General features: G+C 72.3%; 55 protein-coding genes and 4 pseudogenes (1 of these 59 only partly in view). 26 read left to right on the forward strand and 33 right to left on the reverse strand.

Annotation, left to right across the window (positions count from 1 at the left end; genetic code table 11):
- A pseudogene (locus NZH93_RS13945) lies at window positions 1-452 on the forward strand (hypothetical protein); the annotation flags it as partial.
- Window positions 453-577: 125 nt separating this feature from the next.
- On the opposite strand, the gene NZH93_RS13950 reads toward NZH93_RS13945, so the two are convergent.
- From NZH93_RS13950 to NZH93_RS13960, 3 genes are all read right to left on the reverse strand, one after another.
- Window positions 578-799: a hypothetical protein gene (locus tag NZH93_RS13950; RefSeq protein ID WP_259623463.1), complete on the reverse strand. Its 222-nt coding sequence runs from the start codon at window positions 797-799 to the stop codon at window positions 578-580.
- A 16-nt stretch (window positions 800-815) separates the two neighbouring features.
- Window positions 816-1,811 carry a trypsin-like serine peptidase gene (locus NZH93_RS13955; protein WP_259623464.1) on the reverse strand — a complete coding sequence of 332 codons (996 nt, stop codon included), beginning with the start codon at window positions 1,809-1,811 and terminating at the stop codon, window positions 816-818.
- 138 nt (window positions 1,812-1,949) lie between these two features.
- Complete coding sequence (locus tag NZH93_RS13960) at window positions 1,950-3,113, reverse strand: TetR/AcrR family transcriptional regulator (RefSeq protein ID WP_259623465.1); 1,164 nt, start codon at window positions 3,111-3,113, stop codon at window positions 1,950-1,952.
- Between the two features lie 219 nt (window positions 3,114-3,332).
- Here NZH93_RS13960 and NZH93_RS13965 point away from each other — a divergent pair, with 219 nt between their 5' ends.
- Window positions 3,333-4,904, forward strand: coding sequence for a long-chain-fatty-acid--CoA ligase (locus tag NZH93_RS13965; RefSeq protein ID WP_259623466.1), 1,572 nt, complete (start codon window positions 3,333-3,335; stop codon window positions 4,902-4,904).
- Between the two features lies 1 nt (window position 4,905).
- On the opposite strand, the gene NZH93_RS13970 is transcribed toward NZH93_RS13965, so the two are convergent.
- The 4 genes from NZH93_RS13970 to NZH93_RS13985 are packed head-to-tail and all read right to left on the reverse strand — an operon-like array spanning window position 4,906 to window position 9,209.
- A complete protein-coding gene (locus tag NZH93_RS13970) occupies window positions 4,906-6,069 on the reverse strand; it encodes an acyl-CoA dehydrogenase family protein (protein ID WP_259623467.1) in 1,164 nt (387 codons plus the stop codon).
- A 34-nt stretch (window positions 6,070-6,103) separates the two neighbouring features.
- Entirely contained in the window at window positions 6,104-7,156 is a 1,053-nt protein-coding gene (locus NZH93_RS13975) for an NAD(P)-dependent alcohol dehydrogenase (protein WP_259623468.1), read from the reverse strand.
- Window positions 7,153-7,623: a DUF4334 domain-containing protein gene (locus tag NZH93_RS13980; RefSeq protein WP_259623469.1), complete on the reverse strand. Its 471-nt coding sequence runs from the start codon at window positions 7,621-7,623 to the stop codon at window positions 7,153-7,155. Before NZH93_RS13980 ends, NZH93_RS13975 begins: the two co-directional genes overlap by 4 nt.
- Window positions 7,620-9,209, reverse strand: coding sequence for a succinic semialdehyde dehydrogenase (locus NZH93_RS13985; RefSeq protein ID WP_259623470.1), 1,590 nt, complete (start codon window positions 9,207-9,209; stop codon window positions 7,620-7,622). The genes NZH93_RS13980 and NZH93_RS13985 overlap by 4 nt, the downstream gene beginning before the upstream one ends.
- 168 nt (window positions 9,210-9,377) lie before the next feature.
- Here NZH93_RS13985 and NZH93_RS13990 point away from each other — a divergent pair, with 168 nt between their 5' ends.
- Window positions 9,378-10,565, forward strand: a complete 1,188-nt coding sequence (locus NZH93_RS13990) for an oxygenase MpaB family protein (protein ID WP_259623471.1) — start codon at window positions 9,378-9,380, stop codon at window positions 10,563-10,565.
- Between the two features lie 14 nt (window positions 10,566-10,579).
- Here the strand turns inward: NZH93_RS13990 and NZH93_RS13995 are convergent, their stop codons facing one another.
- Window positions 10,580-11,461, reverse strand: coding sequence for a CPBP family intramembrane glutamic endopeptidase (locus NZH93_RS13995; protein WP_259623472.1), 882 nt, complete (start codon window positions 11,459-11,461; stop codon window positions 10,580-10,582).
- 365 nt (window positions 11,462-11,826) lie between these two features.
- Complete coding sequence (locus tag NZH93_RS14000; protein ID WP_259623473.1) at window positions 11,827-12,471, reverse strand: TetR family transcriptional regulator; 645 nt, start codon at window positions 12,469-12,471, stop codon at window positions 11,827-11,829.
- Between the two features lie 187 nt (window positions 12,472-12,658).
- Between NZH93_RS14000 and NZH93_RS14005 the strand changes: the two genes are divergently transcribed.
- Window positions 12,659-13,093, forward strand: coding sequence for a nuclear transport factor 2 family protein (locus NZH93_RS14005; RefSeq protein ID WP_259623474.1), 435 nt, complete (start codon window positions 12,659-12,661; stop codon window positions 13,091-13,093).
- A 50-nt stretch (window positions 13,094-13,143) separates the two neighbouring features.
- Here the strand turns inward: NZH93_RS14005 and NZH93_RS14010 are convergent, their stop codons facing one another.
- Window positions 13,144-14,298, reverse strand: a complete 1,155-nt coding sequence (locus NZH93_RS14010) for an MFS transporter (protein WP_259623475.1) — start codon at window positions 14,296-14,298, stop codon at window positions 13,144-13,146.
- A 23-nt stretch (window positions 14,299-14,321) separates the two neighbouring features.
- Entirely contained in the window at window positions 14,322-15,017 is a 696-nt protein-coding gene (locus NZH93_RS14015) for a GntR family transcriptional regulator (protein ID WP_259623476.1), read from the reverse strand.
- Between the two features lie 180 nt (window positions 15,018-15,197).
- On the opposite strand from NZH93_RS14015, the gene NZH93_RS14020 reads away from it, so the two are divergent.
- Window positions 15,198-16,031, forward strand: coding sequence for a patatin-like phospholipase family protein (locus NZH93_RS14020; protein ID WP_259623477.1), 834 nt, complete (start codon window positions 15,198-15,200; stop codon window positions 16,029-16,031).
- Between the two features lie 6 nt (window positions 16,032-16,037).
- Here NZH93_RS14020 and NZH93_RS50670 read toward each other — a convergent pair whose 3' ends face one another.
- Both NZH93_RS50670 and NZH93_RS14030 read right to left on the reverse strand, forming a co-directional pair.
- The gene (locus NZH93_RS50670) at window positions 16,038-16,943 is read right to left on the reverse strand and encodes an NADP-dependent oxidoreductase (RefSeq protein WP_259623478.1); all 906 of its coding nucleotides are present in this window, start codon (window positions 16,941-16,943) and stop codon (window positions 16,038-16,040) included.
- The gene (locus NZH93_RS14030; RefSeq protein ID WP_259623479.1) at window positions 16,940-17,248 is read right to left on the reverse strand and encodes a hypothetical protein; all 309 of its coding nucleotides are present in this window, start codon (window positions 17,246-17,248) and stop codon (window positions 16,940-16,942) included. Before NZH93_RS14030 ends, NZH93_RS50670 begins: the two co-directional genes overlap by 4 nt.
- Window positions 17,249-17,314: 66 nt before the next feature.
- On the opposite strand from NZH93_RS14030, the gene NZH93_RS14035 reads away from it, so the two are divergent.
- The 3 genes from NZH93_RS14035 (at window position 17,315) to NZH93_RS14045 (ending at window position 21,876) form a co-directional block, all read left to right on the forward strand.
- A complete protein-coding gene (locus NZH93_RS14035; protein ID WP_259623480.1) occupies window positions 17,315-18,310 on the forward strand; it encodes an Lrp/AsnC family transcriptional regulator in 996 nt (331 codons plus the stop codon).
- Between the two features lie 175 nt (window positions 18,311-18,485).
- The gene (locus NZH93_RS14040; RefSeq protein ID WP_259623481.1) at window positions 18,486-19,169 is read left to right on the forward strand and encodes a DUF2306 domain-containing protein; all 684 of its coding nucleotides are present in this window, start codon (window positions 18,486-18,488) and stop codon (window positions 19,167-19,169) included.
- A gap of 25 nt (window positions 19,170-19,194) precedes the next feature.
- A complete protein-coding gene (locus NZH93_RS14045) occupies window positions 19,195-21,876 on the forward strand; it encodes an ATP-binding protein (protein ID WP_259623482.1) in 2,682 nt (893 codons plus the stop codon).
- An 11-nt stretch (window positions 21,877-21,887) separates the two neighbouring features.
- On the opposite strand, the gene NZH93_RS14050 is transcribed toward NZH93_RS14045, so the two are convergent.
- Complete coding sequence (locus NZH93_RS14050; protein WP_259623483.1) at window positions 21,888-22,070, reverse strand: hypothetical protein; 183 nt, start codon at window positions 22,068-22,070, stop codon at window positions 21,888-21,890.
- 328 nt (window positions 22,071-22,398) lie between these two features.
- Window positions 22,399-23,028, reverse strand: a complete 630-nt coding sequence (locus NZH93_RS14055; RefSeq protein ID WP_259623484.1) for a TetR/AcrR family transcriptional regulator — start codon at window positions 23,026-23,028, stop codon at window positions 22,399-22,401.
- A 70-nt stretch (window positions 23,029-23,098) separates the two neighbouring features.
- On the opposite strand from NZH93_RS14055, the gene NZH93_RS14060 reads away from it, so the two are divergent.
- Window positions 23,099-23,965, forward strand: a complete 867-nt coding sequence (locus NZH93_RS14060) for a ketopantoate reductase family protein (RefSeq protein WP_259623485.1) — start codon at window positions 23,099-23,101, stop codon at window positions 23,963-23,965.
- A 57-nt stretch (window positions 23,966-24,022) separates the two neighbouring features.
- Here the strand turns inward: NZH93_RS14060 and NZH93_RS14065 are convergent, their stop codons facing one another.
- A complete protein-coding gene (locus tag NZH93_RS14065) occupies window positions 24,023-24,871 on the reverse strand; it encodes an LLM class F420-dependent oxidoreductase (RefSeq protein WP_259623486.1) in 849 nt (282 codons plus the stop codon).
- 518 nt (window positions 24,872-25,389) lie between these two features.
- Between NZH93_RS14065 and NZH93_RS14070 the strand changes: the two genes are divergently transcribed.
- Together NZH93_RS14070 and NZH93_RS14075 are read left to right on the forward strand one after the other, a co-directional pair.
- Window positions 25,390-25,803 carry a cysteine/serine endopeptidase inhibitor gene (locus tag NZH93_RS14070; RefSeq protein WP_259623487.1) on the forward strand — a complete coding sequence of 138 codons (414 nt, stop codon included), beginning with the start codon at window positions 25,390-25,392 and terminating at the stop codon, window positions 25,801-25,803.
- A gap of 50 nt (window positions 25,804-25,853) precedes the next feature.
- A complete protein-coding gene (locus tag NZH93_RS14075) occupies window positions 25,854-26,603 on the forward strand; it encodes a thaumatin family protein (RefSeq protein WP_259623488.1) in 750 nt (249 codons plus the stop codon).
- A gap of 49 nt (window positions 26,604-26,652) precedes the next feature.
- On the opposite strand, the gene NZH93_RS14080 is transcribed toward NZH93_RS14075, so the two are convergent.
- Window positions 26,653-27,267, reverse strand: coding sequence for a hypothetical protein (locus NZH93_RS14080; protein WP_259623489.1), 615 nt, complete (start codon window positions 27,265-27,267; stop codon window positions 26,653-26,655).
- Between the two features lie 92 nt (window positions 27,268-27,359).
- Entirely contained in the window at window positions 27,360-28,259 is a 900-nt protein-coding gene (locus tag NZH93_RS14085) for an SAM-dependent methyltransferase (RefSeq protein ID WP_259623490.1), read from the reverse strand.
- Window positions 28,260-28,400: 141 nt separating this feature from the next.
- Here NZH93_RS14085 and NZH93_RS14090 point away from each other — a divergent pair, with 141 nt between their 5' ends.
- Together NZH93_RS14090 and NZH93_RS14095 are read left to right on the forward strand one after the other, a co-directional pair.
- On the forward strand, window positions 28,401-30,776 hold the full coding sequence (locus tag NZH93_RS14090; protein WP_259623491.1) for an energy-coupling factor transporter transmembrane component T family protein: 2,376 nt from the start codon (window positions 28,401-28,403) through the stop codon (window positions 30,774-30,776).
- A 78-nt stretch (window positions 30,777-30,854) separates the two neighbouring features.
- Window positions 30,855-31,742, forward strand: coding sequence for a hypothetical protein (locus tag NZH93_RS14095; RefSeq protein WP_259623492.1), 888 nt, complete (start codon window positions 30,855-30,857; stop codon window positions 31,740-31,742).
- Between the two features lie 14 nt (window positions 31,743-31,756).
- On the opposite strand, the gene NZH93_RS14100 is transcribed toward NZH93_RS14095, so the two are convergent.
- From NZH93_RS14100 to NZH93_RS14115, 4 genes are all read right to left on the reverse strand, one after another.
- Window positions 31,757-32,584: a nitrilase-related carbon-nitrogen hydrolase gene (locus NZH93_RS14100; protein WP_259623493.1), complete on the reverse strand. Its 828-nt coding sequence runs from the start codon at window positions 32,582-32,584 to the stop codon at window positions 31,757-31,759.
- A gap of 5 nt (window positions 32,585-32,589) precedes the next feature.
- Window positions 32,590-33,729, reverse strand: a complete 1,140-nt coding sequence (locus NZH93_RS14105) for a cupin domain-containing protein (protein ID WP_259623494.1) — start codon at window positions 33,727-33,729, stop codon at window positions 32,590-32,592.
- Window positions 33,730-33,750: 21 nt separating this feature from the next.
- Entirely contained in the window at window positions 33,751-34,749 is a 999-nt protein-coding gene (locus NZH93_RS14110) for a nuclear transport factor 2 family protein (protein ID WP_259623495.1), read from the reverse strand.
- A 115-nt stretch (window positions 34,750-34,864) separates the two neighbouring features.
- Window positions 34,865-35,860 (reverse strand): LacI family DNA-binding transcriptional regulator, encoded by a 996-nt coding sequence (locus NZH93_RS14115; protein ID WP_259623496.1) that lies wholly within the window; start codon window positions 35,858-35,860, stop codon window positions 34,865-34,867.
- A 123-nt stretch (window positions 35,861-35,983) separates the two neighbouring features.
- Here NZH93_RS14115 and hisD (NZH93_RS14120) point away from each other — a divergent pair, with 123 nt between their 5' ends.
- From hisD (NZH93_RS14120) to NZH93_RS14130, 3 genes are read left to right on the forward strand one after another with little or no spacing between them, the layout of a single operon-like run.
- Entirely contained in the window at window positions 35,984-37,294 is a 1,311-nt protein-coding gene (gene hisD / locus NZH93_RS14120; RefSeq protein ID WP_259623497.1) for a histidinol dehydrogenase, read from the forward strand.
- Complete coding sequence (locus tag NZH93_RS14125; protein ID WP_259623498.1) at window positions 37,291-38,040, forward strand: SDR family NAD(P)-dependent oxidoreductase; 750 nt, start codon at window positions 37,291-37,293, stop codon at window positions 38,038-38,040. The genes hisD (NZH93_RS14120) and NZH93_RS14125 overlap by 4 nt, the downstream gene beginning before the upstream one ends.
- Window positions 38,040-38,774: an HpcH/HpaI aldolase family protein gene (locus tag NZH93_RS14130; protein WP_259623499.1), complete on the forward strand. Its 735-nt coding sequence runs from the start codon at window positions 38,040-38,042 to the stop codon at window positions 38,772-38,774. Before NZH93_RS14125 ends, NZH93_RS14130 begins: the two co-directional genes overlap by 1 nt.
- Here NZH93_RS14130 and NZH93_RS14135 read toward each other — a convergent pair.
- The 5 genes and pseudogenes from NZH93_RS14135 to hisD (NZH93_RS14155) all read right to left on the reverse strand — a co-directional run.
- A pseudogene (locus NZH93_RS14135) lies at window positions 38,761-39,450 on the reverse strand (alpha/beta fold hydrolase); the annotation flags it as partial. The gene NZH93_RS14130 and the pseudogene NZH93_RS14135 overlap by 14 nt on opposite strands.
- Complete coding sequence (locus NZH93_RS14140) at window positions 39,429-40,328, reverse strand: carbohydrate ABC transporter permease (protein WP_308214197.1); 900 nt, start codon at window positions 40,326-40,328, stop codon at window positions 39,429-39,431. The gene NZH93_RS14140 and the pseudogene NZH93_RS14135, both read right to left, overlap by 22 nt.
- Window positions 40,325-41,194 carry a carbohydrate ABC transporter permease gene (locus NZH93_RS14145; protein WP_259623500.1) on the reverse strand — a complete coding sequence of 290 codons (870 nt, stop codon included), beginning with the start codon at window positions 41,192-41,194 and terminating at the stop codon, window positions 40,325-40,327. The genes NZH93_RS14140 and NZH93_RS14145 overlap by 4 nt, the downstream gene beginning before the upstream one ends.
- Before the next feature lie 25 nt (window positions 41,195-41,219).
- Window positions 41,220-42,539 (reverse strand): ABC transporter substrate-binding protein, encoded by a 1,320-nt coding sequence (locus NZH93_RS14150; RefSeq protein ID WP_259623501.1) that lies wholly within the window; start codon window positions 42,537-42,539, stop codon window positions 41,220-41,222.
- Between the two features lie 51 nt (window positions 42,540-42,590).
- Window positions 42,591-43,916, reverse strand: coding sequence for a histidinol dehydrogenase (gene hisD, locus NZH93_RS14155; RefSeq protein ID WP_259623502.1), 1,326 nt, complete (start codon window positions 43,914-43,916; stop codon window positions 42,591-42,593).
- A gap of 185 nt (window positions 43,917-44,101) precedes the next feature.
- Here hisD (NZH93_RS14155) and NZH93_RS14160 point away from each other — a divergent pair, with 185 nt between their 5' ends.
- Together NZH93_RS14160 and NZH93_RS14165 are read left to right on the forward strand one after the other, a co-directional pair.
- A complete protein-coding gene (locus NZH93_RS14160) occupies window positions 44,102-45,274 on the forward strand; it encodes a sensor histidine kinase (protein WP_259623503.1) in 1,173 nt (390 codons plus the stop codon).
- Between the two features lie 146 nt (window positions 45,275-45,420).
- Complete coding sequence (locus NZH93_RS14165; RefSeq protein WP_259623504.1) at window positions 45,421-46,671, forward strand: serine hydrolase domain-containing protein; 1,251 nt, start codon at window positions 45,421-45,423, stop codon at window positions 46,669-46,671.
- 25 nt (window positions 46,672-46,696) lie between these two features.
- On the opposite strand, the gene NZH93_RS14170 is transcribed toward NZH93_RS14165, so the two are convergent.
- Window positions 46,697-47,350, reverse strand: a complete 654-nt coding sequence (locus tag NZH93_RS14170; protein WP_259623505.1) for a response regulator transcription factor — start codon at window positions 47,348-47,350, stop codon at window positions 46,697-46,699.
- Window positions 47,347-48,456: a sensor histidine kinase gene (locus NZH93_RS14175; RefSeq protein ID WP_259623506.1), complete on the reverse strand. Its 1,110-nt coding sequence runs from the start codon at window positions 48,454-48,456 to the stop codon at window positions 47,347-47,349. Before NZH93_RS14175 ends, NZH93_RS14170 begins: the two co-directional genes overlap by 4 nt.
- Before the next feature lie 282 nt (window positions 48,457-48,738).
- On the opposite strand from NZH93_RS14175, the gene NZH93_RS14180 reads away from it, so the two are divergent.
- The 5 genes and pseudogenes from NZH93_RS14180 to NZH93_RS51235 form a co-directional block, all read left to right on the forward strand.
- Window positions 48,739-49,914, forward strand: coding sequence for an MFS transporter (locus NZH93_RS14180; RefSeq protein WP_259623507.1), 1,176 nt, complete (start codon window positions 48,739-48,741; stop codon window positions 49,912-49,914).
- Window positions 49,911-50,327, forward strand: a complete 417-nt coding sequence (locus tag NZH93_RS14185) for a Dabb family protein (RefSeq protein ID WP_259623508.1) — start codon at window positions 49,911-49,913, stop codon at window positions 50,325-50,327. Before NZH93_RS14180 ends, NZH93_RS14185 begins: the two co-directional genes overlap by 4 nt.
- Window positions 50,328-50,401: 74 nt before the next feature.
- Entirely contained in the window at window positions 50,402-51,445 is a 1,044-nt protein-coding gene (locus NZH93_RS14190; protein ID WP_259623509.1) for a medium chain dehydrogenase/reductase family protein, read from the forward strand.
- Window positions 51,446-51,485: 40 nt separating this feature from the next.
- Window positions 51,486-52,100 (forward strand): ABC transporter permease, encoded by a 615-nt coding sequence (locus NZH93_RS14195; protein WP_259623510.1) that lies wholly within the window; start codon window positions 51,486-51,488, stop codon window positions 52,098-52,100.
- A 182-nt stretch (window positions 52,101-52,282) separates the two neighbouring features.
- Window positions 52,283-52,654: pseudogene (locus NZH93_RS51235) on the forward strand (multicopper oxidase domain-containing protein); the annotation flags it as partial.
- A gap of 86 nt (window positions 52,655-52,740) precedes the next feature.
- Here NZH93_RS51235 and NZH93_RS14200 read toward each other — a convergent pair.
- Genes NZH93_RS14200 through NZH93_RS14210 form a run of 3 tightly spaced genes read right to left on the reverse strand, consistent with a single transcriptional unit; the run spans window position 52,741 to window position 53,274 of the window.
- The gene (locus tag NZH93_RS14200; protein WP_259623511.1) at window positions 52,741-52,869 is read right to left on the reverse strand and encodes a hypothetical protein; all 129 of its coding nucleotides are present in this window, start codon (window positions 52,867-52,869) and stop codon (window positions 52,741-52,743) included.
- 9 nt (window positions 52,870-52,878) lie between these two features.
- Window positions 52,879-53,088: a hypothetical protein gene (locus tag NZH93_RS14205; RefSeq protein ID WP_259623512.1), complete on the reverse strand. Its 210-nt coding sequence runs from the start codon at window positions 53,086-53,088 to the stop codon at window positions 52,879-52,881.
- Window positions 53,089-53,121: 33 nt separating this feature from the next.
- Window positions 53,122-53,274: a hypothetical protein gene (locus NZH93_RS14210; RefSeq protein ID WP_259623513.1), complete on the reverse strand. Its 153-nt coding sequence runs from the start codon at window positions 53,272-53,274 to the stop codon at window positions 53,122-53,124.
- A 47-nt stretch (window positions 53,275-53,321) separates the two neighbouring features.
- Between NZH93_RS14210 and NZH93_RS14215 the strand changes: the two are divergent.
- Window positions 53,322-53,498 (forward strand): annotated as a pseudogene (locus tag NZH93_RS14215) (multicopper oxidase domain-containing protein); the annotation flags it as partial.
- Between the two features lie 27 nt (window positions 53,499-53,525).
- Here the strand turns inward: NZH93_RS14215 and NZH93_RS14220 are convergent.
- Window positions 53,526-54,230, reverse strand: coding sequence for a FadR/GntR family transcriptional regulator (locus NZH93_RS14220; RefSeq protein WP_259623514.1), 705 nt, complete (start codon window positions 54,228-54,230; stop codon window positions 53,526-53,528).
- A 111-nt stretch (window positions 54,231-54,341) separates the two neighbouring features.
- On the opposite strand from NZH93_RS14220, the gene NZH93_RS14225 reads away from it, so the two are divergent.
- The gene (locus NZH93_RS14225) at window positions 54,342-54,785 is read left to right on the forward strand and encodes a RidA family protein (protein WP_259623515.1); all 444 of its coding nucleotides are present in this window, start codon (window positions 54,342-54,344) and stop codon (window positions 54,783-54,785) included.
- Window positions 54,782-55,485, forward strand: partial view of a class II aldolase/adducin family protein gene (locus tag NZH93_RS14230; RefSeq protein WP_259623516.1) — the 5' portion only. The gene runs 61 nt beyond the window's last position; only the first 704 of its 765 coding nucleotides appear in the window; it begins with the start codon at window positions 54,782-54,784; the stop codon falls past the right edge of the window. Before NZH93_RS14225 ends, NZH93_RS14230 begins: the two co-directional genes overlap by 4 nt.

Genomic DNA, 55,485 nt, shown 5'->3' on the forward strand with positions numbered 1-55,485 from the left:
CCCCCGCCACCCCGCCGGGGCCGCCGCCCGGATGGGCGGACGGCACGGGTCGCGGTCACACCAGCGGGGCGAAGAAGAACGTGTCGCGGCGGGAGAAGCGGCCGTCGTCGGTGAACTCGAAGAAGTCCGAGAACCTCAGGCTGACCTCCTTGCCGTCGTGCAGGACGCCCGCGGCGGACGCCGGGTTCGGGCCGCACACCACCACCAGCGCCGACGTCGTCTTCGGCGACCGGGACGGCGTGCTGTTCGTCGCCGCCGACCGCGTCGAGGAGGTGCTGGCCACGGCGCACCGGATCCGCGAGGTCGAACGCGCGCAGGCCGACGGGATCAGGGCGGGTCGCACGCTCCGGGAGCAGACCGACTTCGACGGCTACCTCGCCCGGCGCGCCACCGACTCGTCCCACACCTTCCGGCGGCACCTCCGCGGTCTCGGCGGCGCCGTGGAGGAATAGCGATGGCTTATGACAAATCCCGGCCGGTCACGACGCGGAGGCCCGCCCCACCACTCGGGTGGGGCGGGCCTCCGCCCGTCCTCCGGTACCGCGCCGACCAGGACCAGGTCCCGAGCACGCGCCTGCTATCCCGCGGGTGGTTTCGGCATGGGAGCCGGTTCCGCGTCGCGCAGGCGGTCCTCGGTCCAGTAGTCCGGGTCGGTGTGCTGCGCGGGCCCGTCGGCCACCTCCGGGCCTGTGGGCGCGGCCGGACCGCCCGCGCCCCGGAGCCCGGCGACCGCGGAGGCGCCCAGCACGACGGCCACCGCGACCAGGGCCACCACGATCACCGTTCGCCTTCGGGTCATCTCGGATACCTCCCGCTTACGGCTGGTGGTCCTTCGCCGCGTTGTAGACGTCCAGGACGTGGCTGTCGTAATAGGGCCCGGAATTGTTCCCGTCGAGCAGCCCCTGCGTCGCGCTGATCACGTAACCGAGTCCGTTGGACTGGTATTCCTCCAGCCACGGTCCACCACTGGCGCCGCCACCGAAATCACAGCCGAGTCGATAGGCGTTGGCACTCGGCCACCGATCGGTCGTTCCCCAGCAGTACCACTGCACCTCGCCGCCGTCGCGGTTTCCCGGATAACCCGCGATGTGCACGAATCGGCTATAACCACCGTTGACCCGGAATCCGTGGCCGCCCGCCGCGTCGACGACCCGCTGGCCGGAACCGTTGGTGTTCGCCACGACGAACGCGAAGTCCCGCTGCCAGTCGTTCCTGACCGACCACCCGGTGGAGTAGTGGAACCAGTAGGCGGAGAACCGGCCCCGCGGCTCGGAGCCGTGGTCGTAGCCGGGGATGAAGATCCAGTTGAGCATGACCTGCCCGTTGCCGCCACCCACGACCGCGCAGTGACCCGCGGTGACGACCAGGCGCTTGGAACCGCTGTTCAGGGCGCTGCCGGAGCACGCGTACCGGCGGCTGTCCCTCGGGTCGACGAAGAAGATCTTGCCGTTGGTGTAGGAGAACCAGGCGTCCTGGGTCGACACGCCGTCCGACGGCGCCGACGGACCGGCGGCGGTCACGGCGTCCGCGACCGAAGTCGGTTTCTCCGCGTTCCCCTTGCCCGCGGGCGCGACTGCGGGAATGGCCGACGCGAGCCGCGCCGGTGTCCAGTACTCGGTGACGATCCGTTCGGCGTCCTCGGCCGAAACCTTCCGCTGCGCGCCCGCTCCCTCGTCCCACACGAGCGCGGACGAACCGACGATCGAATCGGTTTTCGTCGAGGGCTCGGCCGAGGCCGGAATGGTGACGAGCATTGACGCGATGAGCGCCAAGCCGGAAAAGACGCCCAGCACCGATCTTCGGGATCTCATCATTATTCCCCCACGGAATTGATTTCCCCCACCGGCGAAACCGCCAGCTTGCGCATCACCGTACCCAGATGATTTTGGTTGAACAACCGCCTATCGGCACAGCGGCGAAATTCCGCCTCGGGTGGGCGCCGGGTCCTCTCAGAGGCCCAGCGCGCCCACGAGCAGAGCGGCGACGGCGTCGCGGTGGGCGGGGGTGTCCCGCCACCGCAGTCGACGTCCGGCCTCCACGACGACGCCGAACCCGGCGTGGACCAGCACGCGGGCCTGGCGCGAGTCGAGTTCCGGACGGGCCAGCCGCAGTTGCTGCTCCCACACGGCGATGTGCTCGCGCTGCGCGATGACCACGGGTCGTTGCAGCGCGGACGGCAGGCCGCCCAGTTCGGAGTTCGCGACGCTCGTGAGCGCGGTGTGCTCGAAGCTGTACGCCACGAAGGTCGCCGTCAGCGCGACCACGGCGTCGTGCGGGTCCACCACGCCGCGGAGGTTCTGCTCCACCGCCTGGGCCAGGAGCGCCGCGGCCCGCAGGCAGGCGGCCGAGAGGATGTCGGCCTTGCCGGGGAAGTAGCGGTAGAGCGCGGACGGGACCATCCCCACGGCCTCGGCGATCCGGCCGTTCGTGACAGTGGCGAACCCGTCCCGCTCGAACAGCGGGATGGCGGCCGCGAGGATCTCCGAACGCCGGGTGCGCGGCGCGGGCGGGGTGGGCAGGTCGACGAGGTGCGCGCTCCCGGCGACCGCTGTCGGGTCGGTCGCGACCACGCGCGTGGCGGACGCGAGCAGCAGTTCCTCGACGCGGCGCACCGCGATCGAGGTGTGGTGCATCGTGATGGACCCGATGACGCCGAGGGCCGCCACGGCGCGCAGGTGCTCGTCCGGCAGCGGGTGCTCGTGCCGCACCACGTCGGTCACCCGTTCGACGACGTGCGCGAACTTGCCCCTGAGCACGGCTCGGTCCTCGCGGTTGAGGTACCGGGCCTCCCAGCGGTACAGGCCGCCCGACGCGCGGTGGGCGACCGTGACGCGGGTGATGACGGTGAGCACGTCCGCGAGGGCCGCGTCGGGGGGCACCTCGCCGAGCGCGGCGACGAGCCGGTCCGCCATGACGTTCGCGCACTCGGCGAACAGCGCGTACTTGTTGGGGAAGTGCCGGTACAGGGCCGCCGCGCTGATGCCCACACCCGCGGCGATCTCCTCCATGGACGCCGCGTGGTAGCCGCGCTCGCTGAACACCCGGCCCGCCGCGTCGACGATGAGCTGCTTGCGGTTGCGCGGTCGAACGTCCGCCGTGGACTCGGCGGTCACTGCGGTTCCCTGGCGGGCGTGAGGGGGCGCGGAGCCATGCGCGCCAGTCAACCACGAACCGGACCAGGTCTCCGGGACCAGCCCGGCGTGGGCCGTCCCACGGGTCGCGCCCGATCGGCCGGCACGTGATTATCGATTAACATAATCCTTCTCAAACGGTTGGTGGACAGGCATAATGACGCGGCGACCCCCACCTGTTCCAGCGCCGGAGGAGTGGCCATGTCGATCCCCGAGGTTCCCGCCTGGACCTTCCGGCACCACTGGATGGCGCACGCCGCCACCCACGCGGTGGTGCGACCGGACAAGGCCGCGCTGCGCTACCTCGGGGAGACCACCACCTGGGCGCAGCTCTCGCGGCGGTCGCTGCGGCTGGCCGCCGCGCTCGCGGACCGGGGCGTCGGCGAGGGCGACCGCGTGGCGTTGCTGACGCTGAACCACCCGTGGTTCGTGGAGAGCGTGTTCGCGGCGAACAGCCTGGGCGCGATGGCCGTCCCGCTCAGCTTCCGGCTCGCGCCGCTGGAACTCGACTACATCCTGGCCGACTGCTCGCCGTCGGCCGTCGTCGTCGACGCGAAGCTGCTGCCGCTGCTGAACTCGTCGCCGTCCGCCGCGTCGATCGGCACGGTGGTCGTCATCGGTTCGGCGGAGGAGGCCGCGGACCACGTGGCGTACGAGGAGTTCCTGTCCGCTCACGAGCCGGTGGAACTGCCCGACGTCAGCGAGGAGTCGACGGCGCTGATCATGTACACCTCGGGCACCACCGGCAGGCCGAAGGGAGTGGTGCTGTCCCACCGCAACCTCCAGTTGCAGGCGCTCACCTGCGTGCGGGCGATGAAGATGTTCGACGACTCCGACGTCGGCTTCCTGACCGCGCCGTTCTTCCACATCGCCGGCCTGGGCTCGATCGTGGCGAACTTCCTGGTCGGCAGCACGGTCGTGATCCACCCGCTGGGCGCGTTCGACCCCCGCGCGGTGCTCGACGCCTACGAGCGCGAGGGCGCGACCGTGGTGTTCAACGTCCCGCAGCAGTGGGACCTGCTCTGCGCCCAACCGGACATCGCCGAGCGCGACCTGAAGCTGCGGATCATCAGTTGGGGCGCCGCGCCCGCGAGCGGGACGACGTTGCGGGCCATGGCCGAGAAGTTCCCCGCCGCGCTGAACGTGGCCGTGTTCGGCCAGACCGAGACCTCGCCGATCACCTGCGTGCTCAGCGGCGAGGACTCGGCGCGCAAGCTCGGTTCCGTCGGCAGGCCGATCCCGACCCTCCAGTACCGCGTCGTGGACGAGTTCATGGACGACGTCGCCCCCGGCGAGGTGGGCGAGATCGTCTACCGCGGGCCGACCGTGACGCAGGGGTACTGGAAGAAGCCGCAGGAGACCGCGGAGGCGTTCGCAGGCGGCTGGTTCCACTCCGGCGACCTGGTGCGGCAGGACGACGAGGGCTTCGTCTGGGTGGTGGACCGCAAGAAGGACATGATCATCAGCGGCGGCGAGAACATCTACTGCGCCGAACTGGAGCACGTCATCGTCGAGCACCCGGCGGTGGTGGAGGTCGCCGTGATCGGCAGGGCCGACGAACGCTGGGGGCAGGTGCCGGTCGCGTTCGTCGGCGTCGCACCGGGAGCCGACCTGTCCCTGCCGGAGCTGACCGGCTTCCTCGACGGGAAACTCGCCTCCTTCAAGATGCCCAAGGACCTGGTCGTGCTCTCCGGGCTCCCCCGCAATGCGGGCGGGAAGGTGGTCAAGGGCTCGCTCCGCACCCTGGACGAGAAGAGGGCCCGCCCGGAGTGAGCTACAGGCCGAGGTCTCGGCCGACGATCTCCTTCATGATCTCCGTGGTGCCGCCGTAGATGGTGCTGACGCGCGAGTCGAGGTAGTCGTGGGCGATGCGGTACTCGGTCGTGTAGCCGTACCCGCCGTGCAGTTGCAGGCAGCGCCCGACGACGTCGACGTACTGCTCCGTGGTCCAGAACTTCGCGGCGGCGGCGTCCGCGGCGCTCAGCTCGCCGCGGACGTGCTTGGCGAGCAGGTCGTCGACGTAGCTCCGGCTCACCCGCACGGCGGTGACCATCTGGGCCATCTCGAAGCGCGTGTTCTGGAAGGACCCGATCGGCTGACCGAACGCCGTGCGCTGCTTGACGTAGTCCAGGGTGCGCTCCAGCACGCCCTCGGCCGACGCCACGGCGTTGGCGGCGATCGAGATCCGCTCCTGCGGCAGGTTGCGCACCAGGCCCAGGAAACCCGACCCCTCCTCGCCGAGCAGGTTGGCGGCGGGCACGCGGACGTCCTGGAAGAACAGTTCGCTGGTGTCCTGGGCGTGCAGGCCGATCTTCTCCAGGTTGCGCCCGCGCGCGAAGCCCGCGCGGTCGGCCTCGACGACCAGCAGGCTGATCCCGCGGTGCCGGTCGGGGCCGGTCCGGACGGCGGTGACGACGAGGTCGGCGTTCTGGCCGTTGGAGATGAAGACCTTGCTGCCGTTGACGACGTAGTCGTCGCCGTCGCGGACGGCGGTGGTGCTGATCCCGGCCAGGTCGCTGCCGGTTCCCGGTTCGGTCATCGCGACCGCGACGATGAGCTTCCCGGCGGCGATGCCCGGCAGCCAGCGGGCCTTCTGCTCGTCGTCGGTCAGGTCGGTGAAGTAGGGCACGACGATGTCGTTGGACAGCGCGACCCCGGCGAGCCCGTCCGACACCGGGTAGCGCGAGAACTCCTCGCCGATCACCGCGTTGAAGCGGTAGTCGGTGACGCCAGCGCCGCCGTACTCCTCGGGGATGGTGAAGCCCAGGATGCCCGCCTTGGCCGCCTCCTCGAAGAGTTCGCGGTCGACCTTGCCCTCCGCCCGCCACCGCTCGGCGTGGGGCGCGGCGTGCTTGTCGACGAACGCGCGGACCGTGTCCCGCAGCAGCTCGTGGTCGTCGTCGTAGAGCGACCGCTCGGTGGGAATGACACTGGTCATCCGGACTCCATTCCAGAACTCTCGGGCTGGGGGTTCAGCGGGACGGCAGCAGCACCGGCTTCAGCGCCACACCCGCGCGCTGGTCGGCGACGGCCTGGTCGAACCGGTCCAGCGGGTAGGTCGTCACCAGGTGGTCGAGGGGCAGGCGCCCCCGCCGGTGCCGCCGGACCAGTTCGGGCACGAGGACCGACGGGTCGGCGTCGCCTTCGACGCAGCCGCGCACCTGGAGCCCGCGCAGCACCAGGGACCGCACGTCGAGGGCGACCCGCTCGGGTCCGAGCCCGATCAGGACCAGGACACCGCGCGGGCTCAGCAGGTCGAGCGCGCGGGAGATCGACTCGGGACGCCCGGTGGTGTCGAGGGCGTGGGTGAACGCCGGGAGCGGGTCGTCCAGCGCGGCGACAGCGGTGGCCCCGAACCGGACGGCGAGTTCGCGGCGGGCCGCGACGGGCTCCACCACGACGACCTCGACGCCCTCGGACAGGGCGGTCAGCACGGCCGCCGCGCCCACGCCACCGCAGCCGACCACCAGCAGCCGGTCGCCCGGCGCGGGGCGCAGCGCGTTGAGCACCGCGCCCGCGCCGGTCAGGAACCCGCACCCCAGCGGCGCGACGACCTCCGGCGGCACGTCGCCGACCCGGACGCAGGACCGGGCGTCGACCACCGCCGCCGCGGCGAACGACGACTGCCCGAAGAACGCGCCGAACACCGGCTCGCCACCGACCCGGATCGTCGGCGAACCGTCCGGCCGCCGCCCGGAGCTGTTCAGCGCGGTCGCCGAGGCGCAGTACGCGGGCAGGCCCGCCCGGCACCGCCCGCAGCCGCCGCAGGACGCGAAGGAGAGCACCACCCGGTCTCCCACGGCCAGGGTGTCGACGGCCTCGCCCAGCCGCTCGACGACGCCGCACCCCTCGTGGCCGAGCACCGCGGGCCGGTCCCCGAGCGCCCGCCGGGTGAGGAGGTCGGTGTGGCACACGCCGACCGCCTCGATCCGGACGATCACCTCGGTCGGGCGCGGACCGTCCAGTTCGGCCTCGACGACCTCGCTGGGCGCGGAGCCGCGCGAGAGCAGCACCGACGTCCTCACTCGCGTTCCAGGCCGAAGTAGAACAGGCCGCCGTTCCCCAGCACGAGGCCCGGCTTGCCGTTCATCACGCCCATCAGGGTGGTGTCGTCCACCCGCTTGAAGTGGTCGAGGACCGCCATCCCGTCGTACACCATCGTGGCGGTGACCTCACCGCGGAACTCGACGTTCCACAGGCTGGCCTCGCCCTTGCCCGCGGCGGTGTCGGAGTGGAGGGTGCCGTCCGCGGCCCGGCAGATCAGCGGTTGGGCGTCGTCCAGCGCGGTGAACCTCTTGCCGTGCCACCGGCTGCTGGTCAGCATCCTCTCGACGTGGTGACCGGTCGGGAAGGCGAAACCCTTCCAGGAGCCGAGGATCGACGACGCGTCGACGACGTCGAGGTCCGCCCACAGGTCGTCGAGCAGGCGCGGGTCGATCGGGCCCGGCTCCTCCCGCAGCGCCCGCCACCGCCCCGGCACGTCGTCGTTCACCGCACGCCCAAGCGGCGCAGCAGGGCGAGCTGCTGGTTGGTGCGGCGGACGAAACCGCCCGCGGACGACTTCGGCGACGGGCCGAGCGGCAGGAGCCGCTGGGCCGCGATCGTCTGGCTGTCGGTGTACTTGCGGATCCCCTCGGCCCCGTGGCGCCTGCCGAGCCCGCTGTCGCCCATTCCGCCCATGCCCGCCTCGACGCTGCCCGCCGCGGCCGCCGCGCCGTCGTTGATGTTGACCGAGCCGGAGCGGATCCGCCCGGCCAACCGGTGCGCCTCGCGGCTGTCGCGCGACCAGATCGACGCCGACAGGCCGTAGGTCCCGAGGTTCGCCAGCGCGACCGGATCGCCGTCGGCGGCGTAGGGGTACAGCGAGATCACCGGACCGAACGTCTCCTCCGCGAAGACGGCCATGTCGGGCGTGACGCCTTCGAGGATCGTCGGCTCGTAGAACAGCGGGCCGACGTCGGGACGGGCTCGACCGCCCACGACCACCCTCGCCCCCTTGCCCACCGCGTCGTCGACGTGCGCCTCGACGGCCGCGAGCTGAGCGGGCGAGACCAACGACCCGATGTCCGACGAGTAGTCGTAGGTCCGCCCGAGCCGCAGCGCCCTCGTCACCCGCACGAGTTCGTCGCGGAACGCGTCGTGGACGCGCTCGTGCACGTAGACGCGCTCGACGTGCACGCACATCTGCCCGGTGTTGGCGAAGGCGGCCACCGCCGTGCCCGCCGCGGCGGCGGTGACGTCGGCGTCCTCGCGCACGATGAGCGGGTTCTTGCCGCCGAGTTCGAGCGACGCCCCGACGAGTCGGCGCGCGGCGCGCTCGGCCACCGTGCGGCCGGTGGCGGTCGACCCGGTGAAGCACACGAAGTCGACCGCGTCGACCACGGCGGTCCCGACCACGGACCCCGAGCCGGTCACGACCCGCCACAGGTCGTCCGGCAGGCCCGCCTCGGCCATCAGGTCCCTGGCCCACAACAGGGTCAGCGCGGTCTGGGAGTCCGCTTTGGACACGACGGCGTTGCCCGCCAGCAGCGCGGGCAGCACGTCCCCGACCCCGAGGTAGAGCGGGTAGTTCCACGGTGAGATGACGCCGACGACACCCTTCGGCACCCGCACCTCCCGGACCTTCGTCAGGCCGGGCACCATCCCGCGCACCCGGCGCGGCGCCAGGTAGTGCCGGGCGCGGCGCGCGTAGTGCCGGGCGATGGCCGCGACCTGCGCCACCTCCTGCCACGCGTGGTACCGCGCCTTGCCCGTCTCCCACTGGATCAGGTCGAGCACCTGCTCCTGCCGCCGCAGCAGCAGGTCGTGGAAGGCGAGCGCGATCTCCCGACGGTGCGCGGCCGACGTCGTCGCCCACGCCCGCTGGGCTTCCCGCGCGCCCGCGACGGCGGACGCGACGTCCTCCGGGGCGCACGCGGGGACGGTCGCCGTCGGCGACAGGTCGAAGGGCGCGAAGGCGGTCACCGGCTCCGGCTCGGCGGCCCCGTGCCGCGCCACCCACCGGCACCAGCGTGCGACCACCTCGTCGGTCACCCACGCGGGACGGGAACCCGCCGCCGTGAGCTGTTCCCTGGTCATGCGGACTCCTCTGGAGTAGCGGACCGGTCCAGGGTGGCCGCGACGCACTTGCCGACGGGCCTCCTGCTTCGATATGTTAACGGGGAGTCTCGTCAGGGATCAAGGGTCACGGCGGGCTTTACCACCGCTGTGTAGTGCATATACCTACCATGGAAGCTAGGTATGTAAATGAGCGATCTCAGCCGGAGGAACTTACTTTCACTCGGCGTCGCGCTGGGTCTCGTCGGCGTGACGGGCGTGGCACCGGCCCTGGCGGCCCCGGCGGGGGCCGATCCGTGGTGGGCCTGGGACGACGAGCTGGACCAGGTGATGGCGACGCTCCTCGACACCGGCCAGGTCCCGGCGGTCAACACAGCGCTGCGGCCGTGGGTGAACAACAACCACGCCCTGCCCACCGGTCTGCCGACCGCGCTGGCCACCCACCTCCAGCACGCCAACGCCCTGCCCGCCTGGGCCGACCGCGCCAAGCTGCGCCTCGCCGCCGACTTCAACCGGCGCAAGGACACCTACCTGTTCATGCTGTACGGCCTCGGCAGCGGCATCATGAGCACGGTGATCCCGCGCGAGGCCAAGTCGGTGTACTGGTCCGCCGGCGGCGCCGACATGCAGGACCGCGCGGCCAAGACGTTCACCTTCGGCTACGACCTGAGCGAGCTGAACGCCTTCGAGCCGGGCGGCCAGTTCGTGGTCACGGCCAACAAGACGCGCCTGGTGCACGCCGCCGTGCGCCACCTGCTCCCCCAGTCGCCGCACTGGTCGGCCGTCGCGGACGAGCAGAACGGGATCCCGATCAGCAACGGCGACATCCTGGTCACCTTCCACAGCCTCGGCACCTTCGTGCACCGGAAGCTGGTCGAGTGGCGCGTCCCGATGACGGCCGCGGAGGAGGACGCCTTCCTGCACATGTGGAAGGTCGCCATCCACCTGCTCGGCGTCCGGGACGAGTTCATCCCCCAGACGTGGGCCGCCGCGGACGCCCAGGCGGCGCGGGTGCTCACCCCGATCCTCGCCCCCTCCTTCGAGGGCAGGGAGTTGGCGGAGGACCTGCTCGGGCTCACCGCGCAGATCGACCTGGGCGTCACGCGAGGGTTCCTCAACGAGTTCGTGCGCTACGTGCTCAGCGACGCGATCGGCGACTGGCTCGGACTACGCCGCGACCTCGCGGCGGCGGCGCTCGTCCGCACCGGCTGGCCCGCCTACATCGCGTTCCGGGAAGGCCTGCTGCCCGTCATGCCCGTGGGGTTCTACATGTTCGACCAGTTCATCCGCGCGCTGGCGATGCTGTTCCTCAACAACGCCTCCTCGCCGACGACGACCGTCATCACGATCCCCACGGGCAACCGGCCCGGAGCCTGAGCCGGGCACCCGCGTCAGGAGCGCGGGCGGGGGCGGATCAGACCGGTGCGCGCCGCGCGGCGCAGGAACAGGGTGGTGGGCACGAGGCAGACCAGCAGGGCGATCAGGCTCGCCTCCGGGCCGAACGTGCCGCCGGTGAGCACCGACGGACCGGCCAGGGTGGTGTGCAGCAACCCGTTCGGCACGTCGTCCGACCCGGACACCGCGATGCCGAAGACACCCGCGTGGGTGAAGTTCCAGGCGAAGTGCAGGCCGATCGGGAACCACAGCGACCGGGTCGCGGTGTACGCCGCGGCCAGCATCGTGCCGCCGGTGAGCCCGATCGCCAGCGCGCCCCACGGCGTCGCGTTCACGTTGACCAGGTGCGTCGCGCCGAACAGCAACGAGGACACCACCAGCGAGATCACCGTCCCCGCCCGCTCCTCCAGGATGCGGAACAGCACCCCGCGGAACAGCACCTCCTCCATGACCGCGACGCTCGCCATCATCCCGGCCAGGCCGAGGAACCCGGCGAACGAGCCCCACGACATGCCGCCCCACCCGCCGAACGCCAGGATCACCAGCAGCATCGCGCAGAACAGCCCGAACCCGAGCAGCACACCCTTCCGCAACCCGGACCACCGGCCCTCCGGCGCCAGTTCGGGCACGTCGTCCCGGACCTCGACGACCTGGGACAACCGGCGGTAGCAGACGATCCCGGCCACGGCGAGCCCGATCCCGATCGGCAGCGCGAGGAGGGGGACGGGTGCGACGAGGGTGTCGATGCCGACGACGGCCAGCATGACGACGAACAACGAGGCGAAGAGGACCGGGAACCTGAACCGGCGCAACCGCCGCCTGGTCTCGGGCAGTTCGGCGGGTGAACGGCTGTCGTCCGGGGAAACACTGCGTTCCATGACTCCGACTTCCTAGGCTGCCAGCAGGGGTTTTCCTTGCACGGCAAAGGCTAGGGAGCAATCGGCCCGGTGGAATCCCGCCGGAGCGGACACTTGCGGGTAGCTCGCTCGGGGGACGAGGGGCCTGCCGGACCGGCCACCGCCCGCGCCCGCCGTCGCGCCGGAAGCCGTGTCGGCCCCGGAGAACCGGCCGAGTCGGACACCGGTTCCGCGAGCCCGGTCACCGGACCTACCGGCCGCCCGGTTCCGCGAACCCGGCCACCGGACTACCGGCGGCCCGGTTCCGCGAACCCGATCACCGGACCTACCGGCCGCCCGGTTCCGCGGGCGGGCGGTACGGGGCACCTCGTGGCCCCCGCCGGTGGTCAGGTGGGGCGCGCGGCCGTCGCTCGACGGCGGGTTCGCGGGGCCGGGTCTGTTCCGCTTCGCCGGGCCTTGGGTGCTTTCCCCGGCGGGGGCATGAGCGTGGCGAGGCGGGCGACCGCGGCGTCGGCCATCGTCGTCAGGTCGGCGTCGTCGGTCTCCAGCCACTGCCGGTAGGCCGTGCGGAACACCTCGATCCCCACGCCTGCCGCGAGGCCGGCGACGTCCGCGTCCACCCCGCACCGCCGGAGCGCCTCGCCGACCCCGTCGGCCATCTGCCGCTGCTTGATCAGATCGCGCTCCAGCAGTCCGGGGTTCGCGGTGATCAGCTCGTCCCGCCTGCGCTGGGATTCCCGCGGCCCCAGGCCCTCCCAGTCGAACCCGGCCAGCGTCCGCACCACCGACCGGAGCGGCTCCGCCACGTCGGTCTCCTGGAGGACCGCCCGCACAAGCGCCTCGGCCAGCGCGTCCGCGTCGGCGAACAGCACCCCTTCCTTGTCCGGGAAGTACCGGAAGAAGGTCCGCGTGGTGACACCGGCCCGTTTCGCGATCTGCACGGCGCTCGTGTCCTCGAAGCCCTGCTCTTCGAACAACTCCATGGCAGCCCGCTTCAGCCGCTCTTCGCTGCCGTGCTCCCACCGAGGCATGGCGTCATCGTACCCACGTGATGACACGCCGCGACAACACGGAAGCCGACGGCCCGAGGCCGTGAGTGTCCGATGTCTCACCGCGACATCAACGCCGACCTGATGTCGCGGCGAGACATCAGTGCTAGCGTTGATGTCACGCCGCGACAACACCGATCGCGCACCCGCTCCGGAAGAGGACCGAGACATGACCCTGTTGACCCTCGAAGACCGCTACGAGATCACCGAAACCCTGTCCCTGATCGGCCACCTCTTCGACAGCGGCGAGCTGGACCGACTGGAGGACGGCTTCACCCCGGACGCCGTCTACGACCTCACCGACGCCGGAGTGGGCGCGTTCGAGGGGATCGAGGCGATGCGCCAGGGCGCGCTGCGGCTCGGCGCGCACAACCCCGTCGCCCACCACCTGACCAACGTCGTCATCACCGTCGAGGACGACATCGTGATCGCGCGGTCCAAGGGCTTCATCCTGATGGCGGGCGGGAAGGTCCAGAGCCTCACGCACCACGACGTCGTGCGCCGCCACGACGGCCGCTGGCGCGTGAGCCGCCGGGTCATCAAGGCGCAGGACACCCCGATGAGCGGCAACTTCCCCGCCGTGGAAGCGGCGGCGCGAGGGTGATGGTCCGCCGTGAGCGACCGCGGGGGGTCGCTCACGGCGCTGGGCCGTCGTCAGTCGGGCGGGGAGTTCAGCCGCAGGCGTCCCGCCGCGACGCCTGCGGCGGTCAGTCCGGCCGCGGTCAGGACGAGCACGCCGGAGGCGCCGGTGCCCGCGGCCAGCAGGCCCGCGACGCTGGGGATGACGACCTGGCCCAGGCGGTTGCCGGTCAGCCGCAACGACATCGCCCTGCCCCGCAGCCCTGCCGGGGTCGACTCCGCCAGCCAGGACATCGTCAACGGCTGGCCAACGCCGAGCCCAAGGCCGATCGCCAGGACGACCAGCGCCAGCAGCCACACCGGCATGGGGACGGCCGCCGCGACCAGACCGGCGGCGGACAGGGCGATGCTGCCCACCAGCAGCGCGCGGCGACCCAGCCACGCGGCCAACCGTCCGAGGAACAGGCGTGACCCCATCGACGCCACGGCGCGCAGGGTCAGCAGCACACCGACGACACCGGAGGCGATCCCGCGTTCCGCGCCGAGCGCGGGCAGGTACACCAGGGTGATGTCCACGGCCGCGATCACCACGCAGCTCACCGTGAGCGCGCGGAGCAGACCGGGGCGGCGCACCAGGTCGCGCAGCCCGGCGGGCTCACCGTCCACAGTGGCCGGACGTCGCACGGCGGGCGGGCGCAGCGCGACCGTGACGCCCAGCAGCACGACGGTGATCGCGACCGTCACGCCGAAGATCGTGTCGGTGTAGGGAATCGTCCGGGCGCCGCCGAACAGCAGGATCAGGCCCGGCCCCAGGGCTTGGCCGAGTGACGCGGCGAACGTGTAGTAGCCGAACGCGGCGTCGTAGCGGTGGGGCGCGGTCACGTTCGCGACCAGCGCCTGCTGCGCGACCACGGAGCACAGGTGGCCGGTGCCCAGCAGCACGCTGCCGACCAGCAGGCCCACCACGCCGTCACCGATCAGCACGAACACCCCGGCCGACGCGCACAGGAGCAGCGCGCCCGCGAGCAGCACCCGACGCTCCCCGAGCCGGTCGACCGCCTGGCCGGACGGGATGGCCAGCAGCAGCGGGGCCACCGCGAACGCCGCCGACAGCACACCCAGCCACGCCGACGGCACGTCCAGTTCCAGCGCGCGGTAGGTCGAGGTGGGGCGCAGCACGAACGTCACGAGCTGGACGAGCACGGTGTGCGCGAGCAGCAGGACCAGCATCCCGCGCCCGCCGACGACGCCGTTCAGGGCAGTGCGCGAGGTGTCGCGACCGGGCTGACGCCCAGGCGTGACGCGGCCTTCGCCCCGAGGCTGGTGGAGACGTGCTGGTGCATCACGGCCGCCGCCGCGTCGGAGTCGCCCGCCACGACGTGCTCCACCAACAGGTGGTGCTCGGCGGTCGTCCGGTCCCGTTCCTCGTCACCGCGCACGACCTCCAGCGCGAGCCTGCGGTAGCGGTCCGCCTTGTCCCACAGGCCGTCCAGGGTCGCGATCAGCAGGTCGTTGTGCGACGCCCGGTACAGCGCGGAGTGGAACCGCCGGTGCGCGATCAGGTCGTCGACGCCGGGGTCGCTCGGCAGCGGTTCGAGGCCTTGGACCGCCGCGCGGATCTCCTGGATGTCGGACTTGGTGCGGCGCTGCGCGGCGAGCGCGACCGCCAGCGGGTCCAACGACCGGCGCAGCTCCAGCAGGTCCCGCGCTTCCTCCGCGGTCAGCTCGGTGACCCGCGCGTCCCGATGCGCGTCCAACTCCACCAGGCCCTCGGACTTCAGCCGCCGCAACGCCTCCCGCAGCGGGGTGGTGCTGATCCCGATGGTGCGCGCCAGCGTCGCCTGGTTGAGCACCTCCCCCGGCCCGAACTCGCCGGACAGGATCTTCTCGCGCAGGGTCGTGTACGCGAAGTCGCTCTTCGTTATGAAGGGTTCGGCGGGCTCCGCCATCACAGGGCCTCCTCGGTGCTCGGTTATAACCTACACCGGACGTGCGTACCAGTTCGTGAGCACAACCAGCTAGCTGGATCACAGTGCGCTGAGCAGAGGTTATAAGCTATATCCGCCCCGTGACACCCGTGGCACGGGCGGTTGGCCCACGGACCCGCCGGATGCCGGCATCGTGGAGCCGTGAGCGACAAGGGACGCGCGTTGGTGCTGGGTGGCGGCGGCGTCACCGGGATCGCCTGGGAGATCGGCCTGGTGCTCGGGTTGGCCGAGGCGGGTGTGGACCTGACCGGGGCCGACCTGCTGATCGGGACGTCGGCGGGCTCCGTCGTCGCGGCCCGGCTCGCGGACGGCACGCCGCTGGAGGAGCTGTACGCGGGCCAGTCGCACCCGCCGCGGGACGAGATCTCGGCCCGGCTGACCACCGGCATGATGCTGCGCTACGTCACGGCCTACGCGCTTCCGGGGACCGGGCAGCGCAAGCGCGCCCGCCTCGGCCGGGCGGCGCTGCGCGCGCGGACGGTGTCCGAGGCCGAGCGGCGCACGGTGTTCGAAGGCAGGCTCGCCCAGCGCGACTGGCCGGAGCGCGCGCTGCGCGTCACGGCGGTGAACGCCGAGGACGGCTCGTTCGCGGTGTTCGACCGGGACAGCGGGGCGCCGTTCCTCGACGCCGTCGCCGCGAGTTGCGCCGTACCGCTGGTGTGGCCGCCGGTCACCATCGACGGCCACCGCTACATGGACGGCGGGATGCGCTCCGTCGCCAACGTCGACCTGGCCGCGGGCTACGGGCGCGTCGTCGTCCTCGCCCCGATCACCAGGGCACTGACCCGCGCGGGCCGCCCGGACGTCCAACTCGCCGCGCTGGACGCCAGGTCGATCCTGCTGAGCCCGGACGCCGCGGCGCTGAAGGCCATCGGCGGCAACGTCCTCGACCCCGCCCGACGAGCGCCCGCGGCCGAAGCGGGCCGGACGCAGGCGGCCTCGGTCGCGGACGCCGTGCGGGAGGTGTGGGCGTGACGGCCGTCAGCAGGTGACGACGACCTTCCCGCGCACGTGGCCCCCGTCGCTGCGGACGTGGGCGGCCGGGAGGTCCGCGAACGGGAAGACCCGGTCGACCACCGTCCGGAACCCGCCCGCCGCCGCCAACGCGACGACGGGCGCGAACGGCTCGGCGGTGGGCGCGGCGGGTCCGGTCGAGGTCAGGACGCCGAGCGCCGCGGCGGCGAAGTCGGCGATGGTCAGGACGCGGCGCGGGTCGCCGGTCAGCTCGACGGCCGTGGCCGCGAAGCCGTGGCCGGTCACGTCGAAGACGGCGTCGACCGCGCCGTGGTCCCGGATCCTGGCCGCGACTCCGGGGCCGTAGGCGACGGGGGTGGCTCCGAGCGCGGTCAGGTGCTCGTGGTTGGGCTCGGACGCCGTCCCGATGACCGTGGCGCCCTGCCGGACGAGCAGTTGCACGGCGGTGCCGCCCACCGCGCCCGCGGCCCCGTTGACCACGACGGTCCAGCCTGCCCGGACGCCGAGCGCCCGGATGCCACGCACGGCGGTCTCGACGGCGACGGGGAGCGTGACCGCGTCGGCGAACGCCAGCGCGTCCGGCAGGACCGCGAGCGCCCCGGTGCGGGCGACGGCGTGCTCGGCGTACGTGCCGGAGTCGGCGAACCCCACCACGCGGTCCCCGACCGAGAACCCGGCCGCGCCGTCGCCCAGTGCGACGACGGTGCCCGCGAACTCCTTGCCCAGCACGGCGGGCAGCGGTGTCGGGAACTCCCGCTCCAGCCACCCGGCGCGGATCTTGCACTCCAGGCCGTTGATCCCGATGGCGGCGGTGCGGACGAGGACCTGGCCCGGTCCCGCCTCGGGGGTCGCGATGTCGACGGGCGTGAAGCCGTCGGGGCCGCCGAAGGCGGTGAGCGCCCACGCCTTCACCGGGCCTCCCCGGCGACCTGGAGGAGCGGCCGGTCGGCAGGCAGGACGAGGTGTTCGGTCGGCTCGGCGGCGACGCTGGTGTGCGCCACCCCCAGCGGGATCCGGACGAGGTCGCCCGGCCCGCGCTGCGACACCAGCGTGCGCCTGCCACCGATCTGGTACTGGACCTCGTCGGCGTCCAGGGTGCGCGTGAACGGCGGACCGCTCGGGTGCGGCGGGGAGAGCAGCAGTCGTTCGTCCCGTTCCAGGACGCGCAGCGGCTCCTCCGAGCCGATCAGCGCGAGTTCTTCGATGACGGTTCCCATGCGACGAGCGTCGGGGCCCACCCGCCTGCGGAGGACGTCGGAGCGCGTTCAGCGCGGGAATCCGACATGATCGACGCCATGGTGCGGGAATCCGTCGTGCTGGACGACGTCGACCGAGGGGTGCTGACCGCGCTGGCGGTCGACGGGCGGGCGTCGTTCGCGCGCGTCGGCGAGGTGCTCGGCGTCTCGGACCGCACGGTCGCGCGGCGCTACGCCCGGCTGTGCGAGGCGAACCTGGTGCGGCTCGTCGGGGACGTCGACGCGCGGCGGCTCGGCGGCGCCGAGTGGATCGTCCGGGTGCGGTGCGAGCAGGGCTCGGCGGCGCAGGTCGCGGAAGCGCTGGCCCGCCGCGACGACACCCGCTGGGTGAACCTGCTCTCCGGCGGCACGGAGATCAGCGCGAGCCTGCGGTCCTGGTCGGCGACCGAGCGCGACGAGTTGATCCTGCACCGGCTCCAGCGCACGGCGCCGGTCGTGGCCGTGACCGCGCACAGCGTCCTGCACGTCTTCGGCGGCGGCAGGCAGGGGCTCGACGGTCCGGGTTCCCTCACCCCGGACCAGGTCGCGGCCCTGCGCCCGGTGCACGTGGGTGACCAGGCGACCGATCTCGCCGACACCGACCGCCCCCTGCTGCGGGCGCTCGCGCTGGACGGCCGCGCCACCTACCCGGTCCTGGCCGCCGCGACCGGGTGGTCGCAGTCGCGGGTGGCCCGGCGGATCGACGCGCTGCGCGCCGCCGGGCTGCTGTCCTTCGACGTGGACGTCGACACCGAACTCCTCGGCTACCGCGCGGAAGCCCGCCTGTGGGCGTCGGTGCCGCCCGCCCACCTCGCCGAGACCGGCGCCACGATCGCCGCGCACCCCGAGGTCGCCTTCTGCGCGGCGACGACCGGCCCCACCAACCTGCTGATCTCGACCGTGTGCCGCGACAGCGCGGACCTCTACCGCTACCTCACCGACCGGCTCGGCGGCCTGCCGCACGTCAACGCCGTCGAGACCGCGCCGGTCATCCGCACGGTCAAGCGCGTGGGCTCACCCCTCAGGACCACGCGGGCCCGGTGACCGCGGGGGTGCCTACGCGGCGGCACCACGGCGGAAGTAGGCACTTCGTGCCGACGCGGCTGGGCCCGGAACGGGGTCAGGATCGAGCCAGGACCGCATCCCCGTGCCCTTCTCGGCCCGGACGTGACGGCGGTTCCTTCCGATCGGTCCCGCGCAGAAACTTTGGGAGCAACGCATGTCCAGTGCAGTCATGTCACGGGCTGTCCGCACGCGCTGGTGGTGGTTCCTGTGGGGGCTCCTCGCCGTGCTCGCGCTCGCCACCGCGGGCGTCTTCGTGCCGCCCTACCTGGTCGGCGGCACCACCGTGCCGAACCTCGACCGGATCACGCCGGGGTACTACACGAGCCTGGTGATGCACGCCGTGCCCGCGGGCCTCGCGCTGGTGATCGGCCCGTTCCAGTTCGTGCCGAAGCTGCGGGCCCGCTTCCCGAGGGCGCACCGGGTGATGGGCCGGGTCTACCTGGTCTCGGTCGTCGTCGCCGCGCTGGTCGCGGTGTACTCGTCCGTGGTCACCAAGAGCGGTTTCCCCTTGCAGGTGGCCTTCTTCGTGCTGATCGTCGCGTGGCTGTACACCGCCGCGAAGGCCTACCGCGCGATCCGGCGGCGTGAGGTGCGGCTGCACCGGATCTGGATGGTCCGCAACTACGCGCTCACGTTCGCCGCGGTGACCCTGCGGCTCTACCAGTTGCCGCTCATCGCGCTGATGAACTCGGTGACCTGGCTGGAGTACAAGGACGTCTACACCGTGAGCGCGTGGATGTCCTTGCTGGGCAACGTGCTCGTCGCCGAGTACTTCATCATCCAGCGCACCCTCGCGCCGCTGGTGCGGCGCGAGGCCGTGACGGCGAACCCCGGCTGACCCCGTCACCCCTAGGATGCGCGGCATGACCAGCCGCGAACCCGACCTGCCGCTGGTCGGCAGGCACGGCGAGAAGCGTCGGGTCGAGGACCTGGTCGCCGTCGCGCGGGCGGGCCGGGGTGGTGCGCTGGTGCTCGGCGGCGAGGCGGGCCTGGGCAAGAGCGCGTTGCTGGAGCACGCGGTCCGAACGGCGTCCGGCTTCCGGGTGCTCCGGGTCTCCGGTGCCGAGTTCGAGCAGGAGCTGCCGTACTCCGCCCTGCACCAGTTGTGCGCACCGGTCCTCGACCACCTCACCGCGCTGCCGGACCCGCGTCGCGACGCGGTGCGGATCGCGTTCGGACTGGTCGACGGAACGCCGCAGCCCTTCCAGGTCGGTCTGGCGGTACTGGAGCTCGTCACGGCGGTGAGCGGCGAACGGCCGGTGCTGTGCGTGGTCGACGACGCACAGTGGCTGGACGCGGCGTCGTCGCGGGCGATGGCCTTCCTCGCCCGCCGCGTCGGGTCCGACCCGGTCGCCGTCGTGTTCGCCCACCGCTCTCCATCCTCTGTGGACGGTCTGACCGAGCTGCCGCCGCTGGCCGTCGGCCGGTTGAGCGACCACGAGGCCAGGACCCTGCTGGCCGCGCGGAACCCGTTCCCGCTCGACGACCGGGTCCGCGACCGGCTCGTCGCCGAGGCGAACGGCAATCCGCTGGCGCTGCTGGAACTGCCGCGGGCAGGCGGCTTCACCCCGCCCGCGGCGGCGTCGGTGCCGTCCCGGATCGAGGACGGCTTCCGCGCGCGGCTGGCCGGTCTGGGACCTGACGCGCTGCTGTTGCTGACCGCGGCCAGCGCCGATCCCACGGGCGATCCCGGCCTGCTGTGGCCCGCCGCCGGCGCGCTGGGCATCGACGTGCCGACGGCGGGCGCGGACGCCGTCGCCACCGGACTGGTCGAGTTCTCGGTGCGCGTCAGCTTCTGCCACCCGCTGGCGCGCTCGGCGGTCTACCGCGCCGCGGAGGACGGCGCGCGTCGCGCGGTGCACGGCGCGCTGGCCGAGGCGACCGACCCGCTCACGGCCCCGGACCGGCGGGCGTGGCACCGCGCACAGGCGGTCGCGGGCCCGGACGAGGACGTCGCGGTCGACCTGGAGCGCTGCGCGGCACGGGCCCGGTCACGCGGGGGCGTCGCGGCGGCGGCCGCGTTCCTCGAACGGTCGGTCGCGCTGTCGCTGGACGCCGAACGCCGGGTGGAGCGGACGCTGGCCGCGGCGGAGGCCTGCGTCGAGGCTGGCGCGGGCGACCGGGCGGCGAACCTCCTCGCGACCCTCGACACCGCCGGGCTGGACGACGTCCGACGGGCCCGCGTCGACCTGCTGCGGGGCCGGATCGCCTTCACCCGCCCCGGAGACGGCGGCGGTCCGGCGCTGGCGGTGAGCGCGGCGCGGCGACTGTCCGAACCGGACCCCGACCGAGCGAGGGACTGCTTCCTGGAAGCACTCGAGATGAGCCTGGCCGTCGGTCGCGCAGGCGGTGTCGTCGACGAGGTCCTCACCGCGGCACGGGCCTCGGCGCCCGCGCCGAGTTCCCCGGACGTCCTCGAAGCGCTGATCACCCTGGCGGAGCGGGGTTACCGCGCCGCGCTCCCGCTGCTCCGCGACGCGCTGCGCACCGAGGGCGGTCCTCTGTGGAGCAGGCGTCCGGCGCTGGCGTCGATGATCAGCGTCGAGTTGTGGGACGTCGACGCCCACGCCGCCATCGCCGAGTGGCTGGTGAAAGCTGGTCGGGAGTCAGGATCGCCGCTGCTGCTGAGGCTCGCCTTCGCGCAGCGGGCCACCGCCGCCGTCCTGGCCGGTGACCTCGGGGCGGCGCTCGCCGCGGTCGCCGAGGAGGAGGCGGTGGCCGACGCGGCGGGCGAAACCCCGCTGGTGTACCACCGGCTGCACCTGGCCGCTCTGCGCGGCCACCGCGAGGAAGCCCTGTCCCTCCTCCGGGAGGCGTCCGGCGGAGCGGGCCGGGTGACCAACCTGCACTGGACCACGGCCTTGCTGCACAACGGTTTGGCCGACCACCCCGCCGCCATGGCCGCGGCCCGCGAGGCGACGGAGCACGGCGACCTGTTCCTCACCGGAGCGGCACTGCCCGAGTTCGTCGAGGCCGCCGTCAAGTGCGGCGAACCCGTTGTGGCCGCGCGAGCGCTGGCGTCGTTGACCGAGCGGACGCAGGCTGCGGGGACCACGCTCGGCCGCGGGGTCACGGCCTACGCCCGAGGGCTCGTGACCGGGGTGGAGGACGACTACCGGGAGGCCGTCGAGTGCCTCGCGGCGAGCCCGCTCCTCCCCTACCGGGGCCGGGCGCACCTGCTGTACGGGGAGTGGCTCCGGCACGAGGGTCGTCGGACCGACTGCGTGCGGGAACTGCGAGCCGCCCACGAGCTGTTCACGGCGTCCGGGGCCGAGGCGTTCGCCCGACGCGCCGCCGACGAGCTGAGCGCCGTCGGGCAGCGCGTCCAGCGCCGGTCCGCGCCTGCCTGCGAGACGCTGACGACGCAGCAGGTCGCCGTCGCCCGGCTGGTGGCCGCGGGCGCCACCTCGAACGAGGTCGCCACCCAGTTGTTCATCAGCAAGCGCACGGTCGACGCGCACCTGCGCGCGATCTTCCGCAAGCTCGGGGTGACGTCACGGCGGCAGCTCAAGGACCACCCCGACCTGGTCGACCGGGACCGGTGACGGCACCCCCGCTAGCGGGACGGCGGGGTCGTCCCGTAGTGGAACCTCACCAGCACCTCGACCAGGTGTGGCCGGGACAGGCACCTCATGGGGTGCTCCGATGCCGCGTTGACCGCGGTGACCAGCTCGCGGAGCCCCGTTCCGGACAGCTCGCCCCGACGGGAGAAGGTGAAGGGCGGCTGCTCGTCCGGCAAGGGAAAGAAGGGCCTCTCGTCGACCCCCGGTGACCACGACCAACGAGGCACCCGCGCCCACGACGATCACCGCGGCGGCGACGCCGGTCAACCCGATCCGGTACGGCGCTCGTCTGCGGGTTCCCTCGGCGACCTTCTCGTACAACCCGTCGTCAACGGGCACGCACCGCGATGCGGAGCGCGTCTCAGCAGCTTGGGTTGCCGCTCCCGCACGTAGCTCCGGAACCCCTCGGGTTCACGCATGGCCACCCCCCGTCCGTTGCCATCACCCGTCTAAATGGGCGAGGCACGGCGAAAGGTTGTCACCGCGGACCCGCGGCCCGAGTCGTCAGGTACCGGTCGGTGGCGCGCTCATCGCCGCCGTCAGGAACGTGATCGCCCAACGTCGGGCGTCGTCGCCCACCGCCGGGGAGACGCAGTCCGGGAGTTGCCGGTTGTAGACCTCGACGCGGTCGACGGCCGCCACGGCGAGGATGCCCCGCATCCGGAACCACAGTTCCTCCGGGGAGAGGTCCGGCAGTGCGCGTCGGAAGGCCGTCAGGTAGCGCTCGCGGACCGCGTCCTCGTCCGAGCCGGTCCAGGCGCGCATCTCCTCGGCCGGGTCGCCGAGGATCCTCATGATCAGCCGGGACGTCCGGGCCCCGCCCTCGTCACCCGCGCGCATCCCGTCGAACAGCGGCCCCGCGAACGCCTCCACCAGCTCGGTGACCGTCGGCTCCGGGGTGCGGGCGAGCAGGGTGTCGAACCTGGTGCGCTGCGCGTCGTTGATGGGCTCGACCACGCGCCGGACGACCGCGGCCAGCAGCTCCGCCTTCGACCCGAAGTGGTACGCGACCGCGGCCAGGTTCGCCCCGGCGAGATCGGTGATCGCGCGGACCGAGGCGCCGCGGAAGCCGCGCTCGGCGAACAGGTGTTCGGCCGCGTCGAGGATCTGGGCGCGGGTGTTGGGTGACGCCATGCGTGCGTACTGTACGGTCGGAAGAATCAAACGAACGTTTGAATGAATCTCTCCCGCGGAAGAGGTCGCCATGAAGCTGCTCGTGTACGGCGCCGGGGTTGTCGGCAGCCAGCTCGCCGTTCGTATGCACGAGGCCGGGCACGAGGTCTCGCTCCTCGCACGGGGCGAACGTCTGGCCTCGCTGCGCGAGCACGGCGTCCAGCTCGCCGAGGCGACCAGCCCGGTCGTCAGACGGGTCCCGGTACCGGCGGTCGAGCGCCCGGCGGACCGGTACGACCTGATCGCCGTCCTCGTCCGCACCCACCAGGTGGACGAGGTGCTGGAGTCGCTCGCCGACGTCGAGGGCGACGTGCTGTTCCTGCTGAACTGGGCGGGCGGCGCGGAACCGCTGGGCGCGGTGATCGGCCACGAGCGGGTGCTGCTCGGCTTCCCCACGACCGGGGGCACGATGGACGGCAACGTGGTCCGCTACCGCGCGCCCAACCTCCTGACCCGCAACTTCCCGATGGGGATCGGCGAACCCGACGGCCGCACCACCCCGCGGCTGGAACGGGTCCTGCGAACGTTCCGCGCCACCGGGATCAACATCAAGGCCGAGCCGCGGATGGACCTCTGGCTCAAGACGCACGCCGCGTTCGAGGTGCCGCTGGGGCAGGCGGTGAGCGCGGCGGGCGGCCCGGAGGCGTTGGCCGACGATCCGGGCGCGGTCCGAGCCATGCTCCACGTCATGCGGCGCAACCTGGCCGACCTGCCGACACCACCGGTCCCCCGCGGTTTCGCCGCGTTGCAGGTCCTGCCGGAGGGGCTGCTCGTGGCCGTGCTGCGGCGCTTCCTGCGGAGCCCGACGGCCGTGCACAGCGGGCTCAGCGACACCTCCCCCGCCGCGGCGGGCGAACTGGACCGGCTGACCGAGCAGATGCGCGCCTACACCCGGTAGGCGGCACCCCGGTTCCCCGGACGACCGCTCCGTCCTCTGTGGACCGCCGCGCCCTCGTCAGCCGATCCCGAGCTTGCCCGCGAGCCTGGCCACGAAACCCCCGACCTCGTCGGGGGACCGGTCCGGCAGGCCCCACACGGCCTCCGTGACACCGGCGTCGTCCCAGGCCGCGAGCAGGTCGGCGGTCGGCTTCGCGGTGGCCAGCACGTGCACCTCGGGCGACCCCGCACGGCCGGCGGCGGCCCACTCCTCGCGCAGCCGGGCGATCTTCCCCGGCACGTCCTGTTCCGTCGGCGTGGTCATCCAGCCGTCGGCGTTGGCCGCGATCCAGGCCAGCGTCTTCGGCCCGCCACCGGCGCCGATCACCAGCGGGACGTGCCGCTGCACCGGCTTGGGATAGGTCCAGCAGGCCCCGAAGCTCACGAACTCACCCGCGTAGGACGCCTCCTCCTGCGTCCAGAGCGCCCGCATCGCCTCGATGTACTCGCGCAGCACGGTCCGCCGCTTCCCGGCGGGCACGTGGTGGTCGGCGAGTTCGTCGGTGTTCCACCCGAACCCCGCGCCGAGCGTGACCCGGCCGCCCGAGAGGTGGTCCAGCGTCGCGATCGTCTTCGCCAGCGTGATCGGGTCCGACTCCACGGGCAGCGCGACCGCAGTGGCCAGCCGGATGCGACTCGTCACGGTCGCCGCGGTCGCCAGGCTGACCCACGGGTCGAGCGTGCGCAGGTACCGGTCGTCTGGCAGCGTCCGGTCGCCGGTTCCGGGGTGGACGGCCTCCCGCTTGACCGGGATGTGCGTGTGCTCCGGGACGTAGAACGTGTCGAACCCCGAGTCCTCGGCCGCTTTCGCCGCGGCGCTGGGCGTGATCCCGCGGTCGCTGGTGAACAGGACGATGCCGTGCCGCAAGGAACACCCCACCCTCTCGGCCGCCGCGGCGTCGCCCTCGGCGAACGGTCCGGAGTGGACGGTCCCCGAGCCGGGCGCCCACGTCTCCCAAACTAGAACATGTTCTCGTTTCGGTCAATGGCGCGGGCCCGGCCGCCGTTCCGCGATTCCTCCACCATTTCCTTCGACGGGTCCGCGCCTGGGCGGCCCGCCGCGGAACTCGAGAAAGATGATGACGGTCCGACGCTCACCCAGGGGCCGGATCACACGACAAGACCATCGTCGGACCTTTCAGCGCGCACCACCGAATGAAATCCTTTGCACTATCCGACTTGCCAGATCATTTCCCCAGCTCAGAGACCACCCGCTCACGACCAACCTCGCCGCCGCAGCGCAGTGTCAATAGCCGTTGGGATTCTTGTCCGGACAATTTATGACCACCGCCGCCAAAGCGGAAGTCTAGGGTAAAGCACAGTGTCCGCGACTCCGGCTCTCTGCGATGATGTTTCCTCCCGGACTATTCAGCAAAGGGAGTCCGAATGCGGAAATTCGTCAAGTCGTCCGGCCTGCTCGCCGCGGCCGTCGCGCTCTCGCTGTCCACCGTCGGCACCGCCTGGGCCGACATCCCGTTCGACCAGCCGGTCAACGGCAACGCCACCTACTACGACGCGGCGGGCTACGGCGCGTGCGGCACGCTGATCGACGCCAACACGCAGCTCCTCGTCGCCGTCCCGGCCTCGTACTGGACCACCGCGAACCCCAACAACGACCCGCTGTGCCGAGGAGTGTCCGTCCGGGTCACCTACAACGGCCGCACGATCACCGTGCCGGTCGCGGACAAGTGCCCCGGCTGCAACAGCAAGCACATCGACCTCAGCGCGCCCGCGTTCGCCCGGCTGGCCGACAAGAACCTGGGCAACATCCCGCTGACGTGGTCGTTCGTCCGCTCGTGAGGCGACGAGCGCCGGAGGAAGCACGCACCTTCTTCGAACGGAGTCGAACCTTGTTCCCTGTCGTGGTCAAACGGATCCTCCTCACCCTGGTGGTCATGGCGTCGGCCGTGACCACGGGCACGGCCGACGCGGCCACCAACCACACCGTCACGTTCGTCAACCGGTCCGGGCAGACCGTGTGGGTGGGCAGCACGGTCAACGCCGACGGGTCGGTGAACTTCAGCAACCTGCCGACACTGGCCAACGGCCAGTCCGCGACGGTGACGGTCCCGGAGTCGGCGGCGCCGGGGCACTGGCGCGGGAAGTTCTTCGCCAGGCAGGGGTGCACCGGCACGTCCGGCCAGAACTTCCGCTGCACCGTCGGCGACTGCGGCGTCCAGGCCAACCGCTGCACCACGGGCGAGCAGCCCGCGAGCCTCGCCGAGTTCAACTTCGACACCCGCGACAGCCTCGCGCCCTGGTACAACGTCAGCTACGTCAACGCCTTCTCCCTGCCGATCACCATCGAGGCCGTCGGCGCGACGGTGCCACCGGGCTCGACGTCCTGCGGCACAGCGGGTTGCACGACGAACGTGCTGCCCTTCTGCCCACCGGAGAACCTCCGCTACGGGCCGAACGGTGCCGCGATCAACTGCGTCAACCCGAACCGCGACGCGCCGACGAACTACAGCAACGCGGTCAAGGCCCGGTGCCCCAAGGCTTACGCGTGGTCCAGGCAGGACACCGAGCCGGGCAACCAGACCGTGTTCCAGTGCGCCAACTGCCGCGGGTTCACCGTCACCTTCCACGGCGGGTCCTGATCGGCGGAGGACCGCTGGGGCTCGCCGTCGCCGCCGGCGAGCCCGTCGATCACGTCAGCCCCCAGAACGACAGACCGCCCACCACCGAGCCCAGCACCACACCGCCGACGACCTGCCCGACCGTGTGGTGCCCCAGCGCCACCCGCGACCACCCCACCAGCGCCACGGCGGGCGCGAGCACGAGCGTCCACGGCCCGAACACCACCACGGCCACCGCCAGCGCTCCCGCCGCCACGGCGGCGTGCACGGAGACCTTCCACCCCCAGCCGCCCGGAACCGGCGCGGCGAACGTGATCGCGGCACCGACCACCGCGCTCAGCAGCATCGACTGCACCAGCGCCAGCACCCGCTGCGGCGCGTCGCCCAGCACCAGCGCGGCCACGCAGACGCCCAGTGACAGCACGCAGGTCAGCAGCGGGATCAGCCTGCCCTCCCGGTTCGTCACGTGGTGCCCGTGCCACCGGCCGCGCCGCGCGCCCAGCACCACCACGACCATCGGCAGCAGCGATCCGGTCACGCCGATCACCAGGCCCCACACCACGGACGGCACCACGCTGCGGGTCACGTGCCACACCACCAGGCCCGGCAGGCTGAGCACCAGTACCCACGGCGCGAACACTTCCGTCACGACGCGGGCGAGCAGCGGTGGCGTTGGGGTGGCCATGGCGGGAGCGTAGATCGTTGCGGCGCCGGACGAGCCGATGACGACCATTGATCACCGGTTGGTGTGAAGCGCGGCGGGCGGGCGCCGATTCGTCACAGCGGCTTGTCCAGGACCAGCGCGCTGTAGCGGCACGGGGTGACCAGGGCGGCCACGTGCGCGTCCACGAGCCTGACCAGGTGCTGCCAGTCCTCAGTGGACAGATCGGCCAACGCGGGCCGGACCAGGCCCGCGGCCCGACGTCCGACACCGGTGGAGAGGACTCGACGCACCACCGGGGCCGCACGCCCGTAGTGCGCCAGCGCGTGCGGCGTCCAGTCGTGCACCGCGCGCACCTCGAACCCGACGTCGGCGGCCGTGGCGAGGTACCGGTCCAGCGGCTCGAACTCCTCGAAGTGCCAGGTGGCGCGGACGAGCCCGGCCGGGTCGAGCGCGGTGATCGTCGTGGGATCGGGGTCGCGCCAGGTGAAGTCGACCAGCACGAGCCGCCCGCCGGGGCGCAGCAGCCGATAGGTGTTGGCCAGGAACGCCCGCCTGCCGTCCGCACCGAAGTGGAACGCGGCCTCCAGGCAGTGGACGCGGTCCAGCGACCCGTCGGACAGGTCGACGTCACCGGCGGTGGGCGGCGGCGCGGTGACGTCCACGACGGCGAAGCGGGCCCCCGGTTCGTGCCCGAAGCGCTTCCGGGCTTCCGCGACCTGTTCGGGCTGGACGTCCACGCCCAGCACCCGGCACCCCTGCCGCGCCAGCCACGCCGTCGTGAGCCCCCGGCCGCAGCACGCGTCCAGCACGACCTCACCCGGTCGCGCGTCGAGCAGCGCGAGCGAGCGGCGGACCAGCCTGCGCTGGAACCGCCCGAGGCCGCCCAGCGCCAGCGGCAGCGTCGGCCAGGTCACGTAGCCGACGTTGACGAGGTCACCCCACCCGACCTGGCCCAGCACCCGGAAGAGCACGCTGCTGTCGTTGTAGGAGTCGGCGATGCCGTCCGTGGTCACTGGTGTTCCCTCCGCGTGGTCCTGCGACCGAGTGTGCGGGACGAGACGGACTCCCACACGTCAGCGGTTCACCCGGATGCCCGCTAACGACCCGGCGGGCACGGCGACTTCCTCGGTACCACCGGTCCAAGAGGAGTCGTCATGAGTCCTGCGGTGTTGGAATTGCGCATCCACGGGGTGTTCAACACACCACCCGGTGCGATGCTCGCACTGCCCGACTACGCCGTGGAGCAGTCGCGCGGCGACAGGTTCAGCAGTTTCTGGCGCGGACGGCCGCGCTACCTGGCCGAGCAGGCCGAGGACCACCCGGCGCACGTGGGCGAGGGCGTCCACCGCGAGGCGTACTCGTGGGGTGGTCTCGCGCGCAGCAGCCCCGGAGCGCCCGGTACCGGGGTCGCCTCGGTGGTGCTGAACGCCATCGGGCGGGTCGGCTGGGCCCTGCTGCTGCCGTTCGGGTTGACCAACGTCGCGTACTGGAGCAGGCGCCTGCCGGTTAAAGCCGCCAAGGGGGCGTCGTTCGACCGGGGCGCGGGGGCCGCGAGCACCCGGTTGTTCGGCCTGGGCCTGACGGTGCTGCTGGTGCTCGCGGTGTGCGAGGTCGCCGTCGACGTGGTCGCGGTCCAGTGCGCCTCCTCCACCGCGTGCACCACGGGGTCTGGGGTGCTCACCTGGCTCGGCGGGCGGGACCCGGCGATCCGCGTCCTGCTCTCGTCCCTGGTGCCGGTGGTGCTCCTGCTGCTGTTCCTGCTGCTGACCACGCTGTCGCGGATCAAGTACGAGAAGCACACGTCGGACCAGGTCCGGGCGGTGCGCAAGAACGACGTCATGCTCAGCGACCCCGACCTGTGGACGGGCGACCAGGGCCTGCGGACGCTCATCCGCCTGCACCTGGCCGCGGGTTTCGGCACCGTCGCCCTGGTGTCCTCTGTGGACCTGTGGCGGCACACCGCGTTCCTCACCACGAGCGTCCTCGGGGCGGCCGTTGTCCTGGCCGCGTGCTGGATGACCTGCTGGAGCGCGAGCGACTGCCCGGACGTGCCCTCCGGGCACCGAGCACCGGGGTGGTCCCGGCTGGTCGTCATCTGCTCCACCGGTGTGCTCGTCGCGCAGGGCGTGGCGCTGGCGGTCGTCCGGCCGGACATCCCGGCTTCCCTGTGGTCGACCACGTGGCTGCCGCCGTTCGTCGTCGCGGGCCTGCTGGGCGTCGTGCTGTCCGCGCTGGCGTGGCGGTCGAACTCCACCCTCCTCCCGCTGGCCTGCGGCGTGGTCGTGGCGCTCGGGCTGGCCGGGTCGCGGTGGGTCGACCTCGCCTGGGTCGGCTCGCTCCTCGCGGCGGCCGGTCTGGTGTGGCTGGCGCGTCCGCGCGAGCGCGGCAGGTGGGAGGCGTGGTCCGGCACGGCACCGAGCGTGCTGCTCGGCCTGGCGCTGACCGCGTCGCTGACGCTCTCCGCGATGCTGGTGCTGACCACGAGCGGCTGGATCGGCGACGACGTCGTGGTGCCCGCCGTCTACCGGTGGTTCAGCGGCTCGTTCGCCGCCGCGCTCGGGCTGCTCGTCGTCCTCGTGGTGGTGCTCGGCCTGATGCTGGTGCAGAGGCTGATCGAGCCCGTGGTACTCGCGGCGGCGTCCACATCGGACCCCAGCACCCAGCGGCTCACCCGCTGGCGGCACATCGCCGCGCTGACGCACCGGTCCGAGAAGCTGATCGGCGTGCTGGCCCTGCTCGGCGTCGCGGCGTCGTCCCTCACCGCCTACGGCTCCCTGGTCGCGCCCGCGTGGGCGACGACGGCGATCCCCGTGTGGCTGCTGGACCGGGGCGCGTGGATCACCGGGGCGGCGGGCGTGTCCGTGGTCGGCGCGTTCGTCGGCGGCGGCCTGCTGGGCAACAAGCGCCCGCTGGGCCTGGTGTGGGACCTGATCTGCTTCCTGCCGCGCGCGGCGCACCCGTTCGCCCCGCCGTGCTACGCGGAACGCGCGATCCCGGAACTGGTCGACCGCACGGAGGAGTGGCTCGACCAGGACCAGGAGAACCGAGTCGTGCTGTCCGCCCACAGCCTCGGCGCGGTGCTGGCGGTCGCGACGCTGTACGCGCTGCCCGACAGGTACCTGCCCCGGATGGCACTGCTGACCTACGGCTCCCAGTTGCGACCGTACTTCGCGCGCATCTTCCCCGAACTGCTGGGCGACACCGTCCTCGGCACCCTGAGGTGCCGCGCGGGTTCGCTGTTCGGCTGCGACCCGTGGAGCCGCCGCAAGAGGGACCAGGACGAGCCGAAACCCACCGGCGGCCTGTACGGTTCGGTGCCCTGGATCAACCTGTGGCGCCGAACGGACTTCCTCGGCTTCCCGGTCCACGGCTACGGTCCAGACGGCAACCAGGACGACTGGGCCGCGCCCGAGATCAACAGGACCGCACCCGACCGCATCCAGCGCCACTCGGACTACCACCTGTGCGACGTCTACCGAACCGCCGTCACCGACCTCCTGTCACGCCCGTCCCCGCGCCAGCCGACCTGACCGTCCGACCGCGGTCAGGTCGTCGGGTCGATCACCGCCACTTGAAGAGCTCCAGAGCTTGATCCAGGAGGCAGAAAGATGCGCAACACATCACCGGACGTCGACGACGAGAGCCCGCCGTCGGGCGCGCCCCTGATCTGGCTGGCGGTCGTCCTCGGCATCGCCTGCGCGGCAGCCGCGATCAGCGGCGTCGCGATGGTCATGAACTCGGACGGTGGCGCCGCGCTCGAAATCGGCAAGTTGCTGATGACACTGGCGGTCGCACTGGCGGTCGGAGGGGTCGCGACGGTCATCATCAGGGTGGCGGAGGACGCTCGTTCGACCCAGGTGCGCATCGCCGAGCAGGCGCGCTCGGAGAGTTTGAGGGACAACGACCTAGATCGCGCCGAGAAGGCCGAGTGGGCAGAACTCCTCCGGCAGGTCGTCGAGGTCGACGAGTCCCTGGCAGCAGCCCGCCAGCTCATCCTCGCCCACAAGACAGCGAAGACGTACGCCGAGCAGTACAAGAGCCTGCTGGAATCCCGGCTCACCCTCAGGCGGGTGATCCTCGATCCGTTGATGGCCAACGACACGAGCAAGGACCTTCGAGCAGCCCTGAGGAGAATGCTCGACTACCTGGAAGCCCTCAGCTCGGAATACGAGCGGGAGTACCTCCCCGTGGCGCGCCAACAACGACTCGACGAAGAATGCGTCACAGTGCTCGTGAGGGCCTTGGCCGAAACCACCCCCGCCGATCGTTCCTCATCCGCGCTGTCACAGCTCTACGATCCGACACAGGCGTGGAAGATGCTGGAGGACAGATCCAGATTTCCCGTTCTCAACGGCCTCTTGCAACCGTCGAAGTACCGGGATGGCGAGTTCACCACGTCCTACAACGAGGCGAAAACAATCCTGGAATCCCACTGCGGCATCGAGCGGAAAGTATCGATCGCTCCGATCATCCTCGGTAACGTGAAGCCGACCTGACCGTCCGACCGCGGTCACGTCGTCGGGTCGTAGAGTTCGAGCCTGCGGTCGTGGAGCGCGTTGTTGTGCGGTCCCAACGACTTGTCCCGTGCCGTGACCGGGTCGAGTTCGGCGGTCAGGACGGTGGGCCTCGCGGGTGTGCCCGTGGTGGTGGCGGGGCCGGTGAGGAGGTAGCCGGTGTCGGCGCAGACGAGGCTGCCGCCGATCCACTGGACGCCGCGTTCCTCGCCGCAGCGGTCGGCGACGACGACGTGCACCCGGTTCGTCCCGGCGGCGGCCTGGGCCTTGACGACCTCGATCGCCCGTTCACCCGCCGGGCGGGGGTCCAGCGGCCAGTTGGCCGGGACGGCGAGGACGTCGGCCCCGGCGACCGCGGCCAGCCGGACCCACTCCGGGAACTCCAGGTCGTAGCAGATCATGACCGACACCCGGCCGACCGCCGTGTCGACGACGGTCGGCGACCGGTCGCCCGCGCGGAAGAACTCCGGTTCCCGGCCCCACAGGTGGGCCTTGCGGTAGCGCAGCCGGACGCCGCCGTCCTCCACGAGGACGGCGGCGTTGTAGACCTCGCCGTCGGCGCCCAGCTCCGCGAAGCCGCACACCAGCACGACGCCCAGTTCCCGCGACAGCGCGCGGAGGAGCGTCACGGTCGGCCCGTCCAGGTCCTGCGCGGCGGCCCGCGCCTCGGCGGCGGTGCGGAAGGCGTAGCCGCAGACGGCCAGCTCCGGCAGCACCACCAGACCGGCACCCCGCGCCGCGGCCTCGCGCACCGCGGCGACGAGGTGCCCGTGGTCGTTCGAGCCGATCACCGCGGGGATCTGGCAGGCCGCCACGACCACCACGGGCGTCAGTCGTCCTCGGTCGCCGTGACGAGCACGGCGGCGGGCGCGACGTAGCCGTTCGGGTCGACCACCCGGCCGACCTCGCGGGCCGCGGCCACGACCTCCGGCGCCCACTCCAGCACCGCGCGGCCGTCGCCGCCCGTGACGACGAGCAGCTCCCCCTCGCCCTCCAGCAGCGTGATGGACCGCCACGCGCCCGCGGGCACCGACAGCGAGTCGAGCGTCCCCAGCTCCACGACCTCCTCCTCGGCCCCGGAGTTGAGCCGGACCGCCCAGCGGCCCGCCTTCGCCGTCAGCACCTGGGTCTCGTCGTGGCGGTGCCGCAGCACGCCCTCGCCGGGCGTCGCGCGCAGCCACGCCACCGAGAACCCGTGCGGCTCGTGCAGGCGCGGGACGGCACGGCGGTCCTCGCTCAGCCCGTAGCCGATGACGAGGCTCAGCTCCGCGCCGCCGCCGGGGAGGCGAGAGCAGAGGAACGGTTCACGCGTCCAGGTCCGGTCGGCGGTGTGCGTGACGCGCGTGCGGAACTGCTCGACCGTGAACACGTCGAGCTCGTCGATCTCCTCCTGGCTGATCGGCGTCACGAGCGCGACGCCCTCCGGCAGCTCGTCGCCCAGCACGGTGTCGATCAACCGGTTGTCCGCGGTGAGGTGCAGCCCGTGCCCGGCTGCCTCGCGCAGGACCGAGGGGCCCCAGATGATGCCGCCGGTGTCGTCGCGGCCGAGCACCGTCAGCAGGATCCCCTCGTCGTCGCCGACGTTGGTGAACCCGCGGAAGATCCACGTGGGCACCGAGATGACGTCGCCGTCGACGGACCGGTACTCGCCCTGCTGACCGTCGGCACCCCAGCGGAGCTGGTACTCGCCGCCGAAGTTGATGAACACCTCGGCGGTGAAGTGCAGGTGCAGGCTGTTGGTGACGCCGTTGGGCATGCCCGCCGCGCCGAGGTTGAACCCGTGCGGCTCGCGCAGGTTCACGAACTGGTCGGCGCTCTGCGAGACGCCGGGGCCGATGAACGAGTAGTTGTCCTTGAGGTCCGAGCCTGGTGTCCGGCAGTCGATGAACGCCGCCTTGCAGGGCACCCAGTCGGACCGCCGAACGGTGCGCCGCACGACCTCGTCGGGCGGGACAGCGGTGTTGTGCATGGGATCTGTCCTCACGTGTGCTCAGTAGATGTTGGCCTCGGCGAACGCGCCGTCGCCGCGGGTGCCGTTGATCTGGGCGCGCAGCGCGATCTCGTCGAACACGCGCACCTCGCGCACGATCCGACCGCCCTGCACGAGGAACTGCGAGACGCCGAGCAGGTCGACCGGCGCGCCGGTGGCGGGTCCGAAGGACGGCGTGCCGTGGTAGGTGCCGCGCATCGACCACATCACCGCGACGCGCAGGCCCGCGTACCGCTCGGAGTGGTTGGTCTGGACGTCGCGGACCTCGAAGCGCGCGTTGGGGAACGGCGCCACGAGCGAGAGGAGGTCGCGCTGGTAGCCGTCGGCGCGGAGGATCGTCTCATCGCCGATCGTGTGCAGGAACAGGTCCCGCACGGCGAACTCCGGGAGCTTGTGCAGCCGCCGCTGGTTCCAGACCTCCTCCACGAACTCCAGCACCATCTCGCACTCGGGGCGGAAGTCGTCCGGGCGGGGGCCGCTGTCGCCCACCGCGAGCACGTCGGCGGGAGCGGGTTCGAGCATCGAGCCCTGGTACTTGCGGAACACCAGGCCGCGGGCGACCTCGTCGGGGTCCTCGCGGCGTTGCAGGCAGTTGGCCAGCTCGTCGCGCACCACCCACTCCTCGACCATCCGGCCCCGGCGGTAGAGGCAGTTGGCGATCGTGCGCTTGCGGACGCGGACCGGCTTGCCGTCCACCAGGTCCGGGTCGCTGGAGAACACGAGGTGCGAGCTGAGGAACGCGTCGTCGCCGCGCGCCTCCCACACCACGTCCTCGGCCTGGCCGATGTGCTGCGGCGTGCCCGCGATCCGCATCAGGCTGCCCTCGATGACCCCGTCCCGTCCGACGACGGTGCCGAGTCCGCCGTGGACGATCGAGTCGGGCTCGTAGTTGTCGACGATGTACGAGACGTCGCGCTGCACCCAGATGCGGTCGGTGACCTCCCGGATGAAGTCGTCCGGGTCCTCGTACGGGCGGTAGGCGACGGGGTCGAGCGGCATGGACTGGTCCTCCCCTTGCGCGGAGCGGGCCACCGTGGCGCCCGCGTGCGGACGCTTTCGACTGTATACGTATGCATTCGATGCCACAAGTGGACGCGCGGTGAGCGAGCGGGGATCAGGCGCGGGGTGACGACGTCGTCGCCCGCGCGACGTAGCGCGACGGGTAGATGGTGTGCCGGGGCCGGGCGTCCGGCTCCTCGACGCGCGCGACGATCAGCCGGGCCGCCTCGCGGGACATCTCGTCGAGGTCGTAGGCCACGGTGCTCAGCCGGATCAGCGCCCAGCCCGAGGTCGGCAGGTCGTCGAACCCGACGATCGACACCTCGGCGGGCACGGCGACGCCCATCTCGGCGGCCGAGTTCAGCGCGCCGAGCGCCACGACGTCGTTGCCGCACAGGACCAGCGTCGGCGGGTCCTCGCGGTCCAGCAGCGTCCGAGCCCCCCCGAAGCCGGTGGCGAAGTCGAACGGGCCGTGCAGGACATCGCGGTGGGCCAGCGCCAGCCCGTGCTCGTCGAGCACCGAGCGCACGGTGTTCTCGCGCTGCTCGCCGGTGCTCGTGTTGCGGGGCCCGAAGATCGCGCCGATCCGCCGGTGCCCGCTGCCGATCACCTCGCGCAGCAGCTCCCGGATGCCCGCCTCCGGGTCGACCGTGACCGAGTCGGCCTGCACGCTCTGCGCGGTCCGGTTGAAGTAGACGAACGGCACGCCGCGGTCGCGCAGCCTGGCCGGGAGCAGCGAGTCGACCGTCGTGGTCGCGAGCACCACGCCGCACAGCCCGTGACCCATGACGTGCTCGGTCACCGGGCCACTCTCGGACGACTCGGTGATGAGCACCAGCTCGTACCCCAGCCGCTCCAGCTCGCGGTGCATCGGGGCGATCACGTGCCCGTAGAACTGGTTCTCCAGGTCCGTCACGACGAGGCCGACCCTGGTCGACCGCCCGACGGCGAGCGCGCGGCCGATCGGGCTGGTCGAGTACCCGAGCGCCACGGCGGCGTCGCGGACGCGCTTCTTCGTGGCCTCGGAGACCTTGGGGTCGTCGCGCAGCGCGCGCGAGACGGTCGGCTGGGAAACACCGGCGAGCCTCGCCACGTCCCGACTGGTGATCATTCCCCTGCCTCCTCTGGATCGGCGCAGCATAGCCGCCACCCGTGGACCCGACATCGCCTTGACGGCACCCCGTCCGCGCAGGTTCAATGCCGGGCATACGTATGCTAACCGAATTGGAGACGCATGGCGCACGAGCTGAAGAAGGCCACCCCGACGAATGCGGGCGACCGGTCCGGCGCCGGTGTCGCCGAGCGCGTCGCGGCGATCATCGCCGACGTCCGGAACCGGGGCGACGCGGCGGTCCGCGACTACTCCGCCCAGTTCGACGACTGGCGGCCCGACTCCTTCCGCCTCGGCGCCGACGAGGTGGCGGGGCTGGTGGCTTCGCTGCCCGAGCAGGTGATCGAGGACATCGCGTTCGTGCAGGAGCAGGTGCGGAACTTCGCGACGGTCCAGCGCGGCGCGATGCTCGACGTCGAGGTGGAGACCCTGCCCGGCGTCCACCTGGGACACCGGCACATCCCGGTCGGCTCGGCGGGCGCCTACGTCCCCGGCGGCCGGTACCCGCTCACGGCGTCCGCGCACATGACGATCGTGACGGCCAAGGCCGCGGGCGTGCCGAGGGTGATCGCGTGCACGCCGCCGATCCGCGGCGAGATCCCCGCCGCGACGGTCGCGGCGATGAGCATGGCGGGCGCCGACGAGATCCACCTGCTCGGCGGCGTGCAGGCCGTCGCGGCGATGGCCGTGGGCACCGAGTCGATCGAGGCGGTCGACCTCATCGCGGGCCCCGGCAACGCCTACGTGGCGGAGGCCAAGCGGCAGCTCTTCGGCGAGGTCGGCATCGACCTGTTCGCCGGGCCGACGGAGATCCTGGTGATCGCCGACGGCACGGCGGACGCGCTGACCGTGGCCGTGGACCTGCTGTCGCAGGCCGAGCACGGCCCCGACTCCCCCGCCGTCCTCGTGACCACGTCGGCCGAACTCGGCGCCGAGGTGCTGGACCTGGTGGAACGGCTGCTGCCGGGCCTGGTGACCAACGACCTGGCCGGGCCCGCGTGGCGCGACCACGGCCGGATCATCGTGTGCGACGACGAGGACGAGATGTGGCGCGTCGGCGACTCGCTCGCCTCGGAGCACGTCCAGGTGTTCACCGCCGAGCCCCGCCAGGCCCTCGACCGGATGCGCAACTACGGCGCGCTGTTCCTCGGTGAGGGCACGTGCGTGTCCTACGGGGACAAGGTGATCGGCACCAACCACGTGCTGCCCACCATGGGCGCCGCCCGCTACACCGGTGGGCTCTGGGTCGGCAAGTACCTCAAGACCGTGACGTACCAGGAGGTGCGCGACCCCGCGAGCAGCGCCGCGCTCGGCCGGGTCTGCGGGCGCGCCGCCCGCGTCGAGCTGTTCGAGGGCCACGCCCGGTCCGGCGACCTGCGCGCGTGGAAGCACGGCGGCGACAGGTTCGACTGGATCGACGCGGTGCTGCCGTGATCGGCCGCACCGCGCTGGTGACCGGCGGCGGCACCGGGCTGGGCGCGGCCATCGCGGCCAGCCTGGTGGCGGCGGGAGCGCGGGTCGTCGTCGCGGGCCGCCGCGCCGACCCGTTGCGCGCCACCGCCGAGCGGCTCGGCCCCGCCGTCCGCCCCGAGGTGTGCGACGTGGCCGACCCGGAGTCCGTGGCCGCGCTCGCGGGGCGGCTGCGCGACGAGGAGGTCTCGGTGCTGGTCAACAACGCCGGGGTGGCCGGGCCCGTCGCCCCGCTGGTCGACGTCGAGCCCGACGAGTGGGACGCGGTGTTCGCCGTGAACGTGCGCGGCACGTACCTCGTGTGCCGGGCGTTCCTGCCGGGCATGATCGCGCGGGGCGACGGGGACGTCATCAACGTGGCCTCCGTGTCGGGCAAGCGCCCGCTCGCGGGCCGCACGCCGTACTGCGCGTCGAAGATGGCCGTACTCGGCCTGACGTCCACCCTCGCGTTCGAGGTGGGCCCGCTCGGGGTCCGGGTGAACTCCCTCTCGCCGGGCCCCGTGCACGGCGAGCGGATGGACCGCAACTTCCGGCTGGAGGCCGAGCGCACCGGCACGTCCGTCGCGCAGGCTCAGGCCGAGTTCGTCCAGCGGGCCGCACTAGGCCGGATGATCACCGAGGACGAGGTGGGCGCCGCGGTCGTCGCGATGCTCGCGATGCCGGGCCTCTGCGGCTCCGACGTCGACTTGTCGGCCGGGATGGTCGCCTGATGACCGGCTCCCTCAAGGCCAGGCTGCGCGCGGGCGAGAAGCTCGCGGGCGCGCTGGTGCGCATGCCGTCGGAGGACGTCGTCGAGATGCTCGCGGTCGCGGGCCTGGACTTCGTGCTCGTGGACTGCGAGCACGGCCCCGCCGACGTCGGGTCGCTGCGGCACCACATCGCGCTGGCGCAGGTGCACGGCGTGCCGGTGCTGGTGCGCATCGGCGAGGGTGAACACCACCTCGCGGCGCGCGCTCTCGACCAGGGCGCGCAGGGGATCATCGCCCCGCACATCGAGTCGGCGGCCGAGGCCGAGGCGCTGGTCCGGGCCCTGCACTTCCCGCCGCTCGGCACGCGCGGGTTCGCCACCTATCCGCGCGCGGGCCGGTTCGGCACGGTGACGGCCGCCGAGCACCGCGCCGCGGCGGAGTCCACGCTGGTGATCGCGATGCTGGAGTCCCCGGCGGCGGTCGCGGACGCGGCGGGGATCGTCTCCGTCGCGGGGATCGACGGCTACCTGGTCGGCACCGCCGACCTCGCCGCCTCGCGCGGCCCCGACGACCCGTCCGTGGCGGAACTGCTGGCCGCGGTGCGGGCCGACCCCGGAACCGCGTCGGTGGTCCGCTTCGACCTCGCGGCGGGCGCCGCGAGTGCGGCAGAGGCGTTCGCGGACGGCGCGCAGGTGGTCGTCCACAACGTCGCGCAGGTCCTGATGGAGGCTTTCCGGGCGCTCAGCCGTCGGTGAGCCACTCGGCGAGGACCCCGCCCACCCCGGCGGGGTCCTCGATCGGCGCCAGGTGCCCGCTGCCCTCCAGCACGACCAACCGCGAACCCGGCACCAGCGCGTGGATCTCCTCGTGCCGCTCGACGGGGCAGAGCCGGTCGTGCTCGGCCGCCACCACGAGCGTCGGCACCCGCACCGCCGCCAGCCCCGGCCGCTCGTCGACACGGGTGGCCTGCATCGCCAACTGCCGGTCCAGCACCTCCTCCCCCACGTCGTCCGCCATCGCCAACGCCCGCTCGTCCCGAGCGGGCGAGCGGGCGTGCAGCAGCACGGGGAGCAGGTCGCGTTGCAGGTCACGGGCGGTGGCCCCGGCGGAGAGGGCGGCACGCTGGGCCGCCCACGCCACCCGCTGCCCCGGTGACGGCCCCCGCGCGTTCGTCGACATCAGGCACAGCCGCGTCACCCGCGACGGCGCCCGCCGCACGAGCGCCATCGCGACGATCCCGCCGAGGCTCAGCCCGGCCAGCGCGAACCGGTCGGGCAACTCCGCCAGCAGCGCGTCCACGCAGCCGTCGACCGTCGGGCGGTCCAGGCGCCCGTGGACGGCGGGCACGTCCGGCCACAGCCGCGCCGAGCAGTTCATGCCCGGCAGCAGCACCAGCGGCTCGGTCCGGCTCAACCCTTGACCGAACCGCTGTTGAGGCCCGCGACCAGGTACCGCTGCGCGATGAACGCGAACGCGACGACCGGCAGCGTCAGCAGCATCGCCGCGGCGCCCGCCTGCTGCAACATCGGCAGCGTCTGGCCGAGCTGCGTGGCGATGAAGACCGGCACGGTGCGGGCGGACACGTCGGTGAGGATGTTCGCGGTCAGGTACTCCTGGAACGCGAACAGGAACACGAAGATCCCCGCGGTGAGGATGCCGGGGCCCATCAGCGGGATCATCACCCGGCGCAGCGTGGCGAGGCGGCTGCACCCGTCCAGCATGGCCGCCTCGTCGAGCTCCTTGGGGATCTCGGCGAAGAAGTTGCGCAGCAGCCAGATGCTGAACGGCTGGTTGATCGCCACCAGCGCTGCGGCCACGGCGAACGTCGTGTCGTAGACGCCGAGCGCGCGGGAGAGGTCGTACATCGGCAGCACGACCGCGAAGCGCGGCAGCGCCCGGAAGACCAGCGCCAGCACCAGCAGCACCGCGCTGACCCAGCTCGGGAAGCGGGACAGCGCGTACGCCGCGGGCAACCCGATCACCAGCGCCGCGATCGTGCTCAGCACGGCGACCACCAGGGTGTTGACCAGGTAGTCGGCGAACAGCGTGGTCTGCCAGAGGTCGACGAACGCCGTCATCGTGGGCTCGTAGGTGAAGACCGGCGGGTTGAGGAACGCCACGTCGGTCGGTTTGGTGACCGCCATCGCGGTCCACAGCACCGGGCTGACCATCGCCCAGCAGACGAGGACCAGCACACCGCCGACGAGGTAGGTGTGGGCGGACTTGCGGGGACGGCGCTTCGCCGACGGCGGCTCACCGTCCGATCGGGACGGTTCGAGCGCGGACCCGTGCTCCTGCAACGTGGTCATGCTTGCCTGGCCTCCTTGGCGATGCCTCGGATGAAGGGGTAGAGCAAGATCACGATGAGCAGGATCAGCAGCACGTTGATGGCGCTGCCGAGCCCGAGCTGCTGGCCGCCGTCCTGGAAGGCGACGTTGTAGATGTAGAGCATGATCGACTCGTTGCCGATCTGCGTCGCCTGCGGCGAGAGCGGGACGAGCTGGTCGAACGTCCGCAGCACGTCCATGATCGAGATGATCGCGACGAACCCGAGCACGCCCCGGATGGACGGGATGATCACGCTCCAGTGCGTGCGGAACGTGGACGCCCCGTCGATCCGCGACGCCTCGATGACCTCCGCGGGCACGCCCTGGAGCCCGGCGATGATCACCAGCATCGAGAACGGGAGCATGAACCAGATCGTGTCGAGCGCGATCACCAGCCGGTTGGGCCACGGGTCGATGAACCACAGCACCTCGTGGCCGGTGAGCGTCGACACGAGGTGGTTGACCACCCCGCCGAAGTTCGCGTCGAACAGCCAGGAGAACATCGTCGCCCCGACGATGTTGGGCACCACGTAGGAGATCAGCAGGAAGCCGAGCACGAACGGCTTGCTCCGGCCCAGCCCGTTGACCATCACCGCCAGCAGGTAGCCGCCGACGATCAGCGTGGCGACCACGACGGCCGTCAGCCCGACGGTGAACAGCACCGCCCGACCCAGGCGCGGGTCGGACAGCGCCGCGGAGTAGTTGTCGAGCCCGACGAAGGTGCCCGCCTCGCCGTAGTTCACGCGCTGGAGGCTCCACTCCACCGTCCGGTAGAGCGGGAGGACCAGCAGGCCTCCCATCACCAGCACGCTCGGGGCGATCAGCCCCAGGAACTCTCGTCTGCGCATGACGGACACCTCGCTGCCGGATTCGCTACTTCTTGTACTCGGCCAGGATCTTCGCCGCGATCTGCTGCATCTGCGCGGTGCCCTCCGCCACCGGGGTGTTGCCGAGCACGACGTCCGCGACCACGGTCCGGGTGTCGTTGCTGATGCGGGAGGTCCACGGGTGCGGCTCGGCGGGCGGGGCCTTGCCGATCGACACCTGCGCCGCCTCGGCGTACGGGCTGCTGCCGGGCGTGACGATGCCGTCGCGCGCCGGGTACGCGGCGGGCACGGAGGCCTTCGACGCGTCGGCGCTCACCGAGGAGGCGATCATCTCGAACAGCATCTTCGGATCGGCCGCCGCGTTGGTCGGGATCGACCAACCATCCACCGAAAGTGTGTTGTAGAGGACGTCGCCGCCCGCGACCGACGGCGGGGGCGCGAACCCGAACTGCTGGGAGAACTTGCTGTTGGACGCCTGCGTGAGGTCGTTCATCCGGCCAGAGAACATGATCGCGACCGCCGCCGACCCGTTGTACATCTGCTGCTGCACCCTGGGCTGGTCGAACGTGGTGACCTGCGGGTCCATGAACGGGGCCAGCGACCGCAGCTCGTCGAACGCCTTGGCGGCCTCCGGCTTGTCGAAGTTCGGCGTCATCGTGGTCGCGTCCACGTAGTCGACGCCGAGCGAGCCGAGCGCGGAGTCGTACGCGGTGGCGATGTCGGAGCTGGCGAGCAGCGGCAGCGCGACCGGGTACTTGATCTGCCCGGCCTGCTGGATCTTGCCCGCCACGTCCCGCAGCTCGGCGAACGTCGTCGGCGGCTTGAGGCCGAGCGACTCGAAGACGTCCTTGCGGTAGGCCATCACGTACATCTGGGCCTGCATCGGCAAGCCGTAGAGCTTGCCGTCGTAGGACATGGCCTGGCGCATGGCCTTGTTGATGTCGCTGAGCCCGTACTCCTGGTCGAACTCGGCCACGTACTCGTCGAGCGGCCTCAGCTTCTGCTCCCCGGCGTACTTCGGGATGATGAAGCCGTAGGTCTCGACGACGTCGTAGGTGCCGGTGTCGCCCGCCAGCGTCGCGGTGGTCTTCTGCACCTGGCCCGCGAAGTCGATCGGCTCGTGCTTGACGGTGACCTGGTTCTTCGAACAGCTCTTCACCATCGTGTTGGTGAACGGGTCGATGGCGGAGGAGTTGTAGGCCAGCACGTTGACCGAGGTGGCCTTCGACGGCGCGGGGAAGTCGCAGTCGACCTGGGCCGCGGTCGAGGACGACGTCCGGGAGCCCGCGCCGCAGGCCGTGAGCAGCAGGGCGGCGGAGATCGTGGTGGCGAGCGCTCTCACCACGGTGGTGCGGGGTTGGGGCATCGCTGGGCTCCTACCGTCCAAGGGGGATCGTTGACTATTCATACGTATGCACTACTTCGGGGCTTCGATCATGTCCAGGCGGAGCTGCGCGCTGTCGCGGTGCCCGACGAGCGCTTCGAAGTCGGACACGGCGACGGTGGGCTCCGCCTGGGCGCGGGTCGACTCCCGCGTCGCGCGCTGGTAGGTCACCTGCTTGAGGAAACCCGCGACCGACAACCCCCCGGTGTGCCGCGCGCCACGAGCGGTGGGCAGCACGTGGTTCGTCCCCGACATCCCCTTGTCGGCGTAGACGACCGTCGACCACGTCCCCAGGAACAGCGAGCCGTAGTTGCGCAGCGCCTCCAGCCACCAGTCCAGGTCCTCCGCCAGCACCTCCAGGTGCTCGGGGGCCAGGATGTTCATGACCTGCGCGGCGGTCTCGCGGTCCTCGACGAGGTAGATCGAGCCGTGGTCGCGCCAGGCTGCGCCCGCGATGTCCCTGGTGGCGAGACCCGCCAACTGCTTCTCGATCTGCCGCGGCACCTCCCGCGCGAGCCGCTCGGACGTGGTGGCGAGGCTCGCGGGCGAGGTGGGGCCGTGCTCGGCCTGCGCGAGCAGGTCCGAGGCGACGAGCGCGGCGTCGGCCGTGTCGTCGGCGATCACCGCGACCTCGGACGGCCCGGCGAGCACGTCGATGCCGACCCGGCCGTAGAGCTGCCGCTTCGCCTCGGCGACGTAGGCGTTGCCCGCGCCGACGATCACGTCGGCTGGCTCGCCGTCGAGCAGGCCGAAGGCCATGGCGGCCAACGCCTGCACGCCGCCGACCGCGTGCACGGAGTCCGCGCCGGTGATGCTCGCCGCGTACAGCACCGCGGGGTGCGGCCTGCCGTTCAGCGACGGCGGCGTCGCGGACACGACGTTGCGGACACCGGCGACACGGGCCACGCCCACCGTCATGAACGCGCTCGCGAGCAGCGGGAACCGACCCGCGGGCAGGTAGGCGCCCACGTTGTCGACCGGGATGAAGCGCTGCCCGCACACCACGCCGGGCACCACCTCCTCCTCGAAGTCGACCAGCCGGGCGCGCTGCATCGCGGCGAACCGCCGCGTCCGGTCGGCGCCCGCGTCCAGCGCCTCGCGCAGCGACGCGGGGAGCTGGTCGGCCGCGCGGGCCACCTCGGCGGCGGGCACCTCCAGCGAACGCCCCTCGTACCCGTCCAGCTCGACGGCGTAGCGCAGGACCGCGTCCAGCCCCTCGCGCTCGATCCGGCCCAGCATCTCGGAAACCTTCGCGACGACCTCCGGGTCACGCCGGACGGGGCCGCCGGATCCCGCGGGTTCCTTGACGACCACGAGGCCGCCACCGATCCTCACCTTGTCCGCGTCGCTCAAATGCATACGCATACACTAGGTGTCGACGCAGGTTGTGGCAATACGCAGGTTGGTTGCCGTTCATCCTGGCCACGTCGCGGCGTGGCGAGCGCGAGCGCCCTCCGCCGGAATCGGGCGAGCGTGGACCGGGGCGTGCCGCGCCTCCGGGAGCCCGCCCCGGCACGGCGAGTGGCCTCCCTATACTCCCGATCATGCGCGGGGCGGTCGTGACCGGAGTGCGCCGCCTGCTCGACCGGGTGCGGTCGCTCCCCGCGGGCAGGCGCGACCTGCTGATCACCGCCGTGGTGGTCGCGTTCTCCTTCACCCCCGGTGTCTCCGACAAGGGCACGTGGCTGGGCTGGGCCGACCCCCAGCGCCCGTTCGGCCCGCTCGCCGCCGCCCTCGTCCTCGCCCACGGCCTGCCGCTGCTGATCCGCCACCGCGCGCCCGCCTCGAGCCTGCTGCTCGTCTCCTCCGCCTTCTTCGCCTACCAGTGCCTGGGCTTCCGGCCCACGTTCGCCACGATCGCCCTGTACGTCGCCCTCTTCGGCGCGGGCGTCCACCAGGTCCGCCACCGGCGGACCACGGCGGCGGTGTGGCTCGCGGGGTACGCGGCGCTCTCGGCGTGCCTGGTCGGGCTCGGCGCCCCCACCAGGCCGGTGGAGTACGTCGAGTACGCGGCGCTGCCCGTCGGGTGCTGGCTGCTCGGCGCGTGGGCGCGCACGAGGCTCGACGAGCAGCGGCGGCGCCAGGACCTCGACCTGGAGGCGGCCATGCGCGAGGAGCGCGAGCGCATCGCCCGCGACCTGCACGACGTGGTCACCCACCACGTGACGGCGATCGTGATGCAGGCCGACGCGATGCGCTACGTCCCGGCCGACGACCGGGCGAAGGTCGACACCGGGCTGCTGGCGATCGGCGGGGCGGGCAGGCGGGCGCTGGGCGACCTGCGTGACCTGCTCGGCGTGCTCAGTCCCCGCCACGACGCCGACCCGGCCCCGCGAACGCCGACCGCGGTCACGTTCGGCGAACTCGTGGAGCGCACCCGGCTCGCCGGGCAGCCCGTCGACCTGGTCGAGGACGAGACGCCGCCGCGGGTGGACGGCGCGGTCGCGCTGGCGGCCTACCGGGTCGTGCAGGAGGCGCTCACCAACGCGCTGAAGCACGCACCGGGCCGGAGGACCGCGGTCCGGGTCGGCTCCGCCGCCGAGGAACTCGCGATCGAGGTGACGACGGAGGGCGCCGCCGACGCGGCAACCGCGTCGACTCCGGGCCGCGGCCTGACCGGGCTGCGCGAACGGGTGCGCCTGGCCGGTGGCGACCTCACGACGGCGCACACCGAGGACGGCGGCTTCGTCGTGCGCGCGAGGCTGCCGCTCGGGTGAGCACGCGGGCTCGCGGTAGCGCGCCATCCCCCACGAGAGCCAAAAACCGGCTCACCACCGGGTGACGCCCCCGCACCCGCTCCGCTCCTAGCGTTCCCCTCGCCGCCGAGGCACCCGCCACCGGCACCCCGACCAGGAGGAACGCCATGACCGCGAAGACCACCCGCCGCTCGCGCCGACGCCCGGCGGCGGTCACCGCACTGGTGCTGACCGTTGCCGCGGCCTGCCCGTTGGCCGCCGTCGCGGACACGTCGTCCGCCGCCGAACGGTCCCAGGCCAGGCGGTTGGAGACGATCGCCGAGCGAGCGGTCGCCGCGGGCGTCCCCGGCGTCGTGGTCCGGGTGGACAGCGGTCGCGGGCCGGTGGTCAGCGTCGTCCGGCAGGGCTCTTGGACCACGTCCGACCACGTGCTCCGCGCGACTGACACGTTCCGGATGGCCTCGAACACGAAGACGGTCACCGCCGCGCTGGTGCTGCAACTGGTCGGCGAGCACCGGCTGCGCCTGGACGACACCGTCGAGCGGTGGCTGCCGGGTCTGGTGCCCAACGGCGCGGGCATCACCCTGCGGATGCTGCTGAACCACACCAGCGGGCTGGCCGAGTCCGCCTACACCGAGAAGTCGCTGAACCTCATGACCGGCCGCGACACGAGCAGGCCGAGCGCCGAGGAGGTGCTGGCGCTGGGCACGACCCAGCCCCCGGTGGGCGCTCCGGGCGAGACGTGGTTCTACAGCAACCCCGGCTACGTCGCGCTCGGCATGGTGCTGGAGAAGGCGACCGGGCACACCTTCGCCGACCTGGTCCAGCGGCGCGTCGCGGGCCCGCTCGGGATGCGGGACACCTACGTCGCGACCAGCGCCGCACCGCGTCGCGGCACCGCACCGCTCGCCCACGGCTACGAGCCCGACGCCGCCCACCTGCGGCCCATCGCCGAACCGCTCGGGCTGCCGGAGGACTGGGGCTTCGTCGGGCCCGCGAACGACGAGCACGTCGACACGACCGCGATCGACCAGTCGTGGGGCCGGGCGGCGGCCGCGATCGTCTCCACCGCGGCCGACTGGGCCCGGTTCGACAACGCGCTGATGTCCGGCGGGCTCTTCCCGAAGCGGCTGCTGGACGAGATGCGCGCCACCGTGCCGTCGCGGGACTCGGACCACCGCTACGGCCTGGGCGTGGACGAGTACCGCTCGCCGTGCGGCACGGTCTGGGGCCACGACGGCGCGCTGCCCGGCTACCGCAGCGACAACTACACCGACGAGTCCGGCCGCCGCACCGTCTCCGTCCTGAGCACCACCCACTTCGGGCTCATGGTCTCCCCCGAGGCGAACGCCGCCGAGGCGGAGCTGGTCGACGCGGCCATCTGCGCGATGCTGGGCAAGCCCGTCCCGAAGGGCTGACCGACGACGAGTCCGGTGTGGACGGTCAGCGCCGGGGGTGGACGAGTCCGGAGTCGTAGGCGAACACGATGGCGGCGGCCCGATCGCGGGCGCCGAGCTTCGCGAACAGGGAACCGACGTGGGTCTTGACGGTGGTCTCGGCGAGGCTGAGGTGGTCGGCGATCTCCCGGTTGGACAGGCCGCGGGCCATCAGCCGCAGGACGTCCAACTCCCGTGCGGTGACCGTGTCCGGCAGGCCGGGGGCTCGGGGCACCGGGCGGACGAGCCTGCGGTAGGTGGTCAGGATCGGGCCGAGGAGCCTGCCGTCGATCCAGGTGCCGCCCGCCGCCACGGTGCGCACCGCCTCGATGAGGTTCTCGGCCGTGGCGGACTTCAGCTCGAAGCCCGCGGCGCCCGCCTCGACGGCGGACCAGAGCACGTCCTCGTCGTCGAAGGTGGTCAGGACGCAGACCGGCGGGCCTCCCGCGGCGCGCAGCACGCGGGTCGCCTCGACCCCGTCGGTGCCGGGCATGCGGACGTCCATGCAGACGACGTCCGGCGCGCAGTCGGCGACCGCGCCGGCGATGTCGCCGCCGTCACCGCGTTCGCCGACGACCTGGATGTCGGGTTGGCTGCGCAGGACGAGCGCGAGCCCGGCCCGGATCATCGGCTGGTCGTCGACCAGGAGGACCCTGATCACGACCTCGCTCCGGCGAGCGTGCGCGGGATCAGCGCCTGGACGGTCCACCGGTCACCGCTCGGCCGGGCCCGGAACGTCCCGTCGATGGCGGTGACGCGGTGTTCGAGGCCGGTCAAGCCCATCCCGGCCCCACCACGGCCGGCGTTCGGGCCACACGGGCTGGTGACGTGCACGGCGATGCCGTCGTCGTCGAGCGCGACGCGGATGCACGCCTCGGGGCGGGTGGCGTGCTTGACCACGTTGGTGAGGGCTTCGCGCACGACGTCGTGCAGGACGATGCGCGGCCCGGCGGCGGCCTGGTCGACCCCGTCGGCCACCGTGAGGTCGACGCGCAGGCCCGCGTCGCGGTAGCTGGTGACCAGGTCGTCGAGGTGGCCGAGCCCCGACGCCGCGGGCGAGTGGCCGCCGCGGTGCATGAGCACCAGCGCCTGCCGCAGTTCGTCCATCCCCTCCCGCCCCACGACCTCGGCCCGCCGCAACGCGTCGACCGCCTCGTCCGGCGCGGACAGCAGGTTCATCCGCGCGCCCGCGAGGTGGAGCAGGACGACGCTGAAGCTGTGGCCTACCAGGTCGTGCAGGTCGCGCGCGATGCGCTGGCGGTCGGCGACGACCGCGGCCTCGGCGAGTTCGACCCTGGTCCGCTCCAACTCGGCGATCAGGGTCTGCTGCTCGCCGACCAGCCTGCCGAGGACCCAGCCGAGCAGCAGCCCCGCCGACCACAGCCACGCGCCGATGCCGCGGTGCCAGTCGTTGGTGTCCAACGCCCAGACCAGGAACGGGGAGACCAGGCACAGCGCCATCGCGACGGTGTCGACGCGGCGCTCGCTGCTGGCCGCGACCACGGCCATCGCGGTGATCAGCACCATGTTCGCGGTGTGGGTCACCACCGCGATGTCCCCCACGAGCGTGGGGATCACGGTCCACGCCAGCAGCAGCCACCCCGGCATCGTCCGCCAGACGGTCCTGACGACCAGCGCGGGCAGCATCGCCAACGCCAGGACCCGGCCCCAGTCCTCGGCGTAGACGAGGTTGAGGATCCCGAACCCGCTGCCGAGGAGCGCCGTCCTGGTGACGAACGCGTCGCGGCCACGCAGCAGAAGGCGCATGGCTCGGATCGTAGGCCGACCGGGCCGCCGCACGGGTCGACGTCGGTGGACTCGCGACGAAAGCACGGGCCGATCTCCTACCGGGGTAGGAGATCGGGCCGCTTCTCCTACCGGGGTGCCACCGCGGAACGGCACCGCGGCCCGAAGACGCCGCACCGCCCGCTGCCTACCGTTCTTGGTGACCGAGATCGGGCGTGAGCCGTTCCGCCCGACGGGTCCACCGGCGCCCCAAGAGCGCCACACCCAGGCGGAGGCGTTGTGCGACAAGGAGTTCGTGGTGCGGTGGCGGCCGGACCCGGTCGCACCGCTCGTGGCACGGTGCTCGCCGCGGCGACGTTGACGATCATGGCGCCCGCGCTCATCGCTCCGAGCCTGCCCGCGATGGAACAGGCCTTCGCCGACCGGCCGGGTGCGTCGCTGCTGGTCCGGCTCACGATGACGATCACCTCCCTGGCGGTCGCGGTCACCGCGCCGGTGGCCGGGGTGGTCGCCGACCGGATCGGCGGCCGACCGCTTCTGGTGGCGGGCCTCGTCCTCTACAGCGCCTGCGGCACCATCGGCTACTTCCTCGACGACCTGCACCTGCTGCTGGCGAGCAGGGCGCTGCTCGGTGTCGCCGTCGGTGGGGTCATGACCGCCGTCAACGCCGTCGTCACCGACTGGTTCGACGGACCGGATCGCGCGTCGTTCCTCGGTCTCCAGCAGGTCTTCGCCAGCCTCAGCGGGGTGGTGCTGCTGCCGCTGGCGGGCGTGCTCGCCACCGCGGGGTGGCGGGTGCCGTTCTGGCTCTACGCCGTGGCGGCGGCGGTCGTGCCGTTCGCGTTGCTCGCCGTGCGGGACCGGCACGGGACGGCGCGGCCGACCGCGCCGGGCGGTGGACGCGCGTTCACCGGCGGTGTGCTGGGCGTCTACGCGCTCGCGCTGGTCGCGACCCTGGTCTTCTACATGGCCCCGACGCAGGTCCCGTTCCTGCTGTCAGGCCAAGGGGTCGGCCCCGTGCTGGTCGGCGCCGTCGTCGCGGGCAGCACCCTGGCGAGCACGCTGGGCGGGTTCACCTTCCCGGCCCTGCGCAAGAGGTTGTCCTCCGGAGCGGTCACGACGGTCTGCGTCGCGCTGCTCGGCACGGGCTGGTCGCTGGTCGGTGTCACGGGCGGGCCCGCGGGCACCTCGGTGGGCCTGTTCATCGGTGGCCTGGGCGTCGGGCTCGCCATCCCCAACCTCACGCTGCGGCTGTCGGAGACCGCGCCGCCCGCGTGGCGCGGCCGCGTCTTCAGCGGGCTCGTGGCGGGGATCTTCCTGGGCCAGTTCCTCTCCCCGCTGCTCGTCCAACCCCTGATCCGCGCCACCGGTGTCGGCACCGCCTTCACCTGGTCGGGCATCGCCCTGATCGCGGGCGCGGCCGTCGCCGCGGTCGGTTCCTCGATCCGCGGCACTCACCAAGAAAGGACGAATCCTTGATCTACCACGGCATTCGCTTCTCCCTCAAACTCGGAGTCGGTGAGGAGGAGGTGGTGGCGGGCCTCGCGGCCATGCGCGCGGCCTCCCTCGCGATCCCGACCATCCGGTCGTTCGTCATCGGGCGCGACATCGGCGGCGAGTACGACTACGGCGCCGTGTCGGTCATCGACGACCTCGCGGGCTACGAGGAGATGATGAACCACCCGTCGCACCTCGAGGTGGACCGCCTCGGCCTGCCGCTGATCGACAGGTTCGCGTCGTTCGACATCACCGACGACCCCGATCCCGACCTGGGCGCGAAGATCGCCGAGGTCCACCGGCGCCGCTACGCGGGCAACCCCGACGTCGCCGACCTGGTCTCCGACCTCGGCGAGTACAGCGGCAGCGCCGCTCCCGGCCCGCACGCGAGCTGACACCGACCGGCGGTGGCGGGCCTGCTCGCCACCGCCGGTGCCGTTCCCACCAACCGAATTCCGAGAGGTAAGAGATGACCGGCGTTGTCGCCACCCGTGCTACCGAGATCGTCCTGCCCGGCGCGGTCGAGCCCGACGGCCTGGAGGTGAGGGTCCGCGATCTCCCGGCCCCGGCGCGGGGCCAGGTGGTGCTGCGGATGGAAGCGACCGGGGTGTCGTTCGCCGAGCAGCAGATGCGGCTGGGCAAGTACTACGACCAGCCGCCGTTCCCGTTCGTGCCGGGCTACGACGTGGTGGGGACGGTCGTCACCACCGGCCCGGACGTGGACCCGACCCTGCGGGGCGGGCTGTTCGCCGCGGTGATCAAGGTCGGCGGGTGGGCGAGCCACCTGCTCGTCGACGCGGACGACCTGGTGCCGGTGCCCGCGGGCGTCGACCCCGCGGCGGCCGAAACCTTTCTGGTCAACGGAGTCACCGCCTGGCAGATGCTGCACCGCTCGGCGGCCGTGGCCAGCGGCGGCACCGTCGTGGTGCTCGGCGCCAACGGCGGTGTCGGTTCGACGCTCGTGCAGCTCGCCCGGCACGCGGGGATCGAGGTGATCGGAACCGCGTCGACCCGCCACCACGACGCCGTGCGGGAACTGGGCGCCATCCCCCTCGACTACCGCGATCCTGACCTGTACGAGCGCATCCGTGGTTTGGCACCCGACGGGGTGGACGCGGTCTTCGACCACGTGGGCGGACCCGACTTGGCGCGCTCGTGGGCGTTGCTGCGCCGGGGCGGCACGCTGGTCAACTACGGCACGGCGTCCGCCAAGGACGAACCGGGCAACGCGATCGGTCCCGTGGTGAAGCTGTTCGCCCGCCTCTACGCCTGGGACCTCCTGCCGAACGGCCGGAGCGCGACCTTCTACAACCTCTGGGCGGGCAAGCGGAACCGGGCCGCCTTCCGCGCCCGGATGAACGAGGACCTCACCCGTGTCCTGCAACTGCTCGCCGACGGCGTGCTCACCCCGCAGATCGCCGCCCGGATCCCACTCGCCCAGGCGGGCGACGCCCTCGCACTGGCCGAGTCGCGAACCGTCATGGGCAAGGTCGTCATCGTGGCGCAGCCGTGAGCGCCCGCACACCGATCCGCTTCTCCCAGGAGGAACCAGCATGAACACCACCGCGCTCCCGCGGCCGGGCGTCACCGTCCCGCCGGGTGAGGTCGACAGCCGCGCCGCGTACCTCTGCTTCGCCGCGGCCTACCTGGTCGGCCACGGCTCGGCCGCGCTGTCCAAGGGCTCCGACCCGGTGATCGGCCTGCCGTCCTGGGTGCCGCTGACGCTGCTGGCCGCCGGACTGCTGCCCGCGCTGTGGTTGGCGGTACGGGCGGGAACGCGCGCCCAGCGGGACGCGGGCAGGTCGCGCAAGCAGGCCGAACAACTCCTGGGCGTCGCCTGGTTCACCGCCTTCACCGCGCTCGCGACGGCCATCACCGGACTGGGCACCGCGACCGGCGCGCCCGAACTCCAGGACGTGCTCTGGCCCGCGGGCTCCGTCATCGTCGTCGGCCTGATCACCATCGCCGAGGGGACGGCCCGGCACAACGTCCTGCACTACTGCCTCGGCACGTTCCTCGCGCTGGCCGGTGCCGCGGCCCTGTTCTTCGACACCGCGGGCGTCTACACCACGATCGCCGTCGCGGGCGGCACCGGCTACCTCGTCGCCGCGGTCCTGGAACGCCGTCGCCTGACCGCGAACCGACCGGACGCGGCGGTCACCACGTGACCGACCCCAGCCCGTCCCCTACCGCCCCGGAGCGAGCACCCGTGGCCCGTGAGTCGAAACCCACCCGTCCCCGCCGGCGGTGGCTGCGCTGGACGGCGCTGACCACCGTCGCGACCGCGGTCGTCACCGGATCCGCGTTCGGCGTCCTCTACCTCCAGGCCAGGACGGACACCGTCGGCCGGGTGAGCTTCGACCACCGGCTCGCGATCCCGCCACTGGCCGAGTCCACTGAGGACGCTTCCGGGACCAGGGTCTTCGACCTCGACGTCCGCGCCGGTGAGACGCGGTTCCTCGAAGGACCCGCGACCAGGACGTGGGGGATCAATGGGACCTACCTCGGGCCCACGATCCGCGCCGCACGGGGCGAGAAGGTGGCCATGGCGGTCCACAACAACCTCCCGGAGGCCACGTCGCTGCACTGGCACGGCATGCACCTGCCCGCCAACATGGACGGCGGACCGCACCAGGTCGTCGAACCCGGCACCACCTGGAGTCCTCAGTGGACGGTCGACCAGCCCGCCGCGACCCTCTGGTACCACCCGCACCCGCACGGGCGCACGGCCGACCACCTCCACCGCGGGCTGACCGGCATGATCATCCTCGACGACGACAACGCCGCGGGCCTCGGGCTGCCCGACGACTACGGCGTGGACGACATCCCGCTGATCGTGCAGGACCGGGCCTTCGACGGCGACAACCAGTTCGACGGTTCGGCCCCGTTCCTGAGCACCGGCGGCGTGTTCGGCGACGAGATCCTCGTCAACGGCACGCGCGGCCCCTACGTGGACGTCACCTCACGCCTGGTGCGCCTGCGCCTGCTCAACGCGTCGAACGCGCGGCTGTACAACTTCGGGTTCTCCGACGACCGGCAGTTCCAGCTCATCGGGACCGACGGCGGGCTCATGGCCTCGGCGTGGGGCACCAGCCGCCTGCAACTGTCCCCCGGCGAACGCGCCGAGGTCGTGGTGGCGTTCGAGCCGCGCGACACCGTCGAGCTGAGGTCGTACGCGGCCGAGTCCGGTTACGACCGGATCGGGTCACGGCTCAACGGGGCCGACGACCGGTTCGACGTCGTCCAGTTCCGCGCCGCCGACGACCTCACGGACACCACCACCGTCCCGGCGACGCTGGGCACCGCGCCCGACGCGGCGAACGACCCCGTCGCCACGACCACCGCCGCCGCACCTCTCGGGCTGGAAGGACACCGTCCAGCTCGACCCCGGCCGCCGGTACCGCCTGGCCATGCGGTTCAGCGACCACACCGACCCGAACGTGCCCTACCTGCTCCACTGCCACCTCACCCTCCACGAGGACGAGGGCATGATGAGCCAGTTCGTCGTCCTGCGCGAAGGGGAGGACATCGGCCGCGTTCCCGGCACGGGCCACGAACACCCCTGACCGAACCCATCCGTCCACACCGGACGGTCAGGCGCCGGACCCGCCGCCCGCTTCGAACAGCGCGACCGTCTCGGCGAGGTGCGCGCGGGTGGCCTCCACGGCGGCGTCCGCGTCGCCCGCCTCGATGGCGTCGACGAGCACCTCGTGCCGGTCGTTGGCGCGTTGCAGTTCCACGACGTCGGCGACGACCAGCAGCGCGGGTTCCAGCGAGCGGCGGAGCACCTCGTACAGCTCGACGAGCACGGAGTTGTCGGCGGCTTCCGCGGCGATGCGGTGGAAGCGCGAGTCCGCCTCGATGAACGCCGTGATGTCACCCGTCTCGGCGTGCCCCCGGCAGTCCCGCACGGCCGTGCGCAGCGCCGCGACCTGGTCGTCCGTCCGCCGCAGCGGCGCCGTCCTGGCCACCAAGACCTCCAGCGCGGCCCGCACCTCGAACACCTCGGGCACCCTCGCGGCAGCGAGGCGGGAGGCGAGGTCGGCCTCGTGCGGCTGCCTGACGTAGGTGCCGCTGCCCTGCTTGATGTCCAGGACGCCCGCGTGCGCCAGCACCCGGATCGCCTCGCGCAGCGTGGACCTCCCGACGCCGAGCCGCCGGGCCAGGTTCGGCTCGCTCGGCAGCCGGTCACCCGCCCGCAGCCCCTCACCGCTGATCAGCTCGCGCACGCTGGCGATGACCTGGTCGACGAGGGGCTTGCGCTGCGGCGGCGTCGACGGCCGCCACTCCTCGATCATGGCGCCAGGTTACGGCAGCGGCGCCGCGTCCCCCGCCGATGACACCGGCCATTGACAAGCCCTCCGCCAAGTTGTCTGATGACCTGACGATTTTACCCGCGAGGAGGTCCCATGGCCGTCCACCGACTGAACCCCCCGACACTCGCCACCCCCGTGATGAACCTGTACTCGCAGGTCACCACCTCCGCGCCGGGCGACCGCCTGGTGGCCATCGCGGGCCAGGTCGCCCTCGACACCGACGGCGCGCTCGTCGGCGCGGGCGACCTCGCCGCCCAGGCCGAGCAGGCGTTCCGCAACCTGCGAGCAGCCCTCGAAGCGGCGGGCGGCACACCGGCGGACCTGCTCAAGTACACGATCCACGTCGTCGACTCGACGCCCGACCTCATCCAGCCCGTTTTCGACGCCATGGCGCGGGCCTTCGGCGAGGTCCCGCTCGCCGCCAGCACCTGGATCGGCGTCGCCGCGCTCGGCCTGCCCGAGTGGCTGATCGAGGTCGACGGCCTCGCGGCCATCGGACCTGACCCCAGTCCCACGACCCGGAGGACGACACCATGACAGCGTTGGGCATCCCCGCCGCACCGACCTTCGACTCCGTCGAGGACGAGCGCAGGCACCGCAAGCAGCAGCTCGCCGCGGCGCTGCGCGTGTTCGGCAGGCTCGGCTACGACGAGGGCGTCGCCGGGCACATCACGGTCCGCGACCCGGAGGACCCCCAGAAGTTCTGGGTCAACCCGTTCGGGGTCTCCTTCGGCCGGATCAGCGTGAAGGACCTCGTGCTGGTCGACGGTGACGGCGAGGTCGTCGAGGGCTCCCGCTCGGTCAACCGCGGCGCCTTCGTCATCCACTCCGCCATCCACGACCTCCGCCCGGACGTGGTCTCGGCGGCGCACGCCCACTCGATCCACGGCCGCGCGCTCGCCGCGCTGGGGACGCCGCTGCGCCCCGTCGTGCAGGAGGCCTGCGCCTTCTTCGAGGACCAGGGCGTCTACCGCGACTACAACGGTCTCGCGCTGGAGGTGGACGAGGGCAGGCGGATGGCCGAGGCGCTCGGCCCGCACCGGGCGGTCGTGATGCAGAACCACGGCGTGATCACCGTGGGCGGCAGCGTCGAGGAGGCGGCCTACTGGTTCGTCAGCTTCGACCGGGCGGCGCAGGTGCAGTTGATCGCCGAGGCCGCCGGTACCCCGGCCTACCTCGACACCGACGCCGCCCGCGTCGCGCACTCCCAGTTCGGCAGCCCGACACTGGCCAGGTT

The sequence above is a fragment of the Umezawaea endophytica genome (genome assembly GCF_025061645.1).
GTDB classification, from domain to species: domain Bacteria; phylum Actinomycetota; class Actinomycetes; order Mycobacteriales; family Pseudonocardiaceae; genus Umezawaea; species Umezawaea endophytica.

Bases quoted from the DNA above. Each gene is read 5' to 3' on its own strand.
- NZH93_RS13950 (WP_259623463.1), bottom strand. From the start codon at position 799: ATGACCCGAAGGCGAACGGTGATCGTGGTGGCCCTGGTCGCGGTGGCC.
- NZH93_RS13955 (WP_259623464.1), bottom strand. From the start codon at position 1,811: ATGAGATCCCGAAGATCGGTGCTGGGCGTCTTTTCCGGCTTGGCGCTC.
- NZH93_RS13965 (WP_259623466.1), top strand. From the start codon at position 3,333: ATGTCGATCCCCGAGGTTCCCGCCTGGACCTTCCGGCACCACTGGATG.
- NZH93_RS13970 (WP_259623467.1), bottom strand. From the start codon at position 6,069: ATGACCAGTGTCATTCCCACCGAGCGGTCGCTCTACGACGACGACCAC.
- NZH93_RS13985 (WP_259623470.1), bottom strand. From the start codon at position 9,209: ATGACCAGGGAACAGCTCACGGCGGCGGGTTCCCGTCCCGCGTGGGTG.
- NZH93_RS13990 (WP_259623471.1), top strand. From the start codon at position 9,378: ATGAGCGATCTCAGCCGGAGGAACTTACTTTCACTCGGCGTCGCGCTG.
- NZH93_RS13995 (WP_259623472.1), bottom strand. From the start codon at position 11,461: ATGGAACGCAGTGTTTCCCCGGACGACAGCCGTTCACCCGCCGAACTG.
- NZH93_RS14000 (WP_259623473.1), bottom strand. From the start codon at position 12,471: ATGCCTCGGTGGGAGCACGGCAGCGAAGAGCGGCTGAAGCGGGCTGCC.
- NZH93_RS14005 (WP_259623474.1), top strand. From the start codon at position 12,659: ATGACCCTGTTGACCCTCGAAGACCGCTACGAGATCACCGAAACCCTG.
- NZH93_RS14010 (WP_259623475.1), bottom strand. From the start codon at position 14,298: ATGCTGGTCCTGCTGCTCGCGCACACCGTGCTCGTCCAGCTCGTGACG.
- NZH93_RS14015 (WP_259623476.1), bottom strand. From the start codon at position 15,017: ATGGCGGAGCCCGCCGAACCCTTCATAACGAAGAGCGACTTCGCGTAC.
- NZH93_RS14030 (WP_259623479.1), bottom strand. From the start codon at position 17,248: ATGGGAACCGTCATCGAAGAACTCGCGCTGATCGGCTCGGAGGAGCCG.
- NZH93_RS14035 (WP_259623480.1), top strand. From the start codon at position 17,315: ATGATCGACGCCATGGTGCGGGAATCCGTCGTGCTGGACGACGTCGAC.
- NZH93_RS14040 (WP_259623481.1), top strand. From the start codon at position 18,486: ATGTCCAGTGCAGTCATGTCACGGGCTGTCCGCACGCGCTGGTGGTGG.
- NZH93_RS14045 (WP_259623482.1), top strand. From the start codon at position 19,195: ATGACCAGCCGCGAACCCGACCTGCCGCTGGTCGGCAGGCACGGCGAG.
- NZH93_RS14055 (WP_259623484.1), bottom strand. From the start codon at position 23,028: ATGGCGTCACCCAACACCCGCGCCCAGATCCTCGACGCGGCCGAACAC.
- NZH93_RS14060 (WP_259623485.1), top strand. From the start codon at position 23,099: ATGAAGCTGCTCGTGTACGGCGCCGGGGTTGTCGGCAGCCAGCTCGCC.
- NZH93_RS14070 (WP_259623487.1), top strand. From the start codon at position 25,390: ATGCGGAAATTCGTCAAGTCGTCCGGCCTGCTCGCCGCGGCCGTCGCG.
- NZH93_RS14080 (WP_259623489.1), bottom strand. From the start codon at position 27,267: ATGGCCACCCCAACGCCACCGCTGCTCGCCCGCGTCGTGACGGAAGTG.
- NZH93_RS14090 (WP_259623491.1), top strand. From the start codon at position 28,401: ATGAGTCCTGCGGTGTTGGAATTGCGCATCCACGGGGTGTTCAACACA.
- NZH93_RS14095 (WP_259623492.1), top strand. From the start codon at position 30,855: ATGCGCAACACATCACCGGACGTCGACGACGAGAGCCCGCCGTCGGGC.
- NZH93_RS14105 (WP_259623494.1), bottom strand. From the start codon at position 33,729: ATGCACAACACCGCTGTCCCGCCCGACGAGGTCGTGCGGCGCACCGTT.
- NZH93_RS14110 (WP_259623495.1), bottom strand. From the start codon at position 34,749: ATGCCGCTCGACCCCGTCGCCTACCGCCCGTACGAGGACCCGGACGAC.
- NZH93_RS14115 (WP_259623496.1), bottom strand. From the start codon at position 35,860: ATGATCACCAGTCGGGACGTGGCGAGGCTCGCCGGTGTTTCCCAGCCG.
- hisD (WP_259623497.1), top strand. From the start codon at position 35,984: ATGGCGCACGAGCTGAAGAAGGCCACCCCGACGAATGCGGGCGACCGG.
- NZH93_RS14130 (WP_259623499.1), top strand. From the start codon at position 38,040: ATGACCGGCTCCCTCAAGGCCAGGCTGCGCGCGGGCGAGAAGCTCGCG.
- NZH93_RS14140 (WP_308214197.1), bottom strand. From the start codon at position 40,328: ATGACCACGTTGCAGGAGCACGGGTCCGCGCTCGAACCGTCCCGATCG.
- NZH93_RS14145 (WP_259623500.1), bottom strand. From the start codon at position 41,194: ATGCGCAGACGAGAGTTCCTGGGGCTGATCGCCCCGAGCGTGCTGGTG.
- NZH93_RS14150 (WP_259623501.1), bottom strand. From the start codon at position 42,539: ATGCCCCAACCCCGCACCACCGTGGTGAGAGCGCTCGCCACCACGATC.
- hisD (WP_259623502.1), bottom strand. From the start codon at position 43,916: ATGCATTTGAGCGACGCGGACAAGGTGAGGATCGGTGGCGGCCTCGTG.
- NZH93_RS14160 (WP_259623503.1), top strand. From the start codon at position 44,102: ATGCGCGGGGCGGTCGTGACCGGAGTGCGCCGCCTGCTCGACCGGGTG.
- NZH93_RS14165 (WP_259623504.1), top strand. From the start codon at position 45,421: ATGACCGCGAAGACCACCCGCCGCTCGCGCCGACGCCCGGCGGCGGTC.
- NZH93_RS14175 (WP_259623506.1), bottom strand. From the start codon at position 48,456: ATGCGCCTTCTGCTGCGTGGCCGCGACGCGTTCGTCACCAGGACGGCG.
- NZH93_RS14190 (WP_259623509.1), top strand. From the start codon at position 50,402: ATGACCGGCGTTGTCGCCACCCGTGCTACCGAGATCGTCCTGCCCGGC.
- NZH93_RS14195 (WP_259623510.1), top strand. From the start codon at position 51,486: ATGAACACCACCGCGCTCCCGCGGCCGGGCGTCACCGTCCCGCCGGGT.
- NZH93_RS14220 (WP_259623514.1), bottom strand. From the start codon at position 54,230: ATGATCGAGGAGTGGCGGCCGTCGACGCCGCCGCAGCGCAAGCCCCTC.
- NZH93_RS14225 (WP_259623515.1), top strand. From the start codon at position 54,342: ATGGCCGTCCACCGACTGAACCCCCCGACACTCGCCACCCCCGTGATG.